Genomic DNA, 50,707 nt, shown 5'->3' on the forward strand with positions numbered 1-50,707 from the left:
CTGAGTCCTGTGCAGTACAGAACCCAGGCCGTCTAAGCGAGCATCCAACCGTCTCAGTTTAAGGGGTCACATCACTGCGCGGGGACGACGGTGGCTGGTAAAGCCCGGCCGGATCAGAACTTGTAGCGCAGGTTCAGGTAGTACTGGCGGCCGCTGACGTCCAGCTTCTGCTGCTCTTCTTCGCTGTAGCGATACTGGGCGCGCTTGGCATTGGTCAGGTTGGTCGCGCTGAACGCGAGTTCCAGGTTCTTGGTGAAGTAGTAGTTGGCGGAGAACGCCAGCGTGGTCACCGCGTCGGCATAGGTCGGCGCGGTCGGCATCGCGATGCCGTTGATGACCGAGAGACCCTGGCTGTTGGCGGTCGGCGACGGCGCCGTGGTGCTGTTCACGTATTCGCCGCGGTAGTTGGCCACCAGGCGCGTCGACAGCTTGGCATCCTCGTAGTACAGGCCGACGTTGCCGGTCCATTCGGACGCGCCCACCATCGGACGGCCGTCGTCGACCTTGGTCTTGGCGCGGCTGACGTTGGAGGTGAAGCCGAAGTTGGTCTTGCCGAACGGTTGCTCGTACTGCAGCTCGATGCCGTTGATCTTCGCGCCCTGCTGCGAGGCCGTGTTGATGAAGAAGGTCTTCACGGTCTGGTCGCGCGGGTCGAGCAGGTCGACGGTGGAGCTGCCAACCGCGCCGGTCTTCGGATAGCCGTCGATCGACGAGTGGAACACGCTCACCGCCACGATCGAACGCGGCGCGAAGTACCACGACCACGAAAGGTCGAGGTTATCCGCGGTTTGCGGTTCCATGTCCGGATTCGGACCGGTCACGCGGCAGCCGTTGGCGTCGCAGCCCGGGGTGCCGAAACCGCTGCCCAGCAGGTTGTAGTTCTGGCGGCCGATGGTGCGGCTGACGCCGAAGCGCGCCAGCATGTCGTTGCCCATGTCATAGCGCAGGTTCAGGCTCGGCAACCAGTTGTCGAAGGTGCGCTTGGTCGGCGTCTTGTAGTACAGGATGCCGGCGTTCGGATTGAACGGCATGCCGTCGAAATAGGCGGTGGCATCGCCGGCATCCGTGATCGCGCCCGGATAGGCGGCGCAGGTGATCGGCGCCTGGCCCGGCTCCACGCGCTGGCAGGCGCCGGCCGGGATCGGAGTCGCGATGTTCGCCTTGACCTCGGTGCGGGTGAAGCGCACGCCGACGTTGCCCGACCAGCGCTCGCCTTCCAGGTTGGCCATCACGTAGGCGGCGCTCTGGCGCTCCTGCATGTCGATCTCGGAGTTGACGCGGCGCTCCCAGGCATCGCTGGTGACCTTGGTATTGCTGGCGATGTAGTCCTTGATGCCTTCCGGGGTATAGGTGAAGCCGGTGTTGTCCCAGCCGGCCGGACCGTCGAGATCCTTGCCGAAGTCGCCCGGGAAGGCCTGCCAGCCGGTGAGCGGCGTCGGCGTGTTGGAGATCACGCGGCCGGTGACCGGGTCGAGCGTGATCCCGTTGCGGAAGGCCGGGCCGCGGCGGCCGCTGGTGCGCTTGTGGTCGGCGAAGCGCACGCCGCTTTCCAGCGACTGGAAGATGCCGCGATCGAGGCGGTATTCGGCATCGAACTGCGCGCTCCATTCCTTGTCGACGGTCTTCACACCGGATGCCGCGCGGTCGACGATGGTGTAGCCGCTGCCGTCCGGGTTCAGGCCCGGCTGGTTGGCGCCGGCATTGTGGTACTGGACGAAGGGTGCGTCGTGCAGGTCGCCCAGCGCGTACGAGATGCCGGTGCCGTAGCGCGCCAGGGTCAGGCCCTGGTCGAGCTTGGTCTGGCCGACGCCGCGGGTGGTCGACAGCAGGGTCTTGACGGTCAGGTCGTCGTTGACGCGGTACTTGGCGTCGAGGTCGAGGAAGGAACTCTCGGCCTTGGCGCCGTCGCGGTAGAAGCCTTCCGAGTTGCCCACGTACTGGGGGCTGGTGCCGTCGGCGAAGACGATGTCGGCGGCCTTCAGCACCTTCAACGGGTGGCCGTAGACGGTGGTCTCGTCGACGATCACGGGGTTGCGGATCTGGGCGAACACCTGCTGCCCATTGTGACTGGTGTTGACGGCGGCGGCGGTGGTGCCGCCCAGCGGCGCGTTCTTACCGAGCAGCATGGAGTAGATCGCGCTCGAGCTCAGGCGGCCATGGTTGTTGGCGTCCATCGAGGAGTGGAAGCCGGTCATGGTGACGTCGAGGTCGCGGTTCGGCTTGAACTGCAGCGACAGCATGCCGCCCTTGCGGTCGCGCACGGACTCGACGAACTCCGAGCTCATCGAACCGGGCAGGCGCACGCCGTTCAGGTCGGCCGCGGTATAGCCGGTGCCGGCCAGCGATTCGTCGGTGATGCCCTTCATGGTGCTGGTGTTGATCACGTCCCAGCCGCTGTTGGTGCCGTAGGCGAAGCGCGACACCGAATCGCGCCGCACGTGGCGTTTTTCGGCGAACAGCGCGGCCAGCACGCCGAAGGTGCCGGCCTCGTTCTTCCAGGTGACCGAACCGTTCATGTCCGGCGCATAGCGGCCAGGCAGGTCGGCATAGCTGGCGCCCACGCTGACCACGCCCGAGAAGCGTTCTTTCTGCGACAGCGGCTTGCGGGTCGTCACATTGATGGTGCCGGCCAGGCCGCCGTCGACGATGTTCGCCTGCGAGCTTTTATAGACGACCGCCTGCTGCAATACGTGCGACGGCATCAGCGACAGGCTGGTCGAGCGCGAGCTCGAGCCCTGGTCGGCGACATACCAGTCGGCGCTGCTGACCGCGTGGCCGTTGAAGATGATCAGCGACATGTCCGGGTTGGTGCCGCGCATCGACACCTTCTCCGCTTCATCGTAGTCGGTGCGCACGGCCACGCCGGCCAGGCGCTGCAGGGAGTCGGCCAGGTTCTTGTCCGGCATCTTGCCGACGTCTTCGGCCGTGATCACCTCGACGTTGGCCGAGGCATCGCGCTTGACCGACAGGGATTTGGCCAGCGAGGCACGGATGCCCGTCACTTCCACGGTCTGCATCGGCACTTCGGGGGTGGCTTCCTGCGCCATGGCCGGCAGGGCTGCAAGGCTCCAGACTGCCATCGATACGGCCGCTGCGAGCGGCTTCTGCTTGAACATCTTCTCTCTCCTGGGAATAGTGCTATCGTTCTTGCTTAAGGCAGGCTGAAGACTGCCATGCTCGGAGTATTGATGATGTATTCCGTCCGTGAATAATCACTTGTGTTCGCTTCTATATAACTTGAAGGAATGTACATAAAGTCGCTCTGCGTGCGGTTATGGCTGGACGAAGAAATTTCATTACCCAAGCCGGGCGCACCAGATTAGCTTGACGTTTTTTCCCCACATTGATGAACGCCATGCGCCTTGCCTGCCTGCTGCTTGCCAGCGCCGTCCTGACCGGGTGCGCGACCGCGCCCGCCACCAAGCCCATTCCGGGGGCGCCGCCGCCACCGACGCCGCTGTACACCCTGCTGCAAAAGCAGGTCTACCAGATGACGCCATTCGAGGCGGGCCAGTACATCGCCCACATGCAGGGCGCCGAGCCGGACCTGAGGAAGCGCATCGCCGCGATCGGCCGCCAGAACATCGGCCAGCCCTACTCGCTGCACCTGCTGGGCGAATTCCCCTACGAGATCCACGACAGCCTGCCTCTATATAGCCTGGCGCAGAGCGATTGCGTGGTGTTCGCCGAACACACTTATGCGATGGCCATGTCCGGCTCGTGGGAAGAGTTCTTCTGGATGCTGCAGCGGATCCGCTACCGCGACGGCGTGATCGGCGTGGCCACGCGCAACCACTACACCGAGATGGACTGGAACGTGGCCAACCGCTGGCTGGTGACCGATGTCAGTGCCGAACTGGCCGGCGCCGGCGGCCCTGGGTACGATATGAAGGTCGACCGCGCGCGCTTCCTGGCCGCCCGCCACAACACCGTGCGCGACATCCCGGTCGAGACCAGCCGCCAAGCCTATGTGCCGAAGGAACAGGTGGCGGCCATCGCCCGCCAGCTGCAGGAAGGGGATTTCGTCAACGTGATCTCGACCCGCGACGGCGAGTACTGGGCCTCGCACGTGGGCCTGGTGGTGCTGGGACCGAACGGCGAGCGCCACTTCCTGCATTCGGCCGAACCGCAAGTGCGCGAGGAGACCTTCGAATCGTATATATCGCGCACGCTCGAGCGCCAGGAGCGCAATGCGCGCGCGGGCAAGCGCGGCCAGGCGCTGGCCGGCTTCAAGTTCCTGCGCCTGAACGAAGCGATCACGGTACCGCCGATGGCGCCGCAGCCGCGCCCGGGGCGTCCTGCCGCCTGACGTCCGACATCGTCGACCGCGTTCCGGCCTGCCGGGTCGGGACGCTTTTTTATTTCAGCCATTCCCATCGGCATCCGCCGACCCGCCCTTCCCCAATATCCCGAATTAAATAAATAGTCGCTGGAAATGATTATCCAGCACCATTTCTTTTATTCACTTCTTCATTTCAATCTTTGTGCTCATGCATTATATCCCCTATCGCTGTTGAGTGACCTCAAACCCGCCATTCAATCTCGGACAGATAATAAGCTTATACACACAAAAGCAATCGGCAAAACCACCCCATCCAGCGCAGAGTTTTATTCTAACGCCTGATCGTGCAGTAAACCATTATTTTGATTGCAGCTGCACGTCGTTCTCTTTCAGCGAGAAGCCGATTGCCATGTCAATTCAACGCTACAGCCTGTCTCACCAGCTCTGCGCAAGAATCGTATCCATGCACCGCACTGCGAAGGCCGCCCTGGCCATCGGGGTCGACCTGGTAGCGCTTCCCGTCTGTTTTTTAATAGCAATGATATTGCGCGGGGGCGATTTACAGCTTGCAAAACAATTCGGGCCCGGCTCTTATTTACTGGTGGCGGTGCTGACGATAGCGGCTTTCTGGCTATCCGATTTATACCGCGCCGTCATTCGCTTCATCGACCACCGCCTGCTCACCCTGACCGGTCTTGCATTGGGCATTGCCATATTATGCGCCTATCTTACTTTAGTATTCCTCAATGAGGCGCGATTTCCGCGCAGCGCGCTGGCGATATATTGGTTCATCGCTTTTTCTTATGTCGTCATATCGCGTATCGGCGTGCGCAAGCTGCTGCGCAGCAAACGCGGCCCCTGCGCCGGCAAGGCGCTGGCGGTCGCCATCTACGGCGCCGGCGAGGCCGGCGCCCGGCTGGCCCAAACCATGCGCGACGGCGACGAATACCGCCCGCTGTGCTTCTTCGACGACAAGCACGCGCTCAACGAGCGCACCGTGGCCGGCCTGCGCGTGTTCCACACCTCGCGCCTGGTCGAGCTCAGCGCCGCGCTCGGCATCCGCACCATCGTCATCGCCCTGCCCGCCGCCGCCCCCGAACGCCTGCGCGAGCTGATGCAGCGCTTGGGCCAGGCCGGCGTGCCTACCAAAATCCTCACCCGGCTGGTCGACCTGGGCGACGACAAGGCCTGCGACAAGTCGGTGCTGCGCGACGCCATCCGCGAAATCAAGTTCGAAGACCTGCTCGGCCGGCCGCCGGTGCCGCCGCGACTCGACCTGTTCGCGCGCTGCGTGCGCGGCAAGGGGGTGCTGGTGACGGGCGCCGGCGGTTCCATCGGCAGCGAGCTGTGCCGCCAGATCGTCACCCTGAGCCCGGCGCGCCTGCACCTGATCGACCATTCCGAATACGCGCTGTACACCATCCGGCAAGAGCTGGCGGCGCGCTTTCCCGCCTTGCCCATCCACGCCCACCTGGGCTCGGTCTGCAATGCCGACCTGGTCGAGCGCGTGCTGGCCGCCGGCGGCATCGACACCATCTACCATGCCGCCGCCTACAAGCACGTGCCGCTGGTCGAGACCAATATCGTCGAAGGCCTGCGCAACAATGTGCTGGGGGCCCAGATCATCGCCGCCGGCGCGGCGCAGCACGGCGTCCAGACCTGCGTCCTGATTTCCAGCGACAAGGCGGTGCGGCCGACCAATATCATGGGCGCCAGCAAGCGCATCGCCGAACTGATCTTCCAGGCCGCTGCCGCCCGCGCCGCCGGTGGCTGCGCTCCGGGCGACGGCGCGGGCGGCAGCGCCGGCCATGGCCCGGCCCATGGCGCAGGCAACAGGACCGGCACGACGTTCTGCATGGTCCGCTTCGGCAATGTGCTGGGCTCCTCGGGCTCCGTGATTCCCCTGTTCCAGCGCCAGATCACGCGCGGCGGGCCGGTGACGATCACCCATCCCGAAGTGTCGCGCTACTTCATGCTCATCCCCGAGGCGGCCCAGCTGGTGATCCAGGCCGGCGCCATGGCCAAGGGCGGCGACGTGTTCGTGCTCGACATGGGCGAGCCGGTGCGCATCCTCGAGCTGGCGCGCACCATGATCGCCATGCACGGCCTCACCGAGCGCACGCCCCAGCAGCCGCGCGGCGACATCGAGATCCAGTTCATCGGCCTGTTCCCGGGCGAAAAACTGCACGAGGAACTGCTGACCGACGGCACCGTCTTCCCGAGCGAGCACCCGCGCATCATGCGCATGAAGGAAAGCGCGCTGCGGCCCAGTGTGCTCGAAACCTGCATCACCTGTCTCATGATGGCCTGCGAGACCCACGAGCGCGGCCCCATCGAGTCGATGGTCAAGGCCATCGTGTCCGAATACCTGCCATCGACGCCGGCGCCCCTGCCGCAGGCGCCGGTCGAGGAGCCCGTGCCTGCCGGCCTGATTCGCAAGTTCGTGCCGTTCCGGATCTAGGGCCGGCCAGCGCCACCGCTTCACACCATCACATCGTTGCCGTCATACCTGCCCGTCATACCCGCCGTCATACAGATACTGTCGAGGAAACCCATGCGAGACGAGAACCAATCAGTTCACCTGGAGCAGCTGCTGGACCGGCTGCGCGACCGCCATGCCGTGATCGGCATCATCGGCCTCGGCTACGTCGGCCTGCCGCTGGCGCTGCGCTACGCCGCCGAAGGCTTTCGCGTCCTCGGAATCGACGTCGACGCCGACAAGGTCGCGCGGCTCAACCGCGGCGGCAGCTATATCGCGCACATCGGCGCCGCCGCGATCGAAGAGGCGCGCGCCGCCGGCTTCATGGCCAGCACCGACTTCGCCCGCACGAGCGAGGCCGACGCCCTGATCATCTGCGTTCCCACCCCGCTCACCGCCTACCGCGAACCCGACCTGTCGTTCGTGATCGGCACCGTCGAATCCCTGCTGCCGCACATGCGCCCCGGCCAGTTGCTATCGCTCGAGAGCACCACCTATCCCGGCACCACCGAGGAAGAGCTGCGCCCGCGCCTCGAGTCGCGCGGCCTGCGCGTCGGCCAGGACGTGTTCCTCGTGTTCTCGCCCGAGCGCGAAGACCCGGGCAATCCCGATTTCCATACCCGCACCATCCCCAAGGTGTGCGGCGGCTCCACCAATGCCTGCCTGGAGGCCGGCCTGGCCCTGTACCGCGCCGCCATCGACACGGTGGTGCCGGTCAGCTCCACGCGCGCGGCCGAACTGACCAAGCTGCTCGAGAACATCCACCGCGCCGTCAACATCGGCCTGGTCAACGAGATGAAGATCATCGCCGACCGCATGGGCATCGACATCCACGAGGTGATCCGCGCCGCCGCCACCAAGCCGTTCGGCTTCACCCCGTATTACCCCGGCCCCGGCCTGGGCGGACATTGCATCCCCATCGATCCCTTCTATCTCACCTGGAAGGCGCGCCAGTATGGCCTGCACACCCGCTTCATCGAACTGGCCGGCGAGATCAACAGCGACATGCCGGGCTGGGTGGTCGGCAAGGTGGCCGACGCCCTCAACGAGCGTGGCCGCGCGGTGATGGGCAGCCGCATCCTGGTGCTGGGCATCTCCTACAAGAAGGACGTCGAAGACATGCGCGAGTCGCCCTCGGTGGCGCTGATGGAGCTGCTGCGCGCGCGCGGCGCCGCGGTCGACTATTCCGACCCCCACGTCCCGGTCTTCCCGCGCATGCGCGAGCACCGCTTCGAGCTGTCGAGCGTGCCCCTCACTCCCTCCTCGCTGGCGTCCTACGACGTGGTACTGCTGGCCACCAGCCACAGCGCCTTCGACTACGACCTGGTGCGCCAGTACGCCAACCTGATCGTGGACACCCGCGGCGTGTACCCGAACCGCTTGCCGAACGTGGTGCAGGCCTGAGCGGCAGTTCCTCCGATCCGACCCGTCCACATCCGACCCCGCCCACCGTCACGCCCGGAGCCCGCATGCGCCACTACCCTGCCCCCATCCTCGACCGCAAGATCCGCTTCGCCCTGGTCGGCTGCGGCCGCATCGCCCGCAACCACATGAACGCCATGCGCGAGCACGCCGACCGCTGCGAACTGGCCGGCGTCTGCGACATCGATCCGCGCGCCCGCGAAGAAGCCGCCGGCGTCACCGGCGCCCGCCCGTATGCCAGCCTCGAGCGCATGCTGGCCGAATGCGACGCCGACGCCTTCGTGCTCGCCACCCCGTCCGGCCTGCACCCCGGCCAGGCGATCCGCATCGCCGCGGCCGGCCGCCACGTGATCACCGAGAAGCCGATGGCCACGCGCTGGGAAGACGGCAAGCGCATGGTCGCCGCCGCCGACGAGGCCGGGGTGCGGCTGTTCGTGGTCAAGCAGAACCGCCGCAACGCCACCCTGCAGCTTCTCAAGCGCGCGGTCGAGAAAAAGCGTTTCGGCCGCATCTATATGGTCAACCTCAATGTATTCTGGACCCGCCCCGAGGAGTACTACCGCAGCGCCGGCTGGCGCGGCACCTGGGAATTCGACGGCGGCGCCTTCATGAACCAGGCCAGCCACTACGTCGACCTGCTCGAATGGATCGTCGGCCCGATCGAAAGCCTGCAAGCCTATACCGCCACCCTGGCGCGCGACATCGAGGTCGAGGACACCGGCGTGATGAGCCTGCGCTGGCGCAATGGCGCACTGGGCTCGATGAACGTCACCATGCTGGCCTGGCCGCGCAACCTCGAAGGCTCGATCACCATCCTGGGCGAACATGGCAGCGCGCGCATCGGCGGCGTCGCCGTCAACGAAGTCCAGCAATGGGAGTTCGCGCAGCCCGATCCCGACGACGCGCTGGTGCCTGATGCCAGCTACCAGACCACCTCGGTCTATGGCTTCGGCCATCCGCTCTATTACGACAACGTGATCCGCGTGCTGCGCGGCGAGGCCGAGCCCGAGACCGACGGCCGCGAAGGCCTCAAATCGCTCGAAGTGCTGGTCGCCGCCTACCGCTCGGCGCGCGACGGCCGCCGCGTCGCCCTGCCGCTGGAGTACTGATCATGGCCATCATCATCCATTCCAGCGCCATCGTCGACCGCGGCGCCCAGCTCGGCGACGACACCCACGTCTGGCACTTCGCCCACGTCTGCGCCGGCGCGCGCATCGGCGCCGCCTGCTCGCTGGGCCAGAACGTCTTCGTCGGCAACGACGTGTGCATCGGCAACGGGGTCAAGATCCAGAACAACGTCTCGATCTACGACGCCGTGACCCTCGAAGACGATGTCTTCTGCGGCCCCAGCATGGTGTTCACCAACGTCTACAACCCGCGCGCCGCGGTGCCGCGCAAGCACGAGTACCGGCGCACCCTGGTGCGGCGCGGGGCCACCATCGGCGCCAATGCCACCGTCGTGTGCGGCGTGACGATCGGCCAGTACGCCTTCGTCGCCGCCGGCGCCGTGGTCAACCGCGACGTCGCGCCGCATGCGCTGGTGGCGGGCGTGCCGGCGCGCCAGATCGGCTGGATCAGCCGCACCGGCGACCGCCTGGCCCTGCCCCTCACCGGCAATGGCGAAGCCCGCTGCCCGCATACCGGCGAGCCCTACATCCTGCAAGACAGCGTCTGCCGTGCTGCCGACAGCGCAAGCGACCTGACCGGCAGCGATCCGAACCAAAGCCCGAGCCAGAGCCAGAGTGCACGAGGATAATCCATGGACTTCATCGACCTTAAATCGCAATATCTCGCCTCGCGCGAGCTGATCGACGGCCGCATCCAGGCCGTCCTCGACCACGGGCAGTACATCCTCGGCCCCGAGGTTGCCGAGCTCGAGGCGCGCCTGGCGGAGCGCACCGGCGCGCGCCACTGCATCACCGTGTCGTCCGGCACCGAGGCGCTCATCATCGCCATGATGGCGCTCGGCATCAAGGCCGGCGACGAGGTGATCACCACCCCGTTCTCCTTCATCGCCGCGGCCGAAGCCGTGATGCTGGTGGGCGCCACCCCGGTGTTCGCCGACGTCGAAGCCGCCACCGGCAATATCGACGCGCGCCTGGTCGCCGAGCGCATCACGCCGCGCACGCGCGCCATCCTTCCGGTCTCGCTGTACGGCCAGCCGGCCGACATGGACGCCATCAACGCCATCGCCGAACCCTATGGCATCGCCGTCATCGAGGATGCCGCCCAGAGCTTCGGCGCCACCTATCGCGGCCGCCAGAGCTGCCACCTGTCCACGATCGGCTGCACCAGCTTCTTCCCCAGCAAGCCGCTGGGCTGCTACGGCGACGGCGGCGCCCTGTTCACCGACGACGATGCCCTGGCCCAGGCCATGCGCGAGATCCGCGTCCACGGCCAGTCGCACCGCTACGTGCATACCCGGCTGGGCGTCGGCGGACGCATGGACACCCTGCAGTGCGCCGTGGTGCTGGCCAAGCTCGAACGCTTCGACTGGGAAGTCGGGCAGCGCCAGCGTGCCGCGGCCGGCTACGACGCGCTGCTGCGCCACCAGATTCCCGTCCTCGCCGTGCGCAACGACCGCAGCAGCGTCCATGCCCAGTACACGGTGCTGGTCGACGAGCGCGAACGGGTGCGCGCCCAGCTTGCCGCCGCCGGGATTCCGACCGCCGTCCACTATCCGGTGCCGATTCACCGCCAGGCCGCCTATGCCCACCTGGCGCCGGACGCCTATCCGGTGGCCGAAGGACTGGCCCGGCGCGTCCTGAGCCTGCCGATGGGGCCGTTCCTCGACGACGCCAGCGCGCAACGGGTGGCCGGCGCCCTGCTCGACGCCTGTCGCCAGACGCGCGCCGCGATGCCCGCCGTGACGCCAGACGAGTTGGCGCCCGCTTCGGTCACCAGCATCGCCTCCGTCGCCGCCACCGCCACCACTCCCGCCACGACTTCATGAGGCATTTGCCGCCATTCTGGCGCCACGTCGCCACCGTCCTCGGTGGCGCCCTCGGCGCGCAGGCCCTGCCGCTGCTGGCGGCTCCGCTGCTGACACGCATGTGCACGCCGCAAGAGTTGGGCGCCTACAGCGTCTGGCTCGGCGTGATCGCGCTGTCGGCGATCGGCGCCACCCTGCGCATGGAGGCGGCGATGATCCTCGACCAAGAACAACAGCACCAGCGCACCTGCTTCCGGGTCGTGTTCTACAGCGCCACCATCGCCGCCTTGCTACTCACGCTGATTGCCACAGCGGCGCGGCTGGCCGGCTTCGAACCGGCCCTGCACCTGCCCTGGGCGGCCCTGCTCACGATCGGCGCCGGCGCCTGGCTGATCGCCTGCATGCAGACCACGCTTGCCTACGCCACCTCGCACAATGCCTTCGGCAAGGCGGCGCGCGCCAAGGTGGTGGCGGCCGCCGTCATCGTCTTCACCCAGCTCACGCTACTGTACGCAGGCCTTGGCGGGTCCGGCCTGATCGCCGGCCACCTGTGCGGCCTGCTGGCCGGCTACCTGTATGCGCGGCGCCTGCTGCGTCCACCGCGCGCGCCCATCGCCTGGCTGCTTGATCCCGACCAGCGCGCCTACCTGCGGCGCCACCAGGCCTTCTGGCGCTTTTCGCTGCCGTCGAACCTGCTCAACGGCGCCGTCAGCCAGTTGCCGCTATTCCTGATCGGGATGCGCCACGGCGTGCTGGCCGCCGGTCTGTATGCGCTGACCCAGCGCGTGCTGTCGGCGCCGGTGTCGCTGCTGGCGGCCTCGGTGCTCGAGGTCTTCAAGCGCGAATCGGTGCTCGAATTCCGCGAGCACGGCAATTGCAGCCGCACCTACCGCCATACTTTCAAGGCGCTGCTGGTGATGGGCATCGGCCCGGCCCTGCTGCTGATGGCCTTCGCCCCGACCCTGTTCGCCACCGTGTTCGGCGCCTCCTGGCGCGAGGCGGGAGAGTTGGCCCAGCTGATGGCGCCGCTGTTCCTGCTGAACTTCGTCGCCAGTCCGCTGAGCTATGTGTTCTTCGTGGCCGGCCGCCAGAAGGCCGACCTGCTGTGGCAGGTAACGCTGTTCGCCACCACCCTCGGCGCCTTCCTGCTGCCGGGCAGCGTGCACGACAACGTGCTGTGGTACGTGATCGGCTATTCCTGCCTCTACCTGGTCTACCTGCACATGTCCTGGAACTGCTCGCGCAACGGGCTGGCCACCGCATGAATCCCCCGGCCACGCCCCCTTCCGCCCCGCCGCCGGCCGTGCATGCCGGCGGCGCACCCGATGCCTGGGCGCTGGCGCTGCAGAGCGGCCCCTCCCAGCCCCGCGGCGCGGCGCGTGCCCGGCGCGAGCAATGGCTGATGATCGCCTGCTTCTTCATGCTGTTCCCGGGCTTCTTCTTCTACCATACCCTGCTCGGCACCGGCACCACCGGCGCCTTCCTGGGCGGTTACTTCGGCCCGGTGGCGCTGGCCTTTGCCGGCCCGATGTGCCTGGTCTATCTTGCCCGCATGCGGCGCGAGGCCCGGCGCCTGACCCTGGTCGACGTCCATTACGGCGTCTTCTTCGCGTATTTCGTGGCCGTGGTGGTGGTCAATGCGGCGGCCGGCGCCAACCGCGCCATCGTGGTCTACCACATGCTCGCCATCCTCTTCATGGTGCTGGTCTACATCCAGTTCTGCTTCATCGACTTCGCCAGCCGGCGCTTCCGCGCCGTCGGCCTGCTCAGCCTGGCCGGGATGTCGACCATCGTGTTCTCGTATTCGGTCGACGGCGTGTTCTACCTCGGCGCGCTCGGCATCGCCAAGGACACCAATGCACTCGCCACCTACCAGGGTTTCTCGCGTTCCTACCTGTTTACTTACCTCGCGGTGGCCACCTTCACGCGCAGGCTGCCGCTGCGCCTGGCCTTGCATGCGCTGGGTGCAGCCACCCTGTTCGTCAACACCGCGCGCAGCGAGTTCGTGGCCCTGCTGTTCGCGATTCCCTTGATTGAATTCTATTATTCGCGCCATAAACTGTACTTCGTGCTGGCTGGCGTGTGCATCGCCGCCACCGTCGGCCTCTACCTCGACCAGATCCTGGCGTCCCTGCCCTCGAACCGCATCCTCGAACTGTTCGACCTGTCGCACTCGACCTCGGCCAACAAGCGCCAGCAGCTGACCGTGCATGCGGTGCAATCGATCGCCTCCCATACCATCCTGGGCGACTATGGCAGCTACAAGCCTGGTCACTACTCGCACAACGTGCTGTCGGCCTGGGTCGACCTCGGCCTGTTCGGTATGCTCTACGTGGCGGCGCTCGCCATCGTCCCGATCACGCCGATGTTCTTCCACGAGTACTTCGCCGCGCGCCGGCGCCCGCTGTTCCTGCTGGCCTTCGCCTTCGCCTGCGTCACCGTCCTGTTGCTGCTGACGTCCCATTACTTCACCGACATGCTGCTCAGCGCCACCCTCGGCGCCTGCAGCCGCTATGCCTACGAGAGGAAACATGCCGCGCATCGTCCACCTGACCTCGGCGCACCCGCGCTACGACACGAGGATCTTCGTCAAGCAATGCCGCACGCTGGCCAGCCACGGTCATGAGGTGATCCTGGTGGTGGCCGACGGCCTCGGCGACGAGCTGCGCGACGGGGTCCGGATCGTCGACGCCGGGAAGCGCGCGGACGGGCCGCCGGAGCGCCGCCCGAACGCCCTCGTGGGGCGTTTGGACCGCATGCTGTGGACGACGCGCCGGGTGGCCGCGCGCGCGCTGGCCTTCGATGCCGACGCCTACCAGTTGCACGACCCGGAGCTATTGCCGGTTGGCCTGCGCCTGCGGCGCGCGGGCATGCGCGTCGTGTTCGATGCCCATGAAGACGTACCGACCCAGCTGCTCGACAAACCCTATCTGGCGCCTGGCGTGGCGGGCCTGGCGGCGGGCATGTATGCGCGCTATGAACGCTACGCTTGCGCCCGCCTCGATGGCCTGCTGGCCGCCACGTCCCATATCCGCGAGCGGCTGGCGCACTGCAATGCGCAGACGATCGACGTCGCCAACTATCCGCTGCCCGAGGAATTCTCTCCCGAGCGCAGCTGGGATGCGCGCACCGGGATCTGCTACGTCGGCAGCATCTCGGCGATCCGCGGCATCCGCGAAATGGTGCAGGCCTGCGCCCTGCTGCGCACCCCGGCACGGCTGGCCCTGGCCGGCAGCTTCGCCGACCCGGCGCTCGCGCGCGAGGTGGCGCTGCTGCCGGGCTGGACCCGCATCCGCGCGCTCGGCCACCTCGATCGCGCCGGCGTGGGCCGGGTCATGGAAAACGCGTTCGCCGGCCTGGTCACCCTGCTGCCGACCGCGAGCTACCGCGATGCGTTGCCGGTCAAGATGTTCGAGTACATGGCGGCCGGGATTCCCGTGATCGCGTCGGATTTCCCGCGCTGGCGCGCCATCGTCGAGGCCAATGATTGCGGCGTGTGCGTCGACCCGCGCGATCCGGCCGCCATCGCCGCCGCCATCGACCGCCTGGCGCAAGATCCGGCGCTGGCCCGGCGCATGGGCGCCAATGGCCGGCGTGCTGTCGAGCAAACCTATAACTGGAAAAACGAGGCGCAGAAGCTGGTGCGATTCTATGCCGACCTGACCCGGCATCCATTGGCGCATCGCCTGGCGCTGACCTAGCAAACAGAAAAAATCAGGTCGCGCCAGCGCCCATCGTTTAAGCGGTTTCAAGGAATCGCACGGCGATCCACCTTATCGTGTAAAGCAGACTCAGAGGTGAGAATATGTTCTTGCAACACTACAATACATTTATTCAAGCCATTAATTTGCCGGTAGCGAAACTCTGCTTTCACGAGCATATCGATCCGGAAGATATCCGCACCACCTACCGCGCCTTCACCCGGCCGCATCCGCGCTTTCGTCTCATCCGCGCCAAGACCGTCGGCGCGGCGCTGATCGACCTGTCGCGCTTCGCCGACCGCCATGCCTACGAGGAGCAGATCAAGGCGAAGAACCACGGCGGCTATCACGCCAAGCGCGCGCGCAAGCGCGGCTACCATTTCGTCGACATCGACCGCAACGATTATATCGACGACATCCACGCCATCAATACCTCGCTCGATACGCGGCAAGGCCGCCCCATGGACGGAAAATATACCGAGAAACGCGAGGCATTCGACACGCTGCCGCATTTCCGCCATCACGGCATTCTCGACCCGCAAGGAAAACTGGTCGCGTATGCGAGCCTGGCCATCTATGGCAATTTCGCCGCCTTTTCGCAGATGCTGGGCTATCGCAATAACGACGGCATCATGCACCTGCTGCTGGTCGACACCATCAGCCGCCTGATCGACGAACGGCAAGTGCGCTACGTCATGTACGACACCTTCTTCGGCGCCCAGCCCGGCCTCAAGACCTTCAAGACCATCCTGGGCTTCCAGCCCTACCGTGCGCGGTATTTCCTTCAATGAAACACTGCAATGAAGACTTTCTTGAACCGGGTGTACGCCGACTACCTGATGCCCAGCCGCCTCGGCGAGTACGCGTCCCTGCTGCAGGCGGCGAATGAGGCCGGCTACGCCCAGGTATCGGTGCGCAGCTTCTTCCGCAACCTCAACCGCGAGCAGGCGCCGCGCAAGACGCTGGTGCACCGCCACGATATCGACAGCGACCTGCGCACAGCAAAGAAGATGTTCGCGCTCGAGGCGCGGCACGGGGTGCGGGCCAGCTATTACTTCCGCCTGTGCACCCTCGACTATGGCTTCATGCGCGAGATCGAAGCGGCCGGCAGCGAAGCCAGCTACCACTATGAGGAAGTCGCCGATTTCGCCAAGCGCCACCGCATCCGCAAGGGCGACGAACTGCGCCTGCGCTTTCCCGAGATCCGCGAGCTGTTCGCACGCAATATCGGCCAGATCGCGTCGCGCCTTGGCGCGCCGCTGGCCACCGTGGCCAGCCATGGCGACTTCGCCAACCGCCGCCTGAACGTGATCAACCACGAGCTGCTGCGCGACCGCGCGCTGCGCACCCGCTGCGGCATCGAATGCGAATCCTACGACGCCGAATTGCTGCGCGGCTTCGACCTGTACATCAGCGACCGCAAGCATCCCGTCTACTACACGCCGATGTCGCCGTTCGCCGCCCTCGGCCACTACGAGCGCATCTGCATGCTCACCCACCCGGTGCAATGGGAAACCAACTGGATCGAGAACACCCGCTGCAACTGGCGGCGGCTGGTCGAGGAAATGGTGTGGCGTATATGACGCAACAGATATGACGCATCTGATATGAACATCCTTCTCATCAACCACTACGCCGGCTCGGTCCATCACGGCATGGAGTACCGCCCCTATTACCTGGCGCGCGAATGGGTACGGGCCGGGCACCGGGTACACATCGTGGCCGCCTCGCATTCGCACCTGCGGCGCCAGGGCCCCACCATGGCCGGCCGCGACCGCCTTGCCGAGGACATCGACGGCATCCACTACACCTGGCTGCGCACCCCCACCTATGCCGGCAATGGCGCCGGCCGCGTGCGCAATATGCTGGCCTTCGTGGCGCGCTTGTGGCGCGAGGCCCCGCGCCTGGCGCAGACCTTCGCGCCGCAAGCCGTGATCGCCTCCAGCACCTATCCGCTCGATATCTGGCCGGCGCACCGGATCGCCCGCCTGGCGGGCGCGCGCCTGCTGCACGAGGTGCACGACCTGTGGCCGCTGTCGCCGATGGAACTGGGCGGCCATTCGCGCCACCACCCCTTCATCATGCTGCTGCAGGCGGCCGAGAACCACGCCTGCCGCCACGCCGACGCCATCGTCTCGATCCTGCCCCGGGTCCGCGGACACCTGGAGGCGCGCGGCATGGCGCCGCACAAGCTGCACCTGATCCCGAACGGCGTCGACCCGGACGAATGGCCGGCCGCGGGCACGCCGCCGCCTGCGGATGCGCCATGCCGCGGGCCGGACGTATTGCCGCCTGCCGTCGCCGCGCTCCTCGGCCGGCTGCGTGCCGAGGGACGGGCGATCGTCGGCTATGCCGGCAGCCACGGCCTGGCCAATGCGCTCGATACCCTGCTCGACGCCGCCCACCTGCTGCGCCAGCGGCCGCTCGCCTTCGTGCTGGTCGGCGCCGGGCCCGAAAAGGACCGGCTGCGGCGCCAGGCGCGCTCGCTCGGGCTGGACCACGTCCACTTCGTCGACCCGGTCGCGAAGCGCGCCATCCCGGCCCTGCTGGCGCGCTTCGACATCGCCTTCCTCGGCTGGCGGCGCCAGCCGCTGTACCGCTTCGGCATCGCGCCCAACAAGCTGCTCGACTACATGATGGCGGGCTGCCCGGTCCTGCATGCGGTCGAGGCCGGCAACGATCCGGTGGCGGAAACCGGCTGCGGCGTCAGCGTGGCGCCCGACGATCCGTCCGCCCTGGCCGAGGGACTGGCGCGCCTGATGGCGCTCGATCCACGCACGCGCCGGGCGCTGGGCGAGCGCGGCCGCCGCCACGTGCTGGACCACCTGAGCTATCCGGTCCTGGCCCGCCGCTTCCTTGCCGTACTCGCACAGGAGACCCACCATGCCTGACCAGATGCCGTCCGCGGACAGCTTTTTACCGTTCGCCCTGCCCGACATCGGCGAAGAAGAAATCCGCGCGGTCGAAGCCTGCCTGCGCTCCGGGTGGGTCACCACCGGCCCCGTCACACGCCGCTTCGAAACCGCCTTTCGCGACTACCTCGGCGCCGAGGTCGAGGCGATCGCCGTCAATTCCGCCACCGCCGGCCTGCACCTGGCGCTGGAGGCGGCCGGCGTCGGGCCGGACGACGAAGTCATCGTGCCGACCCTGACCTTCACCGCCAGCGCCGAAGTCGTGCGTTACCTCGGCGCCCGGCCGGTGTTCGTCGATGCCGACCCGCACACCCTCAACCTCGACCCGGCCGCGGTGGCCGCTGCGATCACGCCGCGCACGCGCGCCATCGTCCCCGTGCACTTCGCCGGGATGGCCGCCGACATGGACGCCATCGGCCAACTCGCGCGCCGCCACGGCCTGCGCGTGATCGAGGACGCTGCCCATGCCTTCCCCACGCGCCACCGCGGCCGGCTGGTGGGCACGCTCGACAGCGACGTGACGGTGTTCAGCTTCTATGCCAACAAGACCATGACCACCGGCGAGGGCGGCATGGTCGTCACGCGCGACCCGCGGCTGGCCGAACGGATCCGCTGCATGCGCCTGCATGGCATCAGCCGCGACGCCTTCGACCGCTACACCGCGCGCACGCCGTCCTGGTATTACGAGGTGATCGCCGCCGGCTTCAAGTACAACCTGACCGATATCGCGTCCGCGATCGGCATCGAGCAGCTGCGCAAGATCGACCGCTTCCAGGGGCGCCGCACCGAGCTGGCCGCGCGCTACGACGCGGCGCTGGCCGGCCTGCCCCTGGTCCTGCCGGCCCGCCCGGCGCCGGATTCCGGCTCGACCCACGCCTGGCACCTGTACGTGGTACGCCTGGAGCGCGCGGCGCCCAGCGTGGACGGCGCGGACGGCGCCGGCATGGCGCACGGTGGCCGCGACGCGCTGATCGCCAGGCTGGCCGAACGCGGCATCGGCACCAGCGTGCACTTCATCCCGCTGCACCGCCAGCCCTACTGGCGCGACAGCTATGGCCTGCGCGCCGCCGACTTCCCGATCGCCGAGGCCGCCTTCGGGGCGATGCTGACCCTGCCGCTATACACCCGCATGGGCGACGCCGACCAGGAGCGGGTAATCGCGGCGCTGCACGACCTGCTGTCATGAAGAAGCGCCTGTTCGACCTGGCGGCGTCGCTGGCGGGATTGCTGCTGCTGTCGCCCTTGCTGCTGGCGATCGCCCTGTGGATCAAATGGGATTCACCGGGCCCGGTGCTGTACCGCCAGCAGCGCGTCGGGCGCGGCGCGATCCTTTTTACGATCTATAAATTCCGCACCATGCACCAGAGACGCGACGGCGGTCCGGAACTCACGGTCGGCGCCGACCCGCGCATCACCCACGCCGGCGCCGTGCTGCGGCGCTACAAGCTGGACGAGCTGCCGCAGCTGTTCAACGTCGTCAACGGAAGCATGAGCCTGGTGGGACCGCGGCCCGAAGTGCCGCGCTACGTGGCCCACTACCCCGAACCGCTGCGCCGCATCGTGCTGTCGGTCGCGCCCGGCATTACCGACTGGGCCTCGATCCTCTACAAGGACGAGAACGCGGTGCTGGCGCGCGCGGGCGACCCGGAACGCGCCTATATCGACACCGTGCTGCCGGCCAAGCTGCATTACTGCGTGCGCTACGTGCGCGAACGGACCTTCTGGATCGACGTGAAGATCATCCTGCGCACTCTGGCCGCGATCGTTCGCTAATTACTCACGTGGAAGAGCGGGCGATGCTGCGCGTGCTGCACCTGGGCGACCTCGATGTCGCGCTGCCGCTGGGAGCGGCGCTAGCGGCCTGGCTGCTGGCCGCCGGGGCATGGCGCACGGCGCTGCGCTGGGGTGCGTGTTTCGGCGCGGCCGTGGTACTGGTCGGCGGCAGCAAGATTGCGCACCTTGGCTGGGGCACCGATTTCTCCCTGCTCGAGTTCAAGGCGATCAGCGGCCACGCGACGCTGGTCAGCGCGCTCTATCCGTTCGCGGCCTGGGTGCTGCTGTTGCGCCGGGGCCAGGCCACGGCGCGGGTGGGCCTGGCGCTTGGCCTGCTGCTGGGCCTGGCCGTCGCGGCGCTGCTGGTCGCGACGGGCGAGCATACGACCGCCGAGGCGTCCACCGGCTGGCTGCTGGGCGCCGCCGCCAGCCTGCTCGGCGCCGCCAGGTCGGGCGACCTGGAGCGGACTCGGCTGCTGCCGGCGATCTGGTGGTCGCTGCCGGTACTCGCCGTCGGCGCCTGGCTGATGGAATTCGCGCACGTCGGCTACTGGATGATCCTGGTGGCGCTGGCGCTGTCGGGCAACAGCCATCCCTATCCCTGGGATGCCTGCTAACACTGCAGAAAGGAGCTTCACCATGCCGTCCCTCTCGCTTCCCACGATCCGCTGTCGAACCCAATCCAATCTGCACGACCATCCGCTGCAATCGCTGGCGCTCTCGCTGCTGCGCGGCGTTGCCGCGCTCGAGGTCGCGGCCGGCCACCTGCGCTCCGAGATCTATCCCGGCCTGCGCTCGCTGCAAGACCCGACGCTGGCCTACCAGGTGTTCGCCTTCGTGACCGGTTTCGCCCACCAGGCGGTGGTGGTGTTCTTCCTGATCAGCGGCTGGCTGGTCGGCGGCAGCCTGTTGAACCGCCTGCACCAGCCGCGCGCCCTCGCCAATTACGCAATCGACCGCGTCACCCGGCTGTGGACCGTCCTGCTGCCGACCCTGGTGCTGATCCTGCTGGTCGGTCTTGTCATCGGCGTGGCCCAGCCCGGGGCGGTCGACCTGTCGCCGTCCAATCACTACTCGGCCGCGAGCTTCGTCGGCAACCTGCTCGGCCTGCAGACCTTCCTCGTCCCGAATTTTGGCGGCAACTACGCCTTGTGGAGCCTGACCTACGAGACCTGGTACTACGTGCAGTTCCCGCTGCTGGCCCTGGTATTGTTCGGCCATGGCCGCTTCAAGCGCCTCGCCTGCGCGGCCGCCTTCGTGCTGCTGGTGATCGTGCTGCCCAAGATGATCTCGATGTACTTCATGCTGTGGCTGCTCGGGGCGGCATTCTCGCGCATCGAGCTGCATTGCGGAAACGGCTTGCGCCTGGTCCTAGGCCTGTTGACGATGGGCTTGTTCAGCTATTACCGGCTGACCGGCAGCAATAACGAACTGGTGCCGGAATCCTTCGTGCAAGACATGGTCTGCAGCGTCCCCCTGTTGCTGTTACTGTCCTCGCTGCATCAGCCGGTCGATCCCTTCGCCCCACGCTTCCTGCGCATCAACCGTATCGCCACCTTCTTCTCGGAGTTCTCGTTCACCTTGTACGTCACTCACCTGCCACTGATCTTCCTGGCGATCCACATCGGCGGCAAGACCTTCGGACGCGAACAGCTCGATCCCTTCGTGACGCCGGACTACCTTTGGTACGGCGCGCTACTGCTTTGCCTGGTCGGCTTCGCCTATGTGTTCTACCTGGCGTTCGAGCGCAATACCTTCCGCATCCGCCGGGCGATGAAGGACTGGCTGCTCGCGCCACGCAGCAACCGTCCCACCGTGTCGGTCCTGTCGCCTGATTGAGTCGGAGGATGCCGGTCGGCGGGTGCGCAGGCCGGTGCACTCGCTGGCCGGGGTATTCACCGCCGGCGTCATCGCTGCCCGGCATGCCGTGTGATGGAATGAACGCTTCGCCTTTGCTGCAGTTGGTCAGGTGCTGTGGCAGGCCCTGCGGCGGGGCCTGAACGCAGACACAGACACAGACACCGACACATACGCAAGCACAAGCACAAGCACAAGCACCGGCGCAGGCAAATCATGGCGGCCGGGACGCCGGCCACCGGTCCCTCAGGCCGCGTACCCCAGCTGCGCCGTCCCGTACTGCGAGCGGTGTTCGCCCAGACGCAGCGCCATGTCGTTGAACAGCACCCCGCGCGGCGAGATGCCGGCGTGATTGAGGCGCTTGATCGACTCGTTGATGTGGTTCTCGGTCGTCACGCCCGATCGGGCCACGATGAACACGGCGCCGGCATGGGCGCCGATGATGAGCGCATCGGCCACCGCCAGCAATGGTGGCGGGTCGAGCAGTACCAGGTCGTAGCGTCCACTGACCAGCTCGAGCAGATTACCGAGGTTCAGCTGCAGCAGGAATTCTGAGCGGTTGTTCGGCAACTCTCCGGTCGGAATAAAATCCAGGTTATCCAACACGCTCCGGTGGATGACCTCGTCGACCGGCATGGCGCCCGCCATGGCCCGCGACAGGCCGCGCGAGCGATCGACGCCGAAGTAACGGTGCAGGTGCCCGTTGCGCAGGTCGGCGTCGATCAGCAGTACGCGCATGCCGCTGGCCGCCATCACCGCCGCGAAATTGGCGGTCACGAAGGATTTTCCCAGCCCGCGCGTGGGTCCGGCGATCATGACCACATTGTTCTTGAAGTGCGGCATGGAAAAGCGCAGCGCGGCGCGGAAGCTGCGCAGGCTTTCGACGGCGGGGTCCTCTGGCAGGATCTGGGCCAGCAGCGGCAATCCGCCGTCCGGCTTGACCTTGCGCATGAGCTTGTCCTCGTTGCCGCTATGCGGAATGGAGGCATACACCACCCGCGCCCGCAATAGCCGCTCGATCTTGGCCGGATCGTCGATCCCACCGCGCATGGTCTTGCGGGTAAAGGCGAGCAAGGTGCCGAGGAATAGCCCGGTGACGACCGCCAGCGCCACGATCAGCGGCCGGTTCGGCTTGATCGGCCGCTCGGGCTCGATCGGCGCATCGACCAGGCGCACATTGCTGACCCGGCCAACCGAGATCAGGCGCAGCTGCTGGGCCGTGTTCGACAAGGCCGTATAGAGGTCGGTATTGACCTTGATGTCGCGGGTCAGGCGCGCCTCGTCCTGTTCCATCACCGGCAAGGTGCGGATGCGGGCCGCGATCGCCTCGATCTCGGCGTCGACCTCGCGCCGCTGGCGATTGACGGCGGCGACCACTGGATGGTCTTCGGTGAAGCGGGCCAGCAATTCGGTCTTTTTCTGCATCAATTCCATGCGGCGCGCGCGCGCGGACGCCGCCTGCGCCAGGCTCATGCGCGCCTCCTCGCGCAGATCGACCGTGCCATGGGCATTGCGGAACTGGTTATAGCGGTCTTCGGACTGCTCCAGCTGGCGCTTCAGGATCGGCAATTGCTGGTTCAGGAAAGCCAGCGACTTCTCGGCTTCCTCGGTCTTGCGCGCCAGGTTCTGGCGCATGTATTCACGGCCGATCTCGCTCAGCAGGCTGTTGATGCGGTCGGCGTCCTGGCCCTGCATCTTGACCTCGATCACACCCGACTGCTTGCCCTGCTCCGTGATGACCATGGAGCGCTGGATGCCCTGGATCGTGCCCAGACGCGACTTGCGCTTGATCTTGAAGCGGGCGCCAGGATTGGCGACTAGGCGGTCGACCTTGATCTCGACCAGTCCGTCCGGTGTCTGCACCCGGTAACGCTGGCCGACGCTGGCATCGAAGGCGATGCGCTGGCCACCGCCGGAAAAGCGATAGCGGTTATTGGCGCGCGTGGTTATCACGAATTCGCGGTTGAGCCAGTTGTCGGGGACTTCGAACACCGATACCGCCGCGCGCTCGCCGCCCCATACGAAGCCGCCATAGCCGAACAGCCCGGGCTTGGACAGCGCGCCGCCGTTCTGGTTGGCGAACCACGAGCCCAGCACCGGGAAGTATTTCGGCTGCACCTCGACGTACAGCTGGAGGTTGTCGACCGCGCGCGAGACCACCATGCGCGAGCGCAGCAACTCCATCTCGGCGATCGCCGCCTTCTTGGTCTCGAACAGCGACGAGGCCTCGCTCAGGATGTTCTTCGAGGCGTTCGGACTTTCTTCCTCGACGTGGATCATGAGGTTCGCTTCGTAGACCGGGTTGGCCACCAGCGCATACAGGACGGCGACGATCGTGATGATCGCCGTGATGCTGCCGATCAGCCAGCGGCTGTCGTACAGGGTGTTGAGATAGCCCTTCAGGTCGACCGTGGATTCTTCGGGCAAGGGTTCGGGCGGGCGTGGGTCGAACGGCACCGACAGCACCGGCGGGCTGTGCGAGACTTGTTTGAGCGAATGCGCCTCGTGCGGGCTGGTCATGGCGGTACTCCTCGGGACAGCATCGGCAGTTGCTCAGGGACGATTCGTGACGCCAACGGCATTCGTCAGCGCGCCCGGGAACAGCAGGCTCAGGTGGCGGTTCCAGTTCGCCAGCGGCGAGGCCGCGACGTACACGACGTCCTTGGGCCGCAGCTCGAAGGTCTCTGCCATCGCCAGCGCGCCGGAGTCGCGCGCGTCGAGCCGGAACACGCGGGTGCGGTCCGGCGCCTTGCGCACCACGTACACCTGGCGCGCGTCGCCGCTCAGGGGACTGATGCCGCCCGTCTCGCCCAAGGCTTCGTTGAGCGTGAGCCGGCCGTTGTGCATGGTGAGTGCCTTCGGCGAGATCACCTCGCCCGAGACGAACACCTTGCTCTCGTCGCGCGAATGCACGCGCACGACGTCGCCATGCGCCAGCAGGATGGTGCCCGGATTGACGCCCTTCTGCACCAGCTCGCGCAGATTGACGTGGTAGCGCTCGTCACCGCGTTCGATCACGATGCGGCTCTGGTCGGCGCCCGGCTGCATGCCGCCGGCGCGGTTCAGCGCCTCGACCAGCGTCATCGGGATGTCGTCGATCGCCTGCAGGCCGGGCGTGCGCACCTCGCCATCGACGTAGACGCGGCGGCTGCGGTAGGCCTGCACGCGCAAGGTAACGTTCGGGTTGGCGATGTAGCGGGCGAGCTTGCCGGTGAGCAGGGCGCGCGCTTCTTCCTCGGTCTTGCCGTCGAGGCTGAGCAGGCCGATCAGGGGGAACTGGATACGGCCCTGGTGGTCGACCGCGAAACCCGGCGGCGTGGCGTTCGGCTGGACGACGCCGCTGTCGGCGGCCGATGTCGCCATGGTCATGCCGCCGGCGGCCAGCTCCGGATGGTCCCAGACCACGATCGACAGGATGTCGCCGCGCCCGATCGTGTACGGCGGCGGCGGGGACACGAACAGGGGCGACAGGTCTTGCCGGGCGACGCTGGCCTGCGCCGCGCGCTCTGTCTCGATCAGGGTTTCGGTAATCAGCTCGGTGGTGGGCGCCGAGGCAGCGCCGGGACCGTCCGAACGCGCCGCTTCGCGAAAGCCGATGCCGGTCGCGCAGGCCGACAGGGCGAGGCACAGCGCGAGCGTCAGGGCGATGGTGAACGACGACACCGGCGCGCGAAGCGACAGCGACCGACACGGCGAAGCCCACGGCAAATCCCTTATTGCAACTGAACGAAACCAAGCCATGATTGTTGCCTATCAAAAATAGTCGCAGTAGATGAACGATTCAGTTCAGGGTACGGCGTCCATCGGGCTTGGCTTTGCAGCGCATCAAATGGCGAACGGCGGCGTCAGGTCCTCAGCGCATCTCTTCGATCAGCTTGAGTCCATCGGCGAAGCGCCAGATGCGGCGGATCTCGATGATGTCGAATTGTGCGGCGACATTCGGCGGAAACGCGGAATAGCGGGCGTTCAGGCGCACGAAGCGGCGCACCGCGTCGTCCATGTCGGCCCGCCCGCTCGAGCGGATGATGGTGACGTCCTCGATGCTGCCGTCGCTGCGCAGCGACACGCTGACCAGGGGATCGATGCGCACGTCCTGCAGCGACAGGCGCGCGCCGCCCAGCACCGCGTTGCGCTCCAGCTTCTGGCGCACGCTGTCGACATACAGGCGCAGCGGCGCGTCGCGCTCGCCGCCGTCGGCCAGCACCCGGCGCCCGCCCATGGCCCGCTCGGCCGGCGTGGCGGGTGCATTCATATTGGGGATGGTCACGCCGCGCAGCATCTCGCGCGCGCGGTTGCCGGGCAAGCCGGCCAGCGACCCGGCGCCGGGCTGGCTACCGCCGCCGCTGCCGGCGCCCCGCCCCGCACCCTGGCCCGGACCGACGGGCATGGAATCCATCGCCGCCGCGCCGGGGCCGGGCGCCTGTGCCTGCATCCGCTGCGCCGCGGCCTGGCGCGCGGCTTCTTCCGCCTGCTGGCGCGCCAGGCGTTCGGCCTCGGCGCGGGCCTGCTGTTCCGCCTGCTGTTGCGCCTGTCGTCTCGCCTGCTCGTCCGCCTGCTGCTGCGCCAGTTGTTGTCGCGCGAGTTCCTCAATGCGCTGGCGCTCGGCCGCCTCCTGCGCGAGGCGCTGCGCTTCGAGGCGTTGCCGTTCGGCGCGCTCTTGCTCCCGCATTTGCTCCTGGATCTGCGCCTGGCGCAGTGCTTGCTCGGCCTGCTCGCGCGCGGCCTGTTCCTGGACCTGCAGCCGCTCGGCTTCGCGCAGCTGCGCGATCCGGGCCTCGTCTTCGGCTACGAGGCGTTCCTGCTCACGCCTTTCCCGTTCCAGCCGCTCCTGTTCGACGCGCTCCTGCGCCATGCGCTCGGCGGCCTCACGCTCCGCCTGGGCCAGCCGTTCCAGCTCCTGTTCCGCCGCCAATACGCGCTGGCGCTCTTCCTCGGCCTTCTGGGCGACAAGGTCTGGACCGGTGTCCGCAATCTCGGCCGGTTCCGCCGGCGCTTCGTCCACGACCACGTCGGCCAGCGCCGGTGCCTCCTGCACCGCTTCAGGGACAACGTCCGGCAAGGGCACGGGGACGGTGAATTCCGATTCGGGATCTGGCGCGGCGACGATGACGGGAGGCGGCACCTCGCGCAGCCTGCGCTTCGGCGCGGGTGGCTTGGGCCGCTTCGGCCGCTTGGCCTGGGCCGGTGGACGCGCCTCGGCCTGGACGATTGGCGGCGGCGGGTCGACGAGGCGCAGGCCACGCGCCGGCGCAGGTGCCGGCGGCGGCGCAGGCGTCGTGGGCGGCGCCGGCGTGTCCGGCAATAGAGGAATCGGAGCGGTCGCCGGCGGCGCTTCCGGAGGAGGCGCCAGGGTGACGTTGATCGGCCCCCCGCCACCGAGATCGAGGCCGGGCACACCGAACTGCAACGACAGCAACAAGCCGTGCAACAAGACCGAAATGGCAATGCCCACGCTCAGGCGGCGATCGCTGCGTGCCTGGTCGTATCCGCGCCTGCCAGCAGTCGCTTTGCTCATGTCATCGCTTGCGCAGTATTGTCAAGCTGGCATCTTAGCGTTTACTCAGCAGTAAGGCGAGGCGCGCACGATTCAAATCCGTCCGAGGGCGCAAAAGTTGGTGCCCGACGCATCGCCCTGGCGGCGGTTTTCACTTGCTCGAGGTGCCCGGCATGGCGTCGACCACAGCCATCAACCTGGTTTGGGCGTCGGCCCAGGCCGTGCCGGCAAGTTGCCCGGTGCAGGTCGGGCAGGCCTGCATCGGGTTGCAGTTGTGTGCCAGTTCGATATAGTGCAGGCCGACCACGGTCTTGCCCTGGTAGCTGTCGACCCGGCCCGGCTTCGCGGACGGCGCCTCGGCACCGGGCGCACCGTCGATCCACTTGGCGAACGGTTCAGTGGCGACGCCGTCCGGCACGTACCAGCGTTTGCGGGTCGGGTTCCAGCGGGCGCCGAGCGCCTTGGCGGCGTCCTTCTCGGCGTAAGGGACGGTGAGGAAAACCATGGACGTAGATGCTCCGGTATCGATATCAATGCAGAGCGCTATTCTACAGGGGCCGGCCCCGGTTCATTCCCCGTTCTTGCGCCTGGCCCACGCCGCGTCGCTCTCGCGCTGCTCGCGGCGGTCCTTGCGCCAGGTGTATACCAGGTTGACGAGCGCTCCCAGCAGGCCGGTGAGGATGCCGACCAGGATGCCGAGGTCGGACAGCGTCAGCGAGGTCGCCAGGTCGGCGCCGGCAAGGCGCAGGTATGTGTCAATGATCATTGTGTCTCCCCTGCTTCGCCCTGAGTCGGCGCAAGGACAGCCGTACCGTCCCCCTGACCCAGCTCAATGCGGTTGATGAAAGTATAGGAAAACTATACCACATCAGTAAATAAAAACTATACTCTTATGTATAGTTTTCCTATACCATGCCCACATGGATCTTCAAACGACGATTGCAGGCTGGGTCAGGGAAGCGCGCACCGCCGCCGGGCTGTCCGGCACGGCGCTGGGTGCCCGGCTGGCGCTCGAGCTCGGCACCGAGCGCGGCAACACCAAGGCCAATATCTCGCACTGGGAAAACGAAAAGCACAGCCCGAACCTGAAGCAGCTGCTCGCCATTTCGCGCGTCACCGGCCGCAGCCTGCCGCCCGACATCCTGGCGTCGATGTCGGGCGCGCCGGCAAACGACGCGCCCCCTGGCGGCGTGACGAACGCCCTGCGGGTGGTGGCGGCCGAAGGCGACGACGATGGTTTCGTGCAGATCCCGATGGTCAAGCTGCGGCTGTCGGCCGGCATCACCGGCTACCAGACCGAGCCGGAAAAGCGCGACGGCGGCACGCTCGGCATGCGCCGCACCTGGCTCGAGCGCAACCAATACAGTCCGTCGCACCTGATCGCCATCTACGTCAAGGGAGAGAGCATGGAGCCCTCGCTGTACGCGGGCGACATCGTGGTCATCAACACGCTCGACACCAAGCCCGTCGACGGCGCCGTGTACGCCTTCAACTACGAGGGCGAGGCCGTGGTCAAGCGCCTGGCGCGCGACGCCGGCCAGTGGTGGCTGACCTCGGACAACGTCGACGGGCGCAAATACCACCGCAAGCTGTGCCAGGGCGGCGAGTGCATCGTCATCGGGCGCGTGGTGCGCAAGGAAAGCGACCGCATTTGACACTGACCGGCGGCATCGTCACCGTGCGCGGCATCCGGATGGCGCTCGTCTTCGCCGATCCCGACTACCTGCGGGCCGGCGTCGGCGACGCCCTGCTGGCGCGGCTCGGTCCCTGGTTCCCGCGCCTGCCGGTCATGCTGGCGGCGCCGCGCGCGCATCCGACGCTGGCCTACGCGCAGTTCGATACGCGCGCGCTGCTGCCGGAACTCGACCTTGCCGGCATGGTCGAACGAGAGATCGATCTCGACGGCCCGCCACCCGACGACACCGCGCCGCCGTTCTAGGGCGGCGCCTGCCCGAAGGCCTTGTGGGCGCGCTCCAGGATGCGCTGCAATGCCGGGTGGTGCACGCGCCGCTCGACCGTCACGGCATAGATCTGCTCGACGATCGAATCGATCACGCCCACCTGCTCCAGTCCATACTGCACGCACAGCGACTCCGCCAGCACGGTCGGCGCCACCATGAAACCGGCGCCTGCGCCGGCGAAGGAACCGAGCAAGGCGCCGTCGTCGAATTCGCCCACTACGATCGGACGCAGTCCATGCGCTTCGAGCCAGGCCTTGAGCTGGCTGTGCAGGGCCGCGTCCTCGCCCGGCATCAGGAAGGGCGCGCCCTTCAGGCGTTGCGGGAATGGCCCGTCCCACCGCCGGCAGACATCGCGATGGGCGACCACGGTCACCGTGCTCGATCCCAACAGGTGACTGTGGCCGCGCACCGCGCCGCCGGGCGGCAGGCCCTGGTCCGAGATCAGCAGGTCGAGCCGGTGCGCGCTCAGGTCGTCCATCAGGTCGGCGAAGCGCCCTTCCCTGCACACCAGGTGCATGGCCAGGCCGGCGTCGCGCGCCGGCTGCAGCAGGCGGAAGGCCATCGTCTTGGCGATCACGTCGCACAGGCCGACCCGCAGGGTTTCGGTCTCCGTGAACACGCCGCGCCGCACTGCCTGCTCCAGCTCGTTACCCAGGCTGAAGATCTGGTCGGCATAGCGCAGCACCGTCTTGCCGGCTTCGGTCAAGGCCAGCCCGCGTCCCTTCTTGCGCAGCAATTCCTCGCCAAGCTGGTCTTCCAGCACCTGCAACTGCGTGCTGATCGCCTGCGGCGACACATGCAGCTGTTCCGCGGCGCGCGCCACGCTGCCCACCGTCGCGACCGCATGAAAGTATTGGAGGTGCTTGTAATTGATCATGCAATACCACCAAAATATGGGATGATTTCGAAAGATTATTCGATTTTACTTTCGAATAGGCGCGCCGTATATTGATGACTCCCAGTTCTTGAAGAAGCGAGGAATGCAATGAGAAGTTATCCCACCAACAGCCCGAAAGCCATGTGCCGCCTGCTGGCGCTGGCCATGATCGTCGACGGCCGCATCGCGCCGCAGGAGCTCAAGAGCCTGCACCGCAGCGGCGTGCTCGAGGCGCTGCGGGTGAGCGAAGACACCTTCGACGACACCGCGGGCGAACTGACCCAGGACTTGCTGGCGACCAGCGCCGACCGCGCGGCCGGCATGGTCGAGATCGCGCCCGAGACGATCGACCGCCTGCTGGGCGAGGTGCAGGACGAGCTGCTGCGCGCCACTGTCCTCAAGGGGATGCTCGAGATCGTACGCGCCGACAGCGTGATCGACCACCGCGAGCGCAGGCTGCTGCGCCGCGCGATGCATGCATGGGCCGGCTCGGGCGTCGAGGCCGGCAGCATGCATTGATGAGACGGGGCGGCGTCCTCGCATGCATACTTTGAAAGACATGCTTGCAATTCGGGCGCCACCGTTACAAAGCGACACCAATTCAACATATTGCTGGAATAACCCAGCCATACAATGAAGACCTCACATTGCGCGAGGTCCATCATGTCGAACTACTCCCCACAGGATTCCCGGTACAAGCTGACGCCGTCCGAGATGGACTGGGCCTGGCGGCTCGACCTGCGGCCGGTACACGATCCGGAACTCGGCCAGTACTACGGCCGCACCGCCCAGTTCGGCACCCACGACCCGTACGCCAGCCAGGACGACATCTTCGTCTTCCACGCCACCAGGGGCATGGCCTACACGGTCCAGAGCGGCAGTTACTTCGATCCCGTCGACCTGCGCATCTACGACGACGATGGCCGGGAAATCGCCAGCGACGATGGCAGCGGCGCCTATGGCTACGATTACGCCGCCTTCGTCGCTCCCTATACGGGCTGGTACTACATCGACGCATCGTGGAGCCAGGGCTACTACGATACCTATGCCAGCGTGAACGTCTACGAAGACCGGGTGCCGGTCTACCTGCCGACCAACACCATCGTCGGCACCGGCGGCCACGACATGCTGTATGGCACGCGCTCGGACGACTTCGTGGACGGCGGCGCCGGCATCGACACCTTCTGGCTGGAAGGCGATCGTGACGAATATGCGGTCAGCGTGAAAAATGGGACGATCACGCTCACCGACCTGCTGGGCCTGGACGGCATCGACACCCTGCGCAACGTCGAGCGGCTGTCCTTCGAGGGCGGCGATGTCATCTCCTACGAGACCACGGGCTTTCCGGCCGAGGCCTATCGCCTGTACCAGGCGGCCTTCGACCGCACGCCGGACAAGGTTGGCCTGGGATACTGGATGGGCAAGATGGGTGACGGGGCAAGCCTGCACGCGGTGGCGGACGCTTTCGTCCACTCGGCCGAGTTCGGCGAACTGGTCGGTCCTAAAGCCAGCAATGCCGACATCGTCACCCTCCTCTATGCGAACGTGCTCGACCGTGCACCGGACGCGACAGGGTTTGCCTACTGGATGGATGCGTTGGACAGCAAGGAGATGACGGTGGCCGACGTGCTCGTCGGCTTCAGTGAAAGCCAGGAGAACCAGGCCAAGGTGATCGGGTCGCTGCAGGCGGGGTACGAGTTCATCGTGACCTGATCAGCAAGCAGGTCGAACAGCCGATCGAATGGCACAGTGTGGCCCGCCCTGAGGGAATCGAACCCCCGACCCACGGCTTAGAAGGCCGTTGCTCTATCCGACTGAGCTAAGGGCGGTCCTGGAAGAGGCGCTACTATAAACCGCCAGCATTAATACTTGCAATATGGCAGTGCAAGCCTGGCTGGCGTAGCGATGCTGAAAACAAAACAGGCCGATCAAAACAAAACAGGCCGTCCTGGGACGGCCTGTCTCGATGAATCTTTTGGTCGGAGTACAAGGATTCGAACCTTGGACCCCCTGGTCCCAAACCAGGTGCGCTACCGGGCTGCGCTACACTCCGCCGTGAGAAACATTATAAGCGATGGCGACGCGAAATGCCAGCCCCTACCTGCATCCGACCAGGCTGGCCTTTCAATCACGCCGCCAGCTTGTCCGCGATGCGGCGCGCCATGCTCTCGGCAAGCTGCGCCTCTTTCGCTTCTACCATCACGCGAATCAGCGGTTCGGTGCCGGATGCACGGATCAGCACGCGGCCGTTGTCGCCCAGCTCGCGCTCGACCGCTTCCTTCTCGGCCACCAGCGCCTGGTCGCTGGTCCAGTCGAAGCCTGGCGTGACTTTCTTGTTGATCAGGGTCTGCGGGAACAGTTGCAGCTCGCTGCAGCATTCCGCCAGCGACTTATTGCCGCGCACCAGGGCCGACAGCACTTGCAGCGCCGACACGATGCCGTCGCCGGTGCTGTGCTTGTCCAGCGCCAGCAGGTGGCCCGAGCCTTCGCCGCCGAACAGCCAGCCGCGCTCTTTCATGACTTCGAGCACGTAGCGGTCGCCGACCTTGGCGCGCGCGAAGCCGATGCCCATCTGCTTGAAGGCGACTTCGAGCGCCATATTCGTCATCAGGGTGCCGACGGCGCCCGCCACCGGGCCGGTGCTCATGCGGTCGCGCACCATCACGTACAGCAGCTCGTCGCCGTTGTAGACGCGGCCGTTGGCGTCGACCATGATCAGGCGGTCGGCGTCGCCGTCCAGCGCGATGCCGAGGTCGGCCTTGTTGGCCACCACGGCTTCGGACAGCGCCTTCGGCGCGGTGGCGCCGAAACCGGCGTTGATATTGAAGCCGTCCGGCTGGGCGCCGATCGAAATCACTTCGGCGCCGAGCTCATGGAACACGTGCGGCGCGATGTTGTACGCCGCGCCATGGGCGCTGTCGACGACGATCTTCAGGCCGCGCAGGTCGAGTTCGTTCGGGAAGGTGCTCTTGCAGAATTCGATGTAGCGGCCCTGGGCGTCGCGCAGGCGGGTCGCGCGGCCGAGCTTATCGGAGGCGACACAGCCCATCGGCTGGTCGATCGCTTCCTCGATCTCGAGCTCGACGGCGTCCGGCAGCTTGGTGCCGTGTTCCGAGAAGAACTTGATACCGTTGTCCTGGAAGGGATTGTGCGAGGCCGAGATCACGACGCCGGCCTGCAGGCGCAGCGCGCGGGTCAGGTAGGCGATGGCCGGGGTCGGCATCGGGCCGGCCAGCATCGAATCGACGCCGGCGGCGGACAGGCCGGCTTCCAGCGCCGCCTCGAGCATATAGCCCGAAATGCGGGTGTCCTTGCCGATCAGGACGACCGGACGGCCGCTGCTCGACTTGCGGCCCTTGGCCAGGACGGTGCCGGCGGCGTAGCCGAGACGCATCACGAATTCAGGAGTAATTGGCGCAACGCCCACCGTGCCACGAATGCCATCGGTGCCGAAATATTTCCGTGCCATCTAGTTCTCTTTTCTCTTATTGAAACGATTTTTACAGGACCGAGGGGGAATGCATCGCCGCATGCCACACCTTCAGGGCATCGACAGTCTCCGCCACATCATGCACACGCACGATTCTAGCGCCATGCGCTACCGCAGCCAATGCCGCGCCGATGCTGCCGGCCACCCGCTGTTCGACCGGACGCCCGGTGACGGCGCCGATCATGGATTTGCGCGACATACCGGCCAGCACCGGCAGGCCGAGTTCCTCGCGCATGCGCGGCAAGCCGCGCAGCAAGGCATAGTTGTGCTCGACCGTCTTGCCGAAGCCGAAGCCGGGATCGACGCAGATACGCTCGCGCTCGATGCCGGCCGCTGTCATCGCATCCACCCGTTCGCGCAGGAAGGCGATCACCTCCCCCACCACATCGTCGTAACGCGGCGCCTGCTGCATGGTGTCGGGCGTGGCCTGCATGTGCATCACGCACAGGCCGCAATCGCTGTCCAGTACCGCGTCGATCGCGCCTGGCGCACGGAAACCGTTGATGTCGTTGATCATGTCGGCGCCGGCGATCAGCGCTTCACGCATGAGCTCGGGCTTGCAGGTGTCGACCGACAGCGCGACGTCGAGCGTGCGCAGCGCATACAGGGTCGGCATCACGCGCCGCAGTTCTTCGTCGAGCGGCACGCTGGGTGAGCCGGGGCGGGTCGATTCACCGCCGATGTCGATCATCGTGGCGCCATCCATGATCATGGTCTCGGCATGGGTCAGCGCGAATTCCAGTCCCTGGTAGCGGCCGCCGTCGGAGAACGAGTCGGGGGTAATGTTGAGGATGCCCATCACCACTGGATAGGCAGATTCGGCCCCCTCCAGCGCGAAGCTGAAGTGGCCGCATTGCAGTTTTTTGGTCATGGCGGAAAAAACAAAAAAGGCACCCTGACGGGTGCCTTTGAGGGGAGAGACAGCGTCAGGCCGGTGCGGTGGCATTCGGCGCCACACCGCCCGAGCCACTGTCGCCTGGCGGCGTGCGCTTGGTCAGCACGGTCTTCGGCTGGCGCGGCTCGCGGCCGGCCATGATGTCGTTGATCTGCTCGGAATCGATGGTTTCCCAGTCGAGCAGCGCCTTGGTCATCATCTCGACCTTGTCGCGGTTCTCTTCCAGCAGACGCCGTGCCAGCGCGTACTGCGTGTCGAGGATGGCGCGGATCTCGGCGTCGACCTTTTGCTGCGTCGCTTCCGAAATGGTCTTGGTGGCGCCGCCGAAGAAGCCTTCGTTCTCGCTGTCTTCGTAGACCATCACGCCCATGCTGTCGGACATGCCGAAGCGGGTCACCATCGAGCGCGCCAGCTTGGTGGCACGCGAGAAGTCGTTCGAGGCGCCGGTCGACATTTGGCCGACAAAGATCTCTTCAGCAATACGGCCGCCGAACAGGATCGAGATTTCCTCGAGCATCTTGTCTTTGTAGCCGGACAGCGCGTCATGCTCCGGCAGCTGCCAGGTCAGGCCCAGCGCATAACCGCGCGGCATGATCGTGACCTTGTGCACCGGATCGGCCTTCGGCAGCAGCTTGGCGACCACCGCGTGGCCCGACTCGTGGTAAGCCGTGTTGCGGCGTTCCTCTTCGCGCATGACCATCGACTTGCGCTCTGGACCCATAAAGATCTTGTCCTTGGCGTCTTCGAAGTCGATCATCTCGACCAGGCGCTTGCTGCGGCGTGCGGCGAACAGCGCGGCTTCGTTGACCAGGTTGGCCAGGTCGGCGCCCGAGAAGCCCGGGGTGCCGCGCGCCAGGATGTCGGCCTTGACGTCGGTGCCGATCGGCACTTTACGCATGTGCACGTTGAGGATCTGTTCGCGGCCGCGGATGTCCGGCAGGCCCACCATTACCTGGCGGTCGAAACGACCCGGACGCAGCAGCGCTTTATCCAGCACGTCGGCGCGGTTGGTGGCGGCGATCACGATCACGCCCGATTGCGCCTCAAAGCCGTCCATCTCCACCAGCAACTGGTTGAGGGTCTGTTCGCGTTCGTCATTGCCGCCGCCCATGCCGGCGCCGCGGTGACGGCCGACCGCGTCGATCTCGTCGATGAAGATGATGCAAGGCGAATGCTTCTTGGCGTTCTCGAACATGTCGCGAACACGCGACGCACCGACGCCGACGAACATCTCGACGAAGTCGGAACCCGAGATGGAGAAGAACGGCACCTTGGCTTCGCCGGCGATGGCGCGCGCCAGCAGGGTTTTACCGGTACCTGGAGGACCGACCATCAGCACGCCGCGTGGAATGCGGCCGCCCAGTTTCTGGAACTTGGTCGGATCCTTGAGGAAGTCGACGATTTCCGAGACTTCTTCTTTCGCTTCGTCGCAACCGGCGACGTCGGCGAAGGTGACGGTGTTATTGGTTTCGTCGAGCATGCGCGCCTTCGACTTGCCGAAGGAGAAAGCGCCGCCCTTGCCGCCACCCTGCATCTGGCGCATGAAGAACACCCAGACGCCGATCAGGAGCAGCATCGGGAACCACGAAATGAAGACCTGCTGCAGGAACGATGGCTCCTCCGGCGGCTTCACGTCGAAGCGCACGCCGTTTTCGCGCAGGTCGCCGATCAGGCCGCGGTCCAGGATGGTCGCGGTCGCGCGCACCTTGGAATCGTCGCTGCGGGTGGCGGTGATATTCGAGCCTTCGATCGTCACATCCTTGATGCGACGTTGTTTGATCTCATCGAGCAGCTCGGAATAAGCAATGGTCTTGCTGCCGCCGGCGACGCTATGGGTGTCGAACTGCTTGAACAGCATGAACAACAGCAGCGCGACGACCACCCAGATGGCGGATTTGGAAAACATATTATTCACGAGCACTCCTCCGATGCAATTGCATCTCTACCGATTTCAGTATTCTGATTTTACCCGCAATAAGCCGACACCGCCACGCGGTGCAGGCAATAGTGCCAAAATACTATGTTTTTACGTCCCAATGGCCGCTGGCCGCCCGATAAGGAGGCGCAAGCAGCGGGATCACGCGGCAGATGTATGGCCGCGCGCCGGGATTTCAAGGGGCAATTCTATGCCCGGATGCAGGTTTACGCCGATGGGTGCTTCAGGCCGCGCCCCAGCAGGAAAATCTCGGATGATTTGTCGCGACTCGCTTTGGGCTTGACCTGTTTCACCACCTTGAATTCGGTCCGGAATTTCTCCAAGATTTGCGTAAAACCCATGTCTTTAAAGCACTTTACTAGCAATGCCCCTTCGGGTTTCAGGTGGGCCTGCGAAAATTCGATCGCCAGATCGATTAAATGTTCCATGCGCGCCGCATCGGCATGACTGATGCCGGACAAATTGGGGGCCATATCCGACAGGACCACATCGACCCGGCGGCCGGACAGGACAGTATCCAGCTGGGACAGCACTTCTTCTTCGCGGAAGTCGCCCTGGATATATTGAACGTCCGCGATAGGCTCCATCGGCAGGATGTCCAGGCCGATGATCGAGCCATTGATCCCGCCGCCGTCCTTGCCCGCCAGCTTGCGCCGGGTGTACTGGGCCCAGCTGCCGGGGGTGCAACCGAGGTCGACCACGGTGTGACCGGACTTGATGAGCTTTTCAGCCTCGTCGATCTCCTTGAGTTTGTAGGCCGCACGTGCCCGATAACCCTCTTTCTGTGCAAGTTTGACGTAGGGATCGTTAATATGGTCGTGTAACCAGTTTTTGTTTAATTTGTTCTTGGCCATTCGCGTAGAATACTGCTTTTATAGGTACATCAAAAAATATTGTTATGATCAAACTCACACCGGCCGAGCGCAGCGCCCTGCGCGCAGAAGCACACGGGCTCAATCCAGTCGTCATGATCGGCGAAGCCGGCCTTACCGAATCCGTCGTCAAGGAAATCTCGGCCAGCCTCGATGCGCACGGCCTGATCAAGGTGCGCGTGTTCGGCGACGACCGCGAAGCGCGCGTCGCCATGTACGACCAGATCGCCACCGATCTCGACACCGCCCAGGTCCAGCACATCGGCAAGCTGCTGGTCCTCTACCGTCCAAAGAAAGAGGCGGTCAAGGAGCGCAGCGGCAAATCGGGCCCGGGCATGCGCGAAGTCACCATCGTCAAGGCCAGCGCCAGCGGCACCAAGAAGCCAAGCGTCACCAAGGTCATGCTGAAGGGGAACGAACGCGTCACCGCCGGCGGCAACATCAAGCGCGCCAAGCCGCGTCAGACCAGCTCGAAAAAGAATTCGCTGAACAAGTAAGACTCGCTCACCAGCTCAGCCAGCACGTCATCCCCGCGCAGGCGGGGATCCAAGTACGCAAGCAAGCCGCTTAAGAAACATTCGGTGGCTGCTTAAAAGACTTGGATCCCCGCCTCCGCGGGGATGACGTTTTTGGGCTATCGAAAAATGCTCAGCGCAGCCGAACAATCAGCCACGCGCCAAGCAAGCTCTGCACGAGATAGAACAGCTGCGACACCCCATGCATCACGGCGAACTGCGTCCAGTACGGCGACGCCCTCACCCCGCCCGGCCCGGCCAGCTCACGCAATTGCGCCATGGCCGGCTGCAGCCCGACGAAAATCACCAGCGTACACGCCAGCATCGCCAGCACCAGCAGGTTCAGGAATTTGCGGCGCGGCGGCGCCAGGTCGGTCGACACTCGCAGCAAGACCAGCAGCACGACGGCGCAGGCGATCGACAACCATGCCTGGCGCGTGAGCAGCACCGCGACCAGGTCGCCCGCCTGCACGCTGTCCAGGACGGCGAACGCCGCCGGCGCCGCGATATAGCCGAGCGCCCACAGGACGCCCGCCCACAGCGCGGCCACCAGCAGCCGCGCCGCCGGCAAGCGCCCTGCCTTCACACCGCTGGCCGCCGCCGCGCCCATCAGACGTAGCGGACTTCGAGGATTTCGTATTCGCGCGGACCCGACGGGGCCTGCACTTCAACCACGTCTTCGGCAAACTTGCCGATCAGCGCGCGCGCGATCGGCGAGGTCACCGAGACCTTGTTCAGCTTCAGGTCGGCTTCATCCATGCCGACGATCTGGTAGGTGACTTTCTGGCCCGATTCCAGGTCCTCGAGGTCGACGGTGGCGCCGAACACGACGCGGCCTTCGGCGTCGAGCGTCGATGGATCGATGACCTGGGCGGTGGAGAGCTTGCCCTCCAGCTCGGCGATGCGGCCTTCGACGAAGGCCTGGCGCTCCTTGGCGGCGTCGTACTCGGCGTTTTCGGACAGGTCGCCATGCGAACGCGCCTCGGCGATCGCGTCGATCACGATGCGGCGCTCCTTGGTCTTGAGCTGGTGCAGCTCTTCTTTCAGGAGTTCTGCGCCGAATTTGGTCAGTGGTGTGTTCATGGTTCTCTGCTGTTTGTGTTGTACGGGACACCCGTAGCGTCTCAAAGCGAAAACCACAGAGGCGCGCGGCGCCAAGGCCGCGCGAGCTCTGTGGTTCACTTGTGTACTAAGCTGTCCTACGGGTACTGCGTGTGCTTAGTGTAAGGTTTTATGCAGGCCTTGTAAATCGTACACGCGCAGTTCGTCGATGTGACGCATGCCCTCGATCGCCGCTTCGGCGCCGAAGATCGTGGTATAGGTCACCACGTGCGCCGCCAGCGCCGAGGTACGGATCGCGCGCGAATCGTTGATCGCGCTGCGCTTTTCCTCGACCGTGTTCACGACCATCACGATCTCGCGGTTCTTGATCATGTCGACCACATGCGGACGGCCTTCCAGCACCTTGTTCACCGAACGCACCGGAATGCCGGCGGCAGCGATCACGGCCGCGGTACCCTTGGTCGCCACCAGGTCGAAGCCCAGCGCCACCAGGTCGCGCGCCACGGCCACGGTGCGCGGCTTGTCGGACGACTTCACCGACAGGAACACCGTGCCCGACTTCGGCAGCTTGATGCCGGCCGCCAGCTGCGACTTGACGAAGGCTTCACCGAAGGTGGTGCCCACGCCCATGACTTCGCCGGTCGATTTCATCTCTGGTCCCAGGATGGTATCGACGCCAGGGAATTTCACGAACGGGAACACGACTTCCTTGACGCTGTAGAACGGCGGGATCACCTCTTTGGTGATGCCCTGCTGCGCCAGGGTCTGGCCGACCATGCAGCGCGCGGCGATCTTGGCCAGCTGCAGGCCGGTCGCCTTCGAAACGAACGGCACGGTACGCGAGGCGCGTGGGTTCACTTCCAGCACATAGACGGTATCGACGGTCTGGCCGTTCTCTTCCGACTGCTTGATCGCGAACTGGACGTTCATCAGGCCGACCACGTTCAGGGCCTTGGCCATCAGCGAGGTCTGGCGCTTCAGTTCATCGATGGTGCTTTGGGACAGCGAGTACGGCGGCAGCGAGCAGGCCGAGTCACCCGAGTGCACGCCGGCCTGTTCGATGTGTTCCATCACGCCGCCGATGAAAGTGGCTTCGCCGTCCGAGATGCAGTCGACGTCGACTTCGATCGCGTCGTTCAGGAAGCGATCCAGCAGCACTGGCGAATCGTGAGAGACCTTGACCGCTTCGCGCATATAGCGCTCCAGGTCGCGCTGCTCGTGGACGATTTCCATCGCGCGGCCGCCCAGCACGTAGGAAGGACGCACCACCAGCGGGTAGCCGATCTCTTCGGCCAGCGCCAGGGCGTCGGCTTCGGTGCGCGCGGTGCGGTTCGGCGGCTGGCGCAGATCCAGCTTCTGCAGCAGCTGCTGGAAACGCTCGCGGTCTTCGGCGGCGTCGATCATGTCCGGAGAGGTGCCGATGATCGGCACGCCGTTCGCTTCCAGGTCCAGCGCCAGCTTCAATGGAGTCTGGCCGCCGTACTGCACGATCACGCCGACCGGTTTTTCCAGCTCCACGATCTCGAGCACGTCTTCCAGGGTCAGCGATTCGAAGTACAGGCGGTCCGAGGTATCGTAGTCGGTCGACACGGTCTCTGGATTGCAGTTGACCATGATGGTCTCGTAGCCGTCTTCGCGCATGGCGAGGGCCGCGTGCACGCAGCAGTAGTCGAACTCGATGCCCTGGCCGATACGGTTCGGGCCACCGCCCAGCACCATGATCTTCTTCTTGTCGGTCGGGTTCGATTCGCACTCTTCGTCATAGGTCGAGTACATGTACGCGGTGTCGGTCGCGAACTCGGCGGCGCAGGTGTCGACGCGCTTGTACACGGGACGGATGTTCAGCTCGTGGCGGCGGGCGCGCACGGCCATCGGCTCGACCTTCAGCAGGAAGGCCAGGCGGCGGTCGGCGAAACCTTTTTGCTTGAGCTTGTACAGCAGCGGCTTGTCCAGCGACTCCAGGGTCTGGGTCTCGAGCCACAGCTCGATGTCCACGATCTCCTTGATCTGCACCAGGAACCACGGATCGATCTTGGTCAGGTTGTGCACTTCTTCCAGGGTGAAGCCCTGGGCGAAAGCGTCGCCCACATACCAGATGCGGTCCGGGCCAGGTTCGCCCAGCTCTTCTTCGATCTTTTCGCGGTCGCGGGTCTTTTCGTTCAGGCCGTCGACGCCGACTTCCAGGCCGCGCAGGGCTTTCTGGAACGATTCCTGGAAGGTGCGGCCCATCGCCATGACTTCACCGACCGATTTCATCTGCGTGGTCAGGTGCTTGTCGGCGGTCGGGAATTTCTCGAACGTGAAGCGCGGGATCTTGGTGACGACGTAGTCGATCGACGGCTCGAACGAAGCCGGGGTCGCGCCGCCGGTGATCTCGTTGCGCAGCTCATCCAGCGTGAAACCGACGGCCAGCTTCGCTGCGACCTTGGCGATCGGGAAGCCGGTGGCCTTCGAGGCCAGCGCCGACGAACGCGACACGCGCGGGTTCATCTCGATGACGATCATGCGGCCGTCTTTCGGGTTGATCGAGAACTGCACGTTCGAACCGCCGGTGTCGACGCCGATCTCGCGCAGCACGTCGATCGACGCGTTACGCATGATCTGGTATTCCTTGTCGGTCAGGGTCTGCGCCGGCGCCACGGTGATCGAGTCGCCGGTGTGCACGCCCATCGGATCCAGGTTCTCGATCGAGCAGATGATGATGCAGTTGTCGTTCTTGTCGCGAACGACTTCCATCTCATACTCTTTCCAGCCGAGCAGCGACTCTTCGATCAGCAGCTCATTGGTCGGCGATGCTTCCAGGCCGCGCTTGCAGATCGCTTCGAATTCTTCTTCGTTGTAGGCGATGCCGCCGCCGCTGCCGCCCATCGTGAACGAAGGACGGATGATGGTCGGGAAGCCCAGCTCGCGCTGCACGGTCCAGGCTTCGTCCATCGAGTGGGCCACGCCCGAACGCGCCGAACCCAGGCCGATCTTGGTCATCGCGTCCTTGAACTTCGAACGGTCTTCGGCTTTGTCGATGGCTTCCGGGGTCGCGCCGATCAGCTCGACCTTGTATTTATCGAGCACGCCGTGGCGGTGCAGGTCGAGCGCGCAGTTCAGCGCGGTCTGGCCGCCCATGGTCGGCAGGATCGCGTCAGGACGCTCTTTCTCGATGATGCGCTCGACGACCTTCCAGGTGATCGGCTCGATATAGGTCACGTCCGCCGTTTCCGGGTCGGTCATGATGGTCGCCGGGTTCGAATTGACCAGGATGACCTTGTAGCCTTCTTCGCGCAAGGCCTTGCAGGCCTGGGCGCCGGAGTAGTCGAATTCGACTGCCTGGCCGATCACGATCGGACCGGCGCCGATGATCAGGATGCTTTTGATATCACTACGTTTTGGCATATTATTTTTTCTCCGCTGCTTGCATCAGGCCGATGAAGCGGTCAAACAGGTAGGCGACGTCGGTCGGACCGGGCGAGGCTTCCGGGTGACCCTGGAAGCAGAACGCCGGCTTGTCCGTGCGGGCGAAGCCCTGCAGCGAGCCGTCGAACAGCGAGACGTGGGTCACGCGGCAGTTGGCCGGCAGCGTTTCCGGGTCGACCGCGAAGCCGTGGTTCTGCGAGGTGATCAAGACCTTCTTGCTGTCCAGGTCCTGCACCGGGTGGTTGGCGCCATGGTGGCCGAACTTCATCTTCATGGTCTTGGCGCCGGATGCCAGCGCCATGATCTGGTGACCGAGGCAGATGCCGAAGGTCGGGATGCCTTTTTCGATCAGCTCGCGCGAGGCCGCAATGGCGTAGTCGCATGGCTCCGGATCGCCCGGGCCGTTGGCCAGGAAGATACCGTCCGGATTGAGCGCCAGCGCGTCGGCGGCGGTCGATTGCGCCGGCAGCACGGTCACCTTGCAGCCGCGTTCGGCCAGCATGCGCAGGATGTTGCGCTTGACGCCGTAGTCGAAGGCGACCACGTGGTATTTGGGGTTGGTCTGCTTGCCGAAGCCTTGACCCAGTTTCCACTCGGTTTCGGTGAACTCGTACGGCTCAGTGACGGACACGACCTTGGCCAGGTCCATGCCGGCCAGGCCTGGGAACGAGCGCGCCAGTTCCAGCGCCTGGGCTGGCGACGGCTCGGCGCCTTGGGCGGCGGTCAGGATCGCGCCGGCCTGGGCGCCTTTTTCGCGCAGGATGCGGGTCAGCTTGCGGGTATCGATGCCGGCGATGGCAACCACGTTCTCTTGCTTGAGATAGTCGCCCAGCGATTGGGTCGAACGGAAGTTCGAGGCCAGCAGCGGCAGGTCACGGATGATCAGGCCGGCGGCGTGCACCTTGCTCGCTTCGACGTCGGCGCTGTTCACGCCGTAGTTGCCGATGTGCGGATAGGTCAGGGTAACGATCTGGCGCGAATAGCTCGGATCGGTCAGGATTTCCTGGTAGCCGGTGATCGCGGTGTTGAACACCACTTCGCCGGTCGTATGACCGACGGCACCAATGGAATATCCTTTGAAGATGGTCCCGTCAGCAAGTGCCAGGATGGCTGGAACGGAGGGGCCAGAAAAAAATGGCGGCAAGGGCAACTCCCGAAAAAGTTGCCGTAGCTTCGCCACGTCAGACCGACATCCAACTGTCCTGGACGCAGTGAAGCCGCCCGGTGTTGGAGGTCATGTTGAATGAGGGATGGTGGGTATGCGCTACGGCTAAGTTTGAATTAGATAAACTTCCGAATTATAGCGCGAACTCTGATGTTCGGCAATGCGGCGCTGCCACATACCCGATACCAAATTTACGGAAGATGACACGCCCTGCCATCTTCCCTGCCCTGCTGAAACTTATGTTGCGGGTGCAATATGGCGCCCGCAACTCGTCCTTAGATGGCGCTCAGGCAGCGCTCAGTGCAGCAATACCTGCCCGCGCGATCTGCACATCCTGTTCCGACTTGACGCCCGAAACGCCGACGGCGCCGATCACATGGCCGTCGACGATCACCGGCACGCCGCCTTCAAGCATGCCTTCCAGCTTCGGCGCACTCAGGAAGGACATGCGGCCGCCATTGATCACGTCTTCGTAGAGCTTCGATTCGCGGCGGCCGAGGGCGGCGGTATTGGCCTTGGCGGGCGCGATATACGACGAGACCGGCGGCGCGCCGTCCAGGCGCTGCTGCCACAGCAGGTGGCCGCCGTCGTCGACGATGGCGATCGAGACGTTCCAGCCGTTTTGTACGGCCTCGGCTTCGGCGGCGGCGCCGATCTTCTTCACGTCCGCCAGGGTCAGGTAGGGTTTGGTGTTCACGGTATGGCCTTTCTTATGGAATTTGCTGTCGGAGCTTGAGCTTGGCTTTGATTTGCGGCATGACGGCGGCAGCGGCCTGCTCGCCAGCCAGGATGGCGAGATTGCGTCCGCCGAAATCGCTCGACCCCATATTGCCGAGCGCCGGCGTGATCACGATGTCGGCGTCCTTCAGTTCGAAATGATTCAGGCGCTGGCCCATGATGCTGAAGGTCTGCATCAGCACGTCGAGCGAGCTGGCCGTGGCCGCGCCTTCGGTCGCGCTCGAGATATTGACGGCGATAATGAAATCGGCGCCCATCTCGCGCACGAAGCGCACCGGCACCGGCGCCACCAGGCCGCCATCGACGTATTCCTTGTTGCCGATTTTTACGGGCTGGAACACGCTCGGCACGGCCGACGACGCGCGCACCGCCATCCCGGTATTGCCGCGGTTGAACAGGATCGGCTGGCCGCTCTTGAGGTCGGTGGCCACGGCGCCGAAGCGCAACTTCAGCTTTTCCATCGGCACATTGCCGATCGCCTTGTTCACATAGTTCTGCAGCGCCTCGCCCTTGAGCAGGCCACTGGATTTGCTGAGCCACGGCATGGCCCAGTCCGAGATCGTCGCCTCGTCCATGGCGAGGGCCGTCTTTTGCAGGGCGAAGCCGTTCAGGCCCGATGCATACAGCGAGCCGACCACCGAGCCGGCGCTGGTGCCGACCACGATCTCCGGATAGATGCCCTGGGCCTCGAGGGCCTTGATCACGCCGATATGGGCGAAGCCGCGCGCGGCGCCGCCGCCGAGGGCCAGGCCGATGCGGATCTTCTTGGGCGGCAGGGGCGCGGCCGCCGGAGGGACGACGACCGGAGCGACCGGGACCGGCGTCTGGACCGGCGTGCTGCCGCAGGCGCTCAAGAGCAGTGCGGCGCAGGCCGCGAGGGAGGTACGACGAGAGAGCATGGATTGTGCCGAAAGGAACGAGGCTGGGATTGTACCCCGGCTCGTTCCCCTCGACGCAAGGTCCGCCGCGGCGGCGGACCGGCAACAGCGATTACAGGCTGCCGCGCAGGCTCAGCGACACACTGCGTGGATCGCCGTAGTACCAGGCCAGACCGGTCGGACCGAATTTCTTGTAGTAGACCTTGTCGAACAGATTGTTCACATTGGCCTGCACCAACAGCTTGTCGCTGAAGCGCCAGGCGAGCATGGCGTTGGCGACGCCGTAGCCACCCTGGGTCGCGGTCAGGCCGGCGCCGCGCACATAGGAATCGCTCTGCATGTTCACCCCGCCGCCGACGGTCCAGCCCGGGCCCGAGCGGTTCGGGCTATAGCTGGTGAACAGGCGCAGCTGGTGTTTTGGATCGATGGTGCGCAGCGGCTGGCCGGTGTTGGCGGCGGTACCGCTCACGTATTTGGTACGGGTGTTGGTATAGCCAGCCATCAGCTGCCAGCCAGGCAATACTTCGCCCGACACTTCCGCTTCCAGGCCTTCGCTGCGCTCCTTGCCGCCGGCGATGCGGCAGAAGCCGGTCAGGTTGGTCGGCGGACAGGGATTGACCGACGACGTGTCCTCGATCGCGCGGCCGACGTTTTCGACCTGGAACAAGCCCATCGAGGCGTTCAGGCGGCCGCCGAAGAACTCCCCTTTCAGGCCGAGCTCGATGTCCTCGCCGATGACCGGTTCGAGCAGGTTGCCGTCGGCGCCGCGCGCCTCCTGCGGCTCGAAGATCTCGGTATAGCTGGCGTAGGCGCTGATCTCGTTCGACAAGTCGTACACGATGCCGACATAGGGCGTGGCTTCGCGCGTGACCTTGAAACCGCTGCCATTGGTGCGCCGCTCGGTTTCGTACCAGCTCAGGCGGGCGCCGAGCAGGACGGCCAGCGGGTCTGCCAGCGAAAAGCGCGCCGTGGCGTAGGCGCCGTTATTGGTGGTCACGGTCGGTGCGGCGCCGCCGGCCGGCATCGTCGTCACCTCGCGCTCCGGATAGGTCGAATACGGATCGAAGGTGCGGATGTCGATGGTCTGCTTGAACAGGGTGCCCGCGCCGTAGGTGGCGATCGTCCGGTCATACACGCGCTCGGCGCCCACCACCAGCGTGTGCTTGCGTCCGAACAGCGTGAACGGGCCATTGGCGACGAGGCTCAGCGCCTGCTGGCGGCTGTCGTCGCCGGTGTACTGAGACGTCGTCATGTCCATCAGGTAGGGATTGGTGGTGCTGGTGCGCGCGATATACGTCTGCTTGAAGCCATTGGTCTTGAGGCGCATCCCGAGATAACCGGCGTTCGCGCGCACGCTCCAGCCATTATCGAAGCGGTGTTCGATGCCGATCTGGGCCTGGTCGTTGTAGCGGTTCCAGCGGTTCCAGCTGGCGCCCAGGAAGGTGTCGATCGGCAGGTTCAGCGAGGAACCGTCGAAGTTGCCCGGCAAACCGCCCCAGGCGCCGGTGGCATCGAGGTCGGTGTGCTGCAGCCAGGCGGTGACCGTGGTGCGTGGCGTCAGGTCGGCCTGGACCACGCCGTACAGCGCTTCACGGTCTTCTTCGCGCCCATCCTGGAACAAGTCCTTCTTGTCCTTCACCGCCACCACCCGGCCCCGTACCGAACCGCTCTCATTGAGCGGGGTCGACACGTCCATCTCGACCCGGCGGCGGTCCCACGAGCCGACCGTCAGGCCGCTTGATGCCTGGAAGGCGGCCGTCGGCAGCTTGCGCACCATATTCACGGTGGCGGAAGGGCTGCCGGAACCGCGCAGCATGCCCGAGGCGCCGCGCAGCAGTTCGACCCGGTCCAGGACGGCCGTGTCTGGCTGGATGAAGTAGGCGCCGGACTGCTTGTAGCTGAGCCCATCGATCTGCATGGCATCGACGCGGAAGCCGCGCGAGTTGTAGGCGATGCGCTCGCTGTCGGTGTAGTCGACCGTGATGCCGGCGGTATTGGTCAGCACGTCGGTCAGGTCGAGCATATTGCGCTCTTCCATCAGCTGGCGGGTGATGACGGTGACCGGCTGCGGCGTGTCGCGGATATCTTGCTCGCCCTTGAACAGGGTCGAGGAGCGGGTGGTGAACGACTTGCTCTTTTCGGTGGTGGCGTCGTGCCTGCCGGTGATGTTGACGGTGGGGATCGCGTCAGTGGCGATCTCTTCCGGCGCATCGGGAGCGGCAGGGGCAGCGGCCATGGTGGCCAGCGGGGACAGCAAGGCGGCGCTTGCGCACAGTGCGGTGGCCTGGCGCACGAGACGGGCGACGGGCGTTGGATCGGATACAACGGATGGCACTGGGCGCAACATGATCACTCCTTGAAAGTGTTTTGATAATGAGAATGATTCGCATTATAATTCGTGTTGAATAGTTGACGCAACGCACATATTTTCCGCTTCTGCCAAAAGAGACATGCTTTATTTGGCAAAAACGACTGGCATCATCCGACGCGACCACACCTCATAAAGAGAATAAAGACCATGAAGAAACTGCTGCTCTCCTCGCTCCTCGCCCTTGCTGCAATCGCACCTGCCGCCCAGGCGCACCACGTCTGGCTGGAGCAGGATGGCAAGACCGTGAAGCTGCAGTTCGGCGAGTTCGGCCTGAACCAGCGCGAGACCACGCCCGGCCTGCTGGACAAGTTCGTCGCGCCGCGCGCGACCCTGCTCAAGGCTTCCGGAGAGACCGCGCTCACGCTGGAAAAGACCGCCAAAGGCTATGTGGTGGGCGGCGCCAGCCTGGCGGCGGGCGACGCGATCGTGGCCGAAGACAATGCCTATCCGGGCTGGGAAACCACCAAGGACGGCACAACCAGCCAACACATCTGGATCCCGGCCGCGCGCCTGGCGACCAGCTTCGCCGCCCAGCAGCCGAAGCTGGCGCTAGACATCGTCCCGACCGGCACGGCCGGCGAATTCAAGGTGTTTTATAAAGGCCAGCCGCTGCCGAAGGCCAAGGTGGCGATCACCGTGCCGAGCGGCTGGTCGAAGGAAGCGCTGGCCGACGCGAACGGCGCGGTGAAGTTCGACCTGCCGTGGAAAGGCACTTATGTGCTCGAAACCGCCCATACCGACAAGACCGACGGCGAGCGCGCCGGCGTGCAGTACGCCAGCGCCAGCCATACGTCGTCGCTGACCGTGGTGCAGCCGAAAGGCATCGCGGCCCTGGCCGCGGGTCCTGCACTGGCGCCGGGCGCCGAGCACTGATCGCCGTTCGTTTTAGATAGAAAGGCCCCAGCCTCATGACTACCCTCACCTGGCGCTACCGCGGCGGCGTGGCCGCGCGCGCGGTCGCGGCCATCGCCGGCGGCTATGTGCTGACGTCGATCGCCAGCGCCCTGATCGCCATCGCGCTGCCGCTGCCGCGCGCCGACGCCGTCACCATCGCGACCCTGCTCTCCTTCGTGGTCTATACCTGCGTGATCCTGTGGGTGTTCGCCACCGACAGCGCGCTGCGCGCCTGGGTCGGCGTGGTCGCAAGCAGCAGCGTATTGGGCGCTGTGCTGTGGATCGCCGGGAGGGCGTCATGAAAGAAGGCTTGCGCCAATCGATGGCCTGGGTGCACACCTGGTCGGGCCTGCTGGTGTGCTGGTTGCTGCTGCTGGTGTTCATGGGCGGCACCGCCGCCTACTACAAGCACGAGATCACGTTCTGGATGAAGCCCGAGCTGCACAAGGCGGCCGATGCGCCGTCGCGGGTGACGCCGGCCGAATCGGCTGCGCTCGCGGTGCGCGAGCTGCAGCAACGCGCGCCGAAGGCCAATGCCTGGTTCCTCGACCTGCCGCACGAGCGCAATCCGCTGATCTACGCCAGCTGGACCAATCCGCCGAAGAAGGGCATGACCCGCGAAGAGCGGCGCGCGGCCTTCCGCACCCAGAACTTCACGCTCGATCCGATGACCGGCGAGCATACCGCCGCGCCGCGCGACACCCGCGGCGGCGAGTTCCTGTACCGCCTGCACTTCGACCTGTACTACATGTCGGCGATCTGGGGCCGCTGGATCGTCGGCATCGCCGCCATGTTCATGCTGGTGGCGATCGTGAGCGGCGTGATCACGCACAAGCGCATCTTCAAGGATTTCTTCACCTTCCGTCCGAAGAAGGGCCAGCGCTCGTGGCTGGACGCGCACAACGCCACAGCGGTGCTGGCGCTGCCGTTCCACCTGATGATCACCTATACCGGCCTGGTCACACTGATGTTCATGTACATGCCCTCGCCCACCAAGGCGCTGTACGGCACTGAGCAGAACGCGATGTTCGCGGACGTGTTCCCGAATGCCGAGCGGGTGAAGCCGGCCAGGGAATTCGCGCCGCTGGCCGACATCGCCCCGATGCTGCTGCAGGCCGAACGCGCCTGGGGCCAGGCGCCGACGCGCGTGGTGGTGACCAACCCGAACGACGCCAATGCCCGGATCGAGCTGCATCGCCCGTCGGGCCAGCAGTTATCGAACATCGAGCCGACCATGACCTTCGACGGCGCCAGCGGTGCGCTGCTGTCCGGCGCCAAGCCGATGAGCACGACGCTGGACGCGCGCGCCGCGATCTACGGCCTGCACGTGGCCCACTTCGCCGACCCGCTGCTGCGCGCGCTGTTCTTCGTATGCGGTCTGGCCGGCACCGCGATGGTCGCCACCGGCGCCCTGCTGTGGGGCGTGAAGGAGCGCCAGAAATACGCCAAGGCGATCGCGCAAGGCGGCAAGGTCGGCTTCGGGGTGCGCCTGGTGGATGCCCTGAACATCGGCGCCATCGCCGGCCTGCCGATCGCCTTCGCCGTCTACTTCTGGGCCAACCGCCTGCTGCCGGTCGAGATCGCGCAGCGCACGAACCTCGAGGCCAACTGCTTCTTCATCGCCTGGGGCCTGGCCGCGCTGCTGGCCCAGATCCGCCCGACGCGCGCGATGTGGCGCTTCCAGCTGACGCTGGGAGCGGTCCTGCTGGCCGGAATCCCGGTGCTGAACGCGCTCACGACCGACACCCACCTGGGCGTGAGCCTGTTTGGCGGTCCGGCCCTGCGCGCGGTGGCCGGCTTCGACATCGTGGTCCTGCTGCTTGGCCTGCTGCTCGGCTGGGCCGCCTGGTGGCTGGGCCGCAAGGCAAAAAAACAGGCTGCCGCCCGGCAGCCGGCGAATCCGGCGCAAACCACGCCACTGGAGGCCGCATGAGTGCATTGATCCTGAGCGGCGCCGCCCTCGCCTTCAGCGGCTTCGCCGCGACCAGCATCACGATGGACCGCCACTACGCCGACATCCACGGCCGCGGCAAGGAAGCCCCCGCCGCCACCCGCCTGCGGCTGCGCGCCCTGGGCTGGATCGGCCTGCTGCTTTCGTTCATGGCCTGCATCGGCGCCAGCGGCTGGCACCTCGGCCCGGTGCTCTGGTGCGGCATCCTCTCGCTCGCCGCCTGGACCGTCACCCTGCTCCTGCAATACCACCCGCGCCGGGTGATGCAAAGCGCCTGGATCGGCATCCCCGCCGCCCTGCTGACCACCACCCTCCTCCTGCGCACCTAAAGCCCACCCAATTAGGGTCAGAGTAGAATTATCGAGCAATTTCCCATTCCCGCTCGCCGATCTTCTCTGACCACAATTTCTCTGTTACAGCTTTCAGAAAAGACAATTAGGGTCAGAGTCGAATTGTTTGACAACTTTTAAAGTTGCTCGATAATTCGACTCTGACCCTAAAGCGTTTTGCAACAAAAACAGGAGTCTCAACTGCTCTCAGGCACGTTTTTCGGTCAGTTTTTTCGAGAGCATATTGTTCATCGCTGAATCATTTCTCGACAGCGAAAAAACACTCAAAAATTAATTAGGGTCAGAGTCGATTTATTGAGCAATTTCTCGAAATTGCCACTAATTCGACTCTGACCCTAATTATCTTGAAAGCAAAATGCAGCGAGGCTCGTGGAACAAAAACAAAGCCCCTTTGCATTTCGCAAAGTTGTCAAACAATTCGACTCTCGTATATTGAAGGTACCGCAGCGGAGCTGGTCTATGATGGCGACGAAGCGGTCGGGCGGAGTGATG

At 65.5% G+C, this 50,707-nt stretch carries 43 protein-coding genes and 2 tRNA genes; 25 read left to right on the forward strand and 20 right to left on the reverse strand.

Translation table 11 applies throughout. The features are described 5' to 3' along the window. Positions 1–113: 113 nt before the first annotated feature. Entirely contained in the window at positions 114–3,116 is a 3,003-nt protein-coding gene (locus FVD38_RS23330; RefSeq protein WP_147937002.1) for a TonB-dependent receptor, read from the reverse strand. A 230-nt stretch (positions 3,117–3,346) separates the two neighbouring features. Between FVD38_RS23330 and FVD38_RS23335 the strand changes: the two genes are divergently transcribed. The 16 genes from FVD38_RS23335 to FVD38_RS23410 all read left to right on the forward strand — a co-directional run bounded on the left by FVD38_RS23335 (position 3,347) and on the right by FVD38_RS23410 (position 21,340). Beyond that, entirely contained in the window at positions 3,347–4,309 is a 963-nt protein-coding gene (locus FVD38_RS23335; protein WP_147937003.1) for an N-acetylmuramoyl-L-alanine amidase-like domain-containing protein, read from the forward strand. Between the two features lie 511 nt (positions 4,310–4,820). Next, on the forward strand, positions 4,821–6,743 hold the full coding sequence (locus tag FVD38_RS23340; RefSeq protein WP_308617206.1) for a polysaccharide biosynthesis protein: 1,923 nt from the start codon (positions 4,821–4,823) through the stop codon (positions 6,741–6,743). Between the two features lie 93 nt (positions 6,744–6,836). Then, positions 6,837–8,165 carry a nucleotide sugar dehydrogenase gene (locus FVD38_RS23345; protein ID WP_123067577.1) on the forward strand — a complete coding sequence of 443 codons (1,329 nt, stop codon included), beginning with the start codon at positions 6,837–6,839 and terminating at the stop codon, positions 8,163–8,165. Positions 8,166–8,230: 65 nt separating this feature from the next. Next, positions 8,231–9,292, forward strand: a complete 1,062-nt coding sequence (locus FVD38_RS23350) for a Gfo/Idh/MocA family protein (RefSeq protein WP_147937005.1) — start codon at positions 8,231–8,233, stop codon at positions 9,290–9,292. Positions 9,293–9,294: 2 nt separating this feature from the next. Then, positions 9,295–9,939 (forward strand): acyltransferase, encoded by a 645-nt coding sequence (locus FVD38_RS23355; protein WP_147937006.1) that lies wholly within the window; start codon positions 9,295–9,297, stop codon positions 9,937–9,939. Between the two features lie 3 nt (positions 9,940–9,942). After that, entirely contained in the window at positions 9,943–11,136 is a 1,194-nt protein-coding gene (locus FVD38_RS23360) for a DegT/DnrJ/EryC1/StrS family aminotransferase (RefSeq protein WP_147937007.1), read from the forward strand. Then, positions 11,133–12,380 (forward strand): lipopolysaccharide biosynthesis protein, encoded by a 1,248-nt coding sequence (locus FVD38_RS23365; RefSeq protein ID WP_147937008.1) that lies wholly within the window; start codon positions 11,133–11,135, stop codon positions 12,378–12,380. Before FVD38_RS23360 ends, FVD38_RS23365 begins: the two co-directional genes overlap by 4 nt. Then, positions 12,377–13,741 (forward strand): hypothetical protein, encoded by a 1,365-nt coding sequence (locus tag FVD38_RS23370; protein WP_147937009.1) that lies wholly within the window; start codon positions 12,377–12,379, stop codon positions 13,739–13,741. The genes FVD38_RS23365 and FVD38_RS23370 overlap by 4 nt, the downstream gene beginning before the upstream one ends. Beyond that, a complete protein-coding gene (locus FVD38_RS23375; protein WP_187271687.1) occupies positions 13,647–14,816 on the forward strand; it encodes a glycosyltransferase in 1,170 nt (389 codons plus the stop codon). The genes FVD38_RS23370 and FVD38_RS23375 overlap by 95 nt, the downstream gene beginning before the upstream one ends. A 146-nt stretch (positions 14,817–14,962) precedes the next feature. Further along, positions 14,963–15,607 (forward strand): hypothetical protein, encoded by a 645-nt coding sequence (locus tag FVD38_RS23380; protein WP_229493944.1) that lies wholly within the window; start codon positions 14,963–14,965, stop codon positions 15,605–15,607. Positions 15,608–15,616: 9 nt separating this feature from the next. Then, on the forward strand, positions 15,617–16,399 hold the full coding sequence (locus FVD38_RS23385; RefSeq protein ID WP_147937011.1) for a polysaccharide deacetylase family protein: 783 nt from the start codon (positions 15,617–15,619) through the stop codon (positions 16,397–16,399). A gap of 24 nt (positions 16,400–16,423) precedes the next feature. Then, positions 16,424–17,707 (forward strand): glycosyltransferase family 4 protein, encoded by a 1,284-nt coding sequence (locus FVD38_RS23390; RefSeq protein WP_147937012.1) that lies wholly within the window; start codon positions 16,424–16,426, stop codon positions 17,705–17,707. Continuing rightward, positions 17,700–18,914: a DegT/DnrJ/EryC1/StrS family aminotransferase gene (locus FVD38_RS23395; RefSeq protein WP_229493946.1), complete on the forward strand. Its 1,215-nt coding sequence runs from the start codon at positions 17,700–17,702 to the stop codon at positions 18,912–18,914. The genes FVD38_RS23390 and FVD38_RS23395 overlap by 8 nt, the downstream gene beginning before the upstream one ends. Beyond that, positions 18,911–19,501 (forward strand): sugar transferase, encoded by a 591-nt coding sequence (locus tag FVD38_RS23400; RefSeq protein ID WP_147937013.1) that lies wholly within the window; start codon positions 18,911–18,913, stop codon positions 19,499–19,501. Before FVD38_RS23395 ends, FVD38_RS23400 begins: the two co-directional genes overlap by 4 nt. Before the next feature lie 23 nt (positions 19,502–19,524). Beyond that, entirely contained in the window at positions 19,525–20,118 is a 594-nt protein-coding gene (locus FVD38_RS23405; RefSeq protein WP_147937014.1) for a hypothetical protein, read from the forward strand. 22 nt (positions 20,119–20,140) lie between these two features. Beyond that, a complete protein-coding gene (locus tag FVD38_RS23410) occupies positions 20,141–21,340 on the forward strand; it encodes an acyltransferase family protein (protein WP_187271688.1) in 1,200 nt (399 codons plus the stop codon). A 264-nt stretch (positions 21,341–21,604) separates the two neighbouring features. Here FVD38_RS23410 and FVD38_RS23415 read toward each other — a convergent pair whose 3' ends face one another. The 5 genes from FVD38_RS23415 to FVD38_RS23435 form a co-directional block, all read right to left on the reverse strand. Then, positions 21,605–23,878 carry a polysaccharide biosynthesis tyrosine autokinase gene (locus FVD38_RS23415; protein ID WP_147937016.1) on the reverse strand — a complete coding sequence of 758 codons (2,274 nt, stop codon included), beginning with the start codon at positions 23,876–23,878 and terminating at the stop codon, positions 21,605–21,607. Between the two features lie 33 nt (positions 23,879–23,911). Further along, a complete protein-coding gene (locus FVD38_RS23420) occupies positions 23,912–25,021 on the reverse strand; it encodes a polysaccharide biosynthesis/export family protein (protein WP_229493948.1) in 1,110 nt (369 codons plus the stop codon). Between the two features lie 190 nt (positions 25,022–25,211). After that, positions 25,212–26,873: an energy transducer TonB gene (locus FVD38_RS23425; RefSeq protein WP_147937018.1), complete on the reverse strand. Its 1,662-nt coding sequence runs from the start codon at positions 26,871–26,873 to the stop codon at positions 25,212–25,214. Between the two features lie 130 nt (positions 26,874–27,003). After that, positions 27,004–27,357: a DUF5710 domain-containing protein gene (locus tag FVD38_RS23430; protein WP_147937019.1), complete on the reverse strand. Its 354-nt coding sequence runs from the start codon at positions 27,355–27,357 to the stop codon at positions 27,004–27,006. A 63-nt stretch (positions 27,358–27,420) separates the two neighbouring features. Beyond that, positions 27,421–27,618: a phage holin family protein gene (locus FVD38_RS23435; RefSeq protein ID WP_147937020.1), complete on the reverse strand. Its 198-nt coding sequence runs from the start codon at positions 27,616–27,618 to the stop codon at positions 27,421–27,423. Positions 27,619–27,772: 154 nt separating this feature from the next. Here FVD38_RS23435 and FVD38_RS23440 point away from each other — a divergent pair, with 154 nt between their 5' ends. Next, positions 27,773–28,507 carry an XRE family transcriptional regulator gene (locus tag FVD38_RS23440; RefSeq protein ID WP_229493950.1) on the forward strand — a complete coding sequence of 245 codons (735 nt, stop codon included), beginning with the start codon at positions 27,773–27,775 and terminating at the stop codon, positions 28,505–28,507. After that, entirely contained in the window at positions 28,504–28,791 is a 288-nt protein-coding gene (locus tag FVD38_RS23445) for a GNAT family protein (protein WP_147937021.1), read from the forward strand. Before FVD38_RS23440 ends, FVD38_RS23445 begins: the two co-directional genes overlap by 4 nt. On the opposite strand, the gene FVD38_RS23450 is transcribed toward FVD38_RS23445, so the two are convergent. Next, positions 28,788–29,690: a LysR family transcriptional regulator gene (locus FVD38_RS23450; RefSeq protein ID WP_147937022.1), complete on the reverse strand. Its 903-nt coding sequence runs from the start codon at positions 29,688–29,690 to the stop codon at positions 28,788–28,790. The two genes, FVD38_RS23445 and FVD38_RS23450, sit on opposite strands and share 4 nt — an antisense overlap. A gap of 108 nt (positions 29,691–29,798) precedes the next feature. Here FVD38_RS23450 and FVD38_RS23455 point away from each other — a divergent pair, with 108 nt between their 5' ends. Next, positions 29,799–30,209, forward strand: coding sequence for a tellurite resistance TerB family protein (locus FVD38_RS23455; RefSeq protein WP_147937023.1), 411 nt, complete (start codon positions 29,799–29,801; stop codon positions 30,207–30,209). A gap of 144 nt (positions 30,210–30,353) precedes the next feature. Beyond that, a complete protein-coding gene (locus FVD38_RS23460; RefSeq protein WP_187271689.1) occupies positions 30,354–31,403 on the forward strand; it encodes a DUF4214 domain-containing protein in 1,050 nt (349 codons plus the stop codon). A 39-nt stretch (positions 31,404–31,442) separates the two neighbouring features. On the opposite strand, the gene FVD38_RS23465 is transcribed toward FVD38_RS23460, so the two are convergent. From FVD38_RS23465 to FVD38_RS23490, 6 genes are all read right to left on the reverse strand, one after another. Further along, positions 31,443–31,519: transfer RNA gene (locus FVD38_RS23465), tRNA-Arg, on the reverse strand. A gap of 147 nt (positions 31,520–31,666) precedes the next feature. Further along, positions 31,667–31,743 (reverse strand) — tRNA-Pro (locus FVD38_RS23470). A 75-nt stretch (positions 31,744–31,818) separates the two neighbouring features. Then, positions 31,819–33,159: a phosphoglucosamine mutase gene (gene glmM / locus FVD38_RS23475; protein ID WP_123067607.1), complete on the reverse strand. Its 1,341-nt coding sequence runs from the start codon at positions 33,157–33,159 to the stop codon at positions 31,819–31,821. 31 nt (positions 33,160–33,190) lie between these two features. After that, positions 33,191–34,051: a dihydropteroate synthase gene (gene folP / locus FVD38_RS23480; protein WP_147937025.1), complete on the reverse strand. Its 861-nt coding sequence runs from the start codon at positions 34,049–34,051 to the stop codon at positions 33,191–33,193. A 55-nt stretch (positions 34,052–34,106) separates the two neighbouring features. Continuing rightward, complete coding sequence (gene ftsH, locus FVD38_RS23485; RefSeq protein ID WP_147937026.1) at positions 34,107–35,990, reverse strand: ATP-dependent zinc metalloprotease FtsH; 1,884 nt, start codon at positions 35,988–35,990, stop codon at positions 34,107–34,109. A 227-nt stretch (positions 35,991–36,217) separates the two neighbouring features. Beyond that, on the reverse strand, positions 36,218–36,865 hold the full coding sequence (locus tag FVD38_RS23490) for an RlmE family RNA methyltransferase (RefSeq protein ID WP_147937027.1): 648 nt from the start codon (positions 36,863–36,865) through the stop codon (positions 36,218–36,220). A 44-nt stretch (positions 36,866–36,909) separates the two neighbouring features. On the opposite strand from FVD38_RS23490, the gene yhbY reads away from it, so the two are divergent. After that, on the forward strand, positions 36,910–37,380 hold the full coding sequence (gene yhbY, locus FVD38_RS23495) for a ribosome assembly RNA-binding protein YhbY (protein WP_123072170.1): 471 nt from the start codon (positions 36,910–36,912) through the stop codon (positions 37,378–37,380). Between the two features lie 151 nt (positions 37,381–37,531). Here the strand turns inward: yhbY and FVD38_RS23500 are convergent, their stop codons facing one another. The 7 genes from FVD38_RS23500 to FVD38_RS23530 all read right to left on the reverse strand — a co-directional run bounded on the left by FVD38_RS23500 (position 37,532) and on the right by FVD38_RS23530 (position 46,996). Continuing rightward, positions 37,532–37,984, reverse strand: a complete 453-nt coding sequence (locus FVD38_RS23500; protein WP_308617205.1) for a DUF4149 domain-containing protein — start codon at positions 37,982–37,984, stop codon at positions 37,532–37,534. A 23-nt stretch (positions 37,985–38,007) separates the two neighbouring features. Then, positions 38,008–38,481, reverse strand: a complete 474-nt coding sequence (gene greA / locus FVD38_RS23505) for a transcription elongation factor GreA (protein ID WP_123072171.1) — start codon at positions 38,479–38,481, stop codon at positions 38,008–38,010. Positions 38,482–38,616: 135 nt separating this feature from the next. Continuing rightward, a complete protein-coding gene (gene carB / locus FVD38_RS23510; protein WP_147937029.1) occupies positions 38,617–41,847 on the reverse strand; it encodes a carbamoyl-phosphate synthase large subunit in 3,231 nt (1,076 codons plus the stop codon). Position 41,848: 1 nt separating this feature from the next. Beyond that, complete coding sequence (gene carA, locus FVD38_RS23515; protein ID WP_147937030.1) at positions 41,849–43,012, reverse strand: glutamine-hydrolyzing carbamoyl-phosphate synthase small subunit; 1,164 nt, start codon at positions 43,010–43,012, stop codon at positions 41,849–41,851. A 307-nt stretch (positions 43,013–43,319) separates the two neighbouring features. Then, positions 43,320–43,730, reverse strand: a complete 411-nt coding sequence (locus tag FVD38_RS23520; RefSeq protein ID WP_147937031.1) for a GlcG/HbpS family heme-binding protein — start codon at positions 43,728–43,730, stop codon at positions 43,320–43,322. A 13-nt stretch (positions 43,731–43,743) separates the two neighbouring features. After that, positions 43,744–44,670, reverse strand: coding sequence for a patatin-like phospholipase family protein (locus FVD38_RS23525; protein ID WP_147937032.1), 927 nt, complete (start codon positions 44,668–44,670; stop codon positions 43,744–43,746). 91 nt (positions 44,671–44,761) lie between these two features. Next, positions 44,762–46,996: a TonB-dependent siderophore receptor gene (locus tag FVD38_RS23530; RefSeq protein ID WP_147937033.1), complete on the reverse strand. Its 2,235-nt coding sequence runs from the start codon at positions 46,994–46,996 to the stop codon at positions 44,762–44,764. A gap of 171 nt (positions 46,997–47,167) precedes the next feature. Between FVD38_RS23530 and FVD38_RS23535 the strand changes: the two genes are divergently transcribed. From FVD38_RS23535 to FVD38_RS23550, 4 genes are read left to right on the forward strand one after another with little or no spacing between them, the layout of a single operon-like run. After that, positions 47,168–47,893 carry a DUF4198 domain-containing protein gene (locus tag FVD38_RS23535; protein WP_147937034.1) on the forward strand — a complete coding sequence of 242 codons (726 nt, stop codon included), beginning with the start codon at positions 47,168–47,170 and terminating at the stop codon, positions 47,891–47,893. A 35-nt stretch (positions 47,894–47,928) separates the two neighbouring features. Then, entirely contained in the window at positions 47,929–48,216 is a 288-nt protein-coding gene (locus FVD38_RS23540) for a DUF3649 domain-containing protein (protein WP_147937035.1), read from the forward strand. Further along, complete coding sequence (locus FVD38_RS23545; protein ID WP_147937036.1) at positions 48,213–49,847, forward strand: PepSY-associated TM helix domain-containing protein; 1,635 nt, start codon at positions 48,213–48,215, stop codon at positions 49,845–49,847. The genes FVD38_RS23540 and FVD38_RS23545 overlap by 4 nt, the downstream gene beginning before the upstream one ends. Next, the gene (locus FVD38_RS23550; RefSeq protein ID WP_147937037.1) at positions 49,844–50,194 is read left to right on the forward strand and encodes a DUF3325 domain-containing protein; all 351 of its coding nucleotides are present in this window, start codon (positions 49,844–49,846) and stop codon (positions 50,192–50,194) included. Before FVD38_RS23545 ends, FVD38_RS23550 begins: the two co-directional genes overlap by 4 nt. Positions 50,195–50,707: the final 513 nt, after the last annotated feature.

The organism is Massilia arenae (assembly GCF_008014745.1).
GTDB classification, from domain to species: Bacteria; Pseudomonadota; Gammaproteobacteria; order Burkholderiales; family Burkholderiaceae_D; genus Telluria; species Telluria arenae.

Bases quoted from the DNA above. Each gene is read 5' to 3' on its own strand.
- FVD38_RS23330 (WP_147937002.1), bottom strand. From the start codon at position 3,116: ATGTTCAAGCAGAAGCCGCTCGCAGCGGCCGTATCGATGGCAGTCTGG.
- FVD38_RS23335 (WP_147937003.1), top strand. From the start codon at position 3,347: ATGAACGCCATGCGCCTTGCCTGCCTGCTGCTTGCCAGCGCCGTCCTG.
- FVD38_RS23340 (WP_308617206.1), top strand. From the start codon at position 4,821: ATGATATTGCGCGGGGGCGATTTACAGCTTGCAAAACAATTCGGGCCC.
- FVD38_RS23345 (WP_123067577.1), top strand. From the start codon at position 6,837: ATGCGAGACGAGAACCAATCAGTTCACCTGGAGCAGCTGCTGGACCGG.
- FVD38_RS23350 (WP_147937005.1), top strand. From the start codon at position 8,231: ATGCGCCACTACCCTGCCCCCATCCTCGACCGCAAGATCCGCTTCGCC.
- FVD38_RS23355 (WP_147937006.1), top strand. From the start codon at position 9,295: ATGGCCATCATCATCCATTCCAGCGCCATCGTCGACCGCGGCGCCCAG.
- FVD38_RS23360 (WP_147937007.1), top strand. From the start codon at position 9,943: ATGGACTTCATCGACCTTAAATCGCAATATCTCGCCTCGCGCGAGCTG.
- FVD38_RS23365 (WP_147937008.1), top strand. From the start codon at position 11,133: ATGAGGCATTTGCCGCCATTCTGGCGCCACGTCGCCACCGTCCTCGGT.
- FVD38_RS23370 (WP_147937009.1), top strand. From the start codon at position 12,377: ATGAATCCCCCGGCCACGCCCCCTTCCGCCCCGCCGCCGGCCGTGCAT.
- FVD38_RS23375 (WP_187271687.1), top strand. From the start codon at position 13,647: ATGCCGCGCATCGTCCACCTGACCTCGGCGCACCCGCGCTACGACACG.
- FVD38_RS23385 (WP_147937011.1), top strand. From the start codon at position 15,617: ATGAAGACTTTCTTGAACCGGGTGTACGCCGACTACCTGATGCCCAGC.
- FVD38_RS23390 (WP_147937012.1), top strand. From the start codon at position 16,424: ATGAACATCCTTCTCATCAACCACTACGCCGGCTCGGTCCATCACGGC.
- FVD38_RS23395 (WP_229493946.1), top strand. From the start codon at position 17,700: ATGCCTGACCAGATGCCGTCCGCGGACAGCTTTTTACCGTTCGCCCTG.
- FVD38_RS23400 (WP_147937013.1), top strand. From the start codon at position 18,911: ATGAAGAAGCGCCTGTTCGACCTGGCGGCGTCGCTGGCGGGATTGCTG.
- FVD38_RS23405 (WP_147937014.1), top strand. From the start codon at position 19,525: ATGCTGCGCGTGCTGCACCTGGGCGACCTCGATGTCGCGCTGCCGCTG.
- FVD38_RS23410 (WP_187271688.1), top strand. From the start codon at position 20,141: ATGCCGTCCCTCTCGCTTCCCACGATCCGCTGTCGAACCCAATCCAAT.
- FVD38_RS23415 (WP_147937016.1), bottom strand. From the start codon at position 23,878: ATGACCAGCCCGCACGAGGCGCATTCGCTCAAACAAGTCTCGCACAGC.
- FVD38_RS23425 (WP_147937018.1), bottom strand. From the start codon at position 26,873: ATGAGCAAAGCGACTGCTGGCAGGCGCGGATACGACCAGGCACGCAGC.
- FVD38_RS23430 (WP_147937019.1), bottom strand. From the start codon at position 27,357: ATGGTTTTCCTCACCGTCCCTTACGCCGAGAAGGACGCCGCCAAGGCG.
- FVD38_RS23435 (WP_147937020.1), bottom strand. From the start codon at position 27,618: ATGATCATTGACACATACCTGCGCCTTGCCGGCGCCGACCTGGCGACC.
- FVD38_RS23440 (WP_229493950.1), top strand. From the start codon at position 27,773: ATGGATCTTCAAACGACGATTGCAGGCTGGGTCAGGGAAGCGCGCACC.
- FVD38_RS23450 (WP_147937022.1), bottom strand. From the start codon at position 29,690: ATGATCAATTACAAGCACCTCCAATACTTTCATGCGGTCGCGACGGTG.
- FVD38_RS23455 (WP_147937023.1), top strand. From the start codon at position 29,799: ATGAGAAGTTATCCCACCAACAGCCCGAAAGCCATGTGCCGCCTGCTG.
- FVD38_RS23460 (WP_187271689.1), top strand. From the start codon at position 30,354: ATGTCGAACTACTCCCCACAGGATTCCCGGTACAAGCTGACGCCGTCC.
- glmM (WP_123067607.1), bottom strand. From the start codon at position 33,159: ATGGCACGGAAATATTTCGGCACCGATGGCATTCGTGGCACGGTGGGC.
- folP (WP_147937025.1), bottom strand. From the start codon at position 34,051: ATGACCAAAAAACTGCAATGCGGCCACTTCAGCTTCGCGCTGGAGGGG.
- FVD38_RS23490 (WP_147937027.1), bottom strand. From the start codon at position 36,865: ATGGCCAAGAACAAATTAAACAAAAACTGGTTACACGACCATATTAAC.
- yhbY (WP_123072170.1), top strand. From the start codon at position 36,910: ATGATCAAACTCACACCGGCCGAGCGCAGCGCCCTGCGCGCAGAAGCA.
- greA (WP_123072171.1), bottom strand. From the start codon at position 38,481: ATGAACACACCACTGACCAAATTCGGCGCAGAACTCCTGAAAGAAGAG.
- carB (WP_147937029.1), bottom strand. From the start codon at position 41,847: ATGCCAAAACGTAGTGATATCAAAAGCATCCTGATCATCGGCGCCGGT.
- FVD38_RS23525 (WP_147937032.1), bottom strand. From the start codon at position 44,670: ATGCTCTCTCGTCGTACCTCCCTCGCGGCCTGCGCCGCACTGCTCTTG.
- FVD38_RS23530 (WP_147937033.1), bottom strand. From the start codon at position 46,996: ATGTTGCGCCCAGTGCCATCCGTTGTATCCGATCCAACGCCCGTCGCC.
- FVD38_RS23535 (WP_147937034.1), top strand. From the start codon at position 47,168: ATGAAGAAACTGCTGCTCTCCTCGCTCCTCGCCCTTGCTGCAATCGCA.
- FVD38_RS23540 (WP_147937035.1), top strand. From the start codon at position 47,929: ATGACTACCCTCACCTGGCGCTACCGCGGCGGCGTGGCCGCGCGCGCG.
- FVD38_RS23545 (WP_147937036.1), top strand. From the start codon at position 48,213: ATGAAAGAAGGCTTGCGCCAATCGATGGCCTGGGTGCACACCTGGTCG.
- FVD38_RS23550 (WP_147937037.1), top strand. From the start codon at position 49,844: ATGAGTGCATTGATCCTGAGCGGCGCCGCCCTCGCCTTCAGCGGCTTC.